Genomic DNA, 57,671 nt, shown 5'->3' with positions numbered 1-57,671 from the left:
CGGACCGCGCCCCCTGGCCATCCCCGGATCGATCATCTGGACGGGCTCCCTGTGGTTCCTGAGCCGAGCCGACGAGAACACCGGAGTCACAGCGCTCCTGGCCGCCTACCTCGTCCTGTCGGCCTCCCAGGCCCTCATGTGGGCACCGATGACGACGGCCGCGCTGTCCTCCCTGCGCGCCGAGCTCTACCCGCACGGCACCGCGGCGTTCAACACCGCCCAGCAGCTGGCCGGCGGCGCAGGCGGCGCCGTCCTGATCTCGGCCTACACCATCGGCTCCCACGCCAAGGACGCGGGAGCACTGAACCTGGCCCAGTCCGTCTCGGCGGCACAAGCCGCCTTCACGACGGCGGCGGTCATCGGCTGCCTCGCGATCGTCGGCACCCTCTGGGTCCGCAGAACCGCAGCCACCCCCCAGCCGCCGGCGTCTCCACCGAGCAACGTTCCCGTCAATGCCACCGCAGTGTCGACAGTGTCGTCGGCCACGGACTGACAACCCCGGCGCAGACGCCGACACACCGGCGAGGAGCGCCACTTGAAGCGGGTGGCTCCTGGCGCTGGCAGCCAACGAACCCCGCGTACTGCACCGAGCCGACCGTCGATGACCTGGGAGCCGCTTGTGCCGCGGCCGACCGCAACGAGACCCGGAGCAAGCGGAACCGCCAGACGCCACGCTTCGCCGCTCTCACCTCCACGCCCACGCTCGAGGAGACCGTGGAACCAACCACTCCCCTCGCCACTGACACGCCCGCCCTCCGGCCACCCCGAGCCGCCCTCTGGAAAGGAACCTCTTGTCCACCACCGCCTCCCTGTTCACCGAACTCGTACGCGTCAGGCACTCCCCGCGGCAGTTCCGGCCGACGCCGCTGTCCCCTGCGGACATCCGCGGCGTCCTGGAGGATGCGCAGACCGCCCCCTCGAACAGCAACACCCAGCCCTGGACGGTGCACGTAGTCTCGGGTGCCGCCCGGGACGCCTTGAGCAAGGAACTGCTCAGGGCGTACGAGGACGGCCGGGACTCGGCGGACTTCACCGGCGACTACGGCGACGGCGTCTACCTCGAGCGGTCCTATCAGCACGGCGCCCGTGTCTACGGGGCGCGGGGCATAGCGCACTCCGACATGGAGGGCAGGCACGAAGTGATCCGCGAGAACCTGCGTTTCTACGATGCGCCCCACGTCGCCCTGCTCTTCATGCCACAACTCGGCGACGGGGTCCGGACGGCCGGTGACATCGGCATGTACGCCCAGAACTTCCTGCTCTCGCTGACCGCGCGGGGCTTCCACGGCATCCCGCAGGCCGTCCTCGGCGTGTACGCCGACACGGTCCGGGCGTCGCTGGGCGTCCGAGACGACCTCAAGCTGCTCTTCGGCATCTCCTTCGGCATCGGCGACAAGACGTCACCGATGTACGACATCGGCATGGGACGCATCCCGCTGCAACAGAGTGTGGTCCTGCACGACGCCCCCGGAGTCCTCGACGAGCAATAGCTGTTTCCCTCACGAGGCGGGCCCGGGGCGGGGAAGTAGTTGGTGTCTGCTGGGGCGGAGGCCGCTGCGACGGGGGTGGACGGCAGGCAGCCCTTCCCGGAGTCACAGTGCTGGCGCCCTACCGGGTGGGCCGCACCATCGCCCCCGGTGAGCGGAAACATCTCGAACCGGGGCCGGGTCACGGTCAGCTGCGTTGCCGGCGAACGGCGCCCACGTTCCGGTCAGCGTCGAATCGCAGTGGCGAGATCGTCCGCCCAGGGTGGATTCGCACCGGGGACCGAAACCGTCAGGGCGGCGACTTCGGCGGCGAACGAGCAGGCATCAGCGACGTCTTCGAGGGTCAGTTCGTCGAGGCGGCCACCCAGGTGTCCGGCACCGGCAAGGCGGTGCAGCAGGCCCGCGGTGAAGGAGTCGCCGGCACCGACGGTGTCGATGACCACCGCAGGAGGGGCTGGGACGGTGACGCGCGCACCGTCGAGGGACGCGAGGGCGCCGCGTCCGCCGAGGGTGATGACGACGAGGCGCGCGCCTGCGGTGTGCCAGGTGTCGCAGGCTTCTTCGAGGCCGGCACCGGGCGCCAGGAAGGTGCAGTCGTCTTCGCTGAGGCGGAGGATGTCGGCGACGGCGCACCAGTGGGCCAGCCGTTCGCGGTAGGCGGAGGGCGGTACGAGCAGGGGGCGGACGTTGGGGTCGATGGATACGGTGGTGAGCTCGCGCACCTGATCGAGGTGTTCCTCGATTCGGCTGCCGCCGGGCCGGCGGATCAGCGCGAGAGAACCGGTGTGCAGGCAGACCGCGTCGTCGTTCCGTGTCGCGGCGAGTTCGCTGTCGGTCCACTGCCAGTCGGCGGCGCCGTCGGCATAGAAGCCATAGGTGGCTTGGCCGGTCGCGTCGAGGTCGGCGACGGCGAGCGTGCTGGGCTCGGTGGTGGTCACGCTGCTGGTCAGGTTGACACCGGAGGCGTTGAGGCGGGCACGGAAGAGGGTGCCGAAGGCGTCGTTGGAGAAGCGTCCGAGGAAGCGGGTGGGGGTGCCGAGCCGGGCGAGGGCGACAGCGGTGTTGGCCGGGCCGCCACCGGCCAGCGCACGCAGGGCCAGACCGCCGCTATCGGACCGGTCGCGGTCCTCGAAGATGTCGGCGACGCACTCGCCGAGGACGTCGACGCTGCCGGGGGACCCGGGTCGGGCCATGATGACTGTCTGCCTCTCAGGTAGGGCGCGGGGCTGTCGCCCCGCGCCACGGAACGCAGCCGCGGGCGCCGTAGAAGCGTGGGATGCTGCGGTGGACATGTCTGCCGCACACGGTGCGAGGTCACGGGGCCTGTCAGTGTGCGGGTGGGTCAGTCTTCGGGCCGCGTGCGGCCCAGGGCATCAAGCACGCTGTGCTGTCCGGGGCGCCGGCTGGACTTCCTGCCGGATGCCCTGCGGGGTCAGGTTCCAGGCCGCGACGGCGAACTCGCTGCTCCCTGACCCTGTCGTACGGGCCTGCAGCCGCCACGGTCCGTCGGTGGACGGGTAGAACCTCAGGGTGAGGACCTGCTCGTCGGCCAGGTAGACCTCGGCTATCGAGCGGTCCACGATCACACGGAGTTCAACGGGGGCGCCGGGGCGTGCCGCGGCCGGGCACGGTGCGGTGTAGGCCCCTCCCCGTGCCCGCGTGTCCGGTGAGGCGTGGGTGCGGTCGACGACGAGGCGGCCTGCCGTGGGGTCGAGGCCGATGTCGAGGTACTCGGAGCCGTCGGTCGACGTGATCAGGCGCAGCCCGCTCGTACCGGTGGTGTCCGGGACGAGGGTGGCGGTGAGGTCGAAGGTGTGGCTGACCTCGCCGAGCTCGGCGGGCTCGGTCCGGATGACGTGTCCGGTTCCGTGCACGACGCGCGGGCCGCGCAGGGCCAGCAGTTCGCGGGCGGGGCGCTGGGCGACCGTGCCGTCGGCGGTGAGGCTGACCTCTCGGGGGAGCGTGAGGACGCCTGCCCAGCCCGCTTCGTGCGCCCAGGCGTCGTCCCGTGCTTCCCAGGCCCAGCCCCACATCAGCCAGCGGTCTTCTCCTGGGGCCTTCAGCAGGGCGGGGGCGTAGAAGTCGGGACCGTGGTCCAGCGGCACGAGGGCCGTGGCCGCCGTGAAGCGTCCGTCTCTCTCCTGGCCGGTGATGACGCTGGTGTGGCTGGGGCCGCCCCGAGGGGTCCAGTCGCTGAGGATCAGAACACCTTGGTCGCCGAAGGTGGCGTACTGGGGGCATTCCCAGCCGATCGGGCCCGTGCCGGTGTCGGTGTCGCTGGTGTGGAAGGGGCCGCGGTAGGTCCAGTGTTCCAGGTCGTCGGACTCGTACAGTTGCGCCGCGGCGCGGCCGTCGTCGAGGGCGGAGCCGACCAGCATCCTCCAGCGCTCGTCCTGCCGCCAGACGTAGGGGTCCCGGTACATGGTGGTGCCGGCGGGCGGTTCGGGGATGAGCAGGTGGGGACGTTTGGTCCAGGTGCGGCCGTTGTCCGACGACTCGGCGGTCGTGATCGGCTGCCACCAGCGGTCGTTGTGGTGGGCGGAGTAGAAGGCCAGGATGCGGCCGCCGGTGGAGACGGCGTTGCCGGAGTAGCAGCCGTCGGCGTCGTGCCCGCCGGGTGTGGGGGTGAGGGCGACGGGGAGGGGTTCCCAGGTGATCAGGTCGGGGCTGCGGTAGTGACCCCAGTGCATGTTCGCGTGCTGAGGGCCGTGCGGGTTGTACTGGAAGAAGACGTGGTAGTGGCCGTCGTGGAAGACCAGGCCGTTGGGGTCGTTGATCCAGTTGCGGGGCGGTCGCAGATGGACGGTGGGCAGGTGGGGGTCGGCAGGCGACGTGGACACACGGGGCCTTTCTCAGGGCGTGCGAAGCGCACGGAAGTCATGAGGACGAAGCGGGATCGCAAGTGCGGTGCGGGGGTCAGCCCTTGACGCCGGTGGAGGCGATGCTGTTGACGAAGGACCGCTGGAACGCCACGAACAGGGCGAGGATCGGCACGGTGATCATGGAGGAGTAGGCCATGATCTGGCCCCAGCCCACGTTCAGCTGGAAGAAGTAGGAGATGCCGACCATCACCGGTCGCAGCTCTTCGCTCTGCACGACCATCAGCGGCCACAGGTAGGAGTTCCAGGCGGGCAGGAAGGTGAGGATGGCGACGGTGGCGACTGCCGGGCCGGACAGCGGCATCACGATGCGCCGGTAGATGGTGAACCAGCCGGCGCCGTCCATGATCGCCGCCTCGTCGAGTTCCTTGGGGATGCTCTGGAAGAACTGGTGGAAGAAGAAGATCGAGAAGGCGTTGGCGACGAACGGCAGGATCTGCACCTGGTAGGTGTCCATCCAGCCGGTGGTCCACTCCAGGTGGAAGCCGTTCACGCGGAGCAGTGGAAGCTGGTTGACCCACCACACCAGCGGCAGCGCGAAGGTCTCGAACGGCACGATGAGGGTGGCGATGACCGTCGTCAGGACGAGTTTGCGGCCCGACCACCGCATCCGCGCGAGCGCGAAGGCGGCCAGGCTGTTGACGACGATACCGAGCACCACGGTGACCGACGAGATCAGCACGGAGTTCAGCAGGAACTGTGCCGCCGGGACCCGTTCGAACATGTCGGTGTAGTTGTCCAGCGACAGGGCGCCGACCGGCAGGAAGGCGCGCAGTGAGCCCAGGTCGCCGAAGATCTGGTCGTCCGACTTGAACGACGAGACCAGCATGAAGAGGAGCGGCAGCGCGAAGACCAGGGCCAGCACGATGCGGCCGGCGTGACCGCCGAACCGCTTGAGGAGGGAGGTCATGTCAGTCCTTCTCCCGGGTCAGGAAGCGCTGGACGAGCGACACGGTCAGGACGAGTACGAAGAAGACCAGCGAGATGGCTGCCGCGTAGGCGGTCTGCTGCTGGTCGTAGCCGGTGCGTACGGCCTGGTAGACGACGGTGGTGGTGGAGTCGAGCGGACCGCCCTGCGTCATGACCCTGATCTGGGTGAAGAGGCTGAACGCCGCGATCGTGATGGTCACGAGCACGAAGGTGCGCGTGGCGCGCAGCCCCGGCCAGGTGACGTGGCGGAAGCGGTGCCAGGGTGTGGCGCCGTCGATCTCGGCGGCCTCGTACAGCTCGGCGGGGATGGTCTGCAGGCCGGCCAACCAGATGATCATGTGGAAGCCGACGCCCTGCCACACCGACATCAGGATGATGGCGGGCATCGCGGTGGACGGGTCGCCCAGCCAGTCCGGGCCCTGGACGTGGCCGAGGGTGAGTGTCGAGATGACGTGATTGACCAGGCCGTCCTTCCGGTAGAGGAAGGTCCACAGGAGGGACACCACGACCATCGAGGTGACGACGGGCAGGAAGTAGACGGTGCGGAAGAAGTTGACGCCCCGTACTTTCGCGTTGACCAGCAGCGCCAGGACCAGGGCGAGGCCGGCCTGGAGCGGGACGACGACGGCGGCGAAGTACGCGGTGTTGCGCAGGGACTTGTAGAAGACCGGGTCTTCGAAGAGCCGGGTGAAGTTGCGCAGGCCCACGAAGCGGGCCGGGGTGGGCGAGATGAGCCTCGCGTCGGTGAAGGCCAGGGCGAAGGCGAGGGCGACCGGTACGACGAGGAAGACGATCAGCAGCACGACGGCCGGGGTGGCCATGCCGAGGGCGGTGAGGCTCTCACGGCGACGGGTGTTGGTCGTTCGGGTTCGCCGGACCGGGCGCAGCCGCTCGGGGGCTGCGGTCTTGGTGGTCACGGTATCTCCAGGGAGCCGGTCCGGTTCGGGCGGCGCGGTCGGGGACCGAACCGGACCGGGACGGGTCAGCCTGAGTAGGTGTTGTTCGTCTTCAGGTTGTTGTCGATGTTCTTCGCGGCCTGACCGAGAGCGTCCTCGGGGTCGGCGCCGGCCAGGATGTCCTGGGCCGCCTTCTGGAACTCGGTGGAGATGTACGGGTAGGCCGGGGTGACCGGTCGCACCGTGGCGTACTCGCGCGCGAACTGGACGAGTACCTCGAACTTGCCGCCCGGCTGGTAGTCCGCGATCTGCCGCGCGGCGGCGTCCGTGGCGGGGATGGTGCTGGTGGCCTTGGCGTAGTCGACGAAGTACTTGGTCTGGCGGGAGAACTTCAGCCACTCCTGCGCGCCGTCCTTGTTGGAGCAGGTGGAGCTCATGGCCCACTGCCAGGAGGCACCGCCGATCTTGGGCCCCCCGCCGAAGTCGACCGGCGGGATGATCGCCAGGTCGTCGCCGAGCTTCTCGGCGTTCTTGGCAGCGTTCCAGCTGCCGTCCCACTGGATGGCGCTCTTGCCGGCCAGGAAGTCCTTGTTGGGGTCGGCTCCGGACTTCTTCGCCATGTAGCCCTTGGTCACCAGCGAGCGGAACCAGTTGCCCCACTCGACGGAGTCCTTGCCGTCGAGGGTGCCGGAGGCGGTCTTGTAGCCGTCGCGGTCGATGAGGTCGCCGCCGAAGCTCTGCAACTGCGGCGAGTAGGCGTACGGCCACCACTCGCCGGTGCCGCCGGTGCCCATCTCCAGCGGGTACTCGAACTTCCCGCTCTTCTTCAGCTTGGCCAGCGCGGTGTCGAACTCGCCCTTGGTCCAGGGCTTGTCCATGGTGGGGATACGGATGCCGTGCTCGTTCAGCACGGACTTGCGGGCGAAGAAGGACAGGGAGACGTCGTAGAAACCGAAGGAGTACAACTGGTCCTTGTACGTTCCGACGGTGCTGGCGAGCTGGTCTTCCACCGGCACCTCGCTGCCGGAGACGTCGATGGGGGCCAGGTAGCCGCCCCAGGCCCAGTTCGCCACGTTGGGGCCGTCCACGTCGAGCAGGCAGGGCAGCTTGCGGGCCGAGGCGGCGGCCACGACGGAGTTGTTGTAGTCGGTCTGCGGGAACGACTGGAGCTCGACCGTGTACTTGTCCTGGGACTCGTTGAAGTCCTTGATGATCTTTTTGACGACATCGAGCTCGGCCGAGTTGCCGGCGTTGTGCGTCCACAGAGTCAGCGTGTCGCCGCTGGCTCCGGACGAGCTCCCGCCGGTGCCGGACGCGCACCCGGCGACGAGCGCGGTCGCCGCCGCGGCGGCTACACTCGCAAGCGCGAGGCGCCTTCTTCTGAACACCACGAGGTTCCTCCATCTCACGGAGGCGGGTCTTGCAGGACCCGCCCTTGGCGACCGGTTGCGACGGTCGCTGTTCTTGGTGGCCGGCCCGCCGCCCGCGCCGGAGTCGTCGGAGCGGGCGGCGGGCCGGCTGTCTTCGGATGCCGGTGTCACTCCCCGGCGGGTGCACCGAGGGAGGCGCGCTCCCGCAGTGGCATGGGCACGCGGTGTACGGCCGCTTCGAGCGGCCCGCCGCGGAGGATCAACTCCACGGCGAGGTGTCCGAGCTGGTAGTGCGGCAGCTTCAGTGTGGTGAGGGCCGGACGCAGCACGGACGCGATGTCCTGGTCGTCGAAGGAGATCACCGACACGTCGCCGGGCACCGACAGCCCCGCCTCACCGAGCGCCTGGTAGGCGCCGAAGGACACCCGGTCGGCCAGGCACACCAGCGCCCGGGGCCGGGTCCCCGCCGCCAGCAGGGCGGACACCTCCCGGTAGCCGTCCAGCGTGTCCCAGTCGCACTCGATGACGCCGTCCAGGTGGGCGCCGCCCTCGCGCAGTACTTCCTCCAGGCCGCGCATGCGCTCGTTGCCGGCGATGATCCCCTCGGGCGTGGCCGGGACGGCCTGGTGGCCGCCGATCGCCCAGATGCCCCTGGTGTGGCCGGCCGCGAGCAGGGCGCGGGCCGCGTCCCGGCCGGCCTCCAGTTCGTCCGGGACGACGGAGGGGGCGTCGAAACCCGGGGCCAGGCAGTTCAGCAGCACCACCGGGCGGCCGAACAGCTCCTTCGGCGGGGTCACGTAGCGGGTGAACATGGATGCGTAGATCACGGCGTCGACCTGGCGGTCCAGCAGGGCGTGGACCAGGGACGACTCGGCGGCGCGGTCGCCGCCGGCCTCTGTGATGAACAGCAGGTGGTCCTGCTCGCGGGCGGCCTCCATGGCGCCGCGGATGACGTCCCCGGCGAACGGCGTGGTGGTGATCCGGTCCGATACGAGCCCGATGGTCTGCGTGGACTTCGTCCGGAGGCTGCGCGCGGTGACGTTCGGACGGTAGCCCAGTCGCCTGGCCGCTTCCAGAACCCGTTCCCGGGAGGCGTCCGAGATGCGCATGTCGGTGCGGCCGGACAGGGCGAACGACGCGGTCGTCGGCGACACGCCCGCCTCGCGGGCGACGTCGGCCATGGTCACGCGGCGTTCGGACATCAGTGGATCAGCTCCGCTCGGCTAAATCGGATTAGCAGGACGCGATGAGAGTGCTCCACCTGTCATGCGCTGTCAACACCCCGGACATCTCGCCTACGCAACAGTGGCGATCTATGGCGATTCATCCGCTGTTGTGCAACGCGAAGTTGAGATCCGCGTGCGTTAGCTCTTGCTTTAGCGGAGACGGCGCGCGAACCATGCCGATCCATCACCTAAATCGAATTGGCATCCCGTCAGTCGCCGTCCGTCACCCATCCCAGGAGCCAGCATGAGGAGAAGAACCGCGCTCGCGGTCGTGTCCGCCGCCGTCGGCGGCGCCGTCGTGCCCCTCTCGTTCTCGCCCGCTTTCGCCGCCGCCGGCGGTCGGTCCGGCCCGCAGAAGCCCACCGCTCGCTGGGACTTCGACGAGCGGTCCGGCACGGTCGCCCGCGAGGCGGTCTCCGGATCGGCCACCCCGGTGGAGTACGTCTTCAACGACGCCCGGTACAAGCCCGACAGCGACCCCGTACGCCGCCGTGGCGTGCGCGGGCGGGCCCTGTACTTCGACGGCTGCTCCACCTACGTCACCGCCGAAGGGCCGGGCAAGCTCGACCTCGCCGACGGCGTGACCGTCGACGTGTGGATCGCCCCGTACGCCTACGAGCACGGCATCGACGGCAAGCCCCAGGCCCTGGTCAACCAGCACGACCCGGGCGCCAGGACCGGCTTCCTGCTCGGCCTGCGCCGCTTCGGGCAGATCGTCTTCCAGCTCGGCTTCGGCACCGACCTGATCGAGGTCAAGGGCGCCCCGGACCGTCCGGCCGCCAAAGGCCGGTGGAGCCACGTCGCGGCCACCTACGACCCGGCCGCCCACCAGCTGCGTCTCTACCTCGACGGCCGCCTGATCGGCACCGCCACCACCCCGGACAAGGCCCCCGAACCGGCATCCGGCGAGCCTCTCCTCATCGGGAAGCACAACCACCCGACCCTGCTCAACGGCGAGTTCCACGCCAACATGTACATGGGCCTGATGGACAGCCTCGTCATCCGCCCGGGCGCCCTGGACGACGCGACGGCACAGCGCGAGCACTCCGAGAAGACCGCCGCCCTGCCCGGTCACCGCGTGCCCCGCCCGGACCTGGCCCCCCACCGGGCCCGCTTCGACGGCGACCGGCACCGCCCCCAGTTCCACATGCTGCCGCCCTGGCACTGGATGAACGAGCCGCACGCGCCCGTGTACTTCAAGGGCAGGTACCACATCTTCTACCAGCACGACCCGCTCGGACCCTTCTGGGGGCAGATCCACTGGGGGCACGCCGTCAGCACCGACATGGTGCACTGGCGCGACCTTCCCATCGCCCTCGCCCCCGCCGCGGACTCGCCCGGCCCGGACGGCATCTGGTCGGGCTCCGCCTGCGTCGACGGCGACCGCGGACCGGTCCTCTTCTTCACCGGCGGCGACGACCGCCTGCCCTACCGCCAGCGCACCGGCCTCGCCCTGTCCACCTACCAGGCCGACGGTGACACCGACCTGCCCACCTGGACGATGCGCTCCGAACCGGTCACCGAAGCCCCGGCCGGTCTGCCGGCCGGCCCGGGAACCGCGTGGGCGGAGAACTTCCGCGACCCGTTCGTCTGGGAGGAGGACGGCGTCTGGTACCAGCTCGTCGGCAGCGGCATCGTCGACTACGACGGCGCTCAGGTCACCCGCAAGCATGGCGGAACCGCTCTCCTCTACACGGCCCGCCGGCCCGAGGGGCCCTGGACCTACCAGGGTCCGCTGTACTGGAACGACCTCGCCAAGGTGCCCGAGCCCGGTGAGGTGTGGGAGCTGCCGGTGCTCCTCCCGCTTCCCGGCCCCCGCGGCCGGCGCACCGGAAAGCACATCCTGCTGATCTGTCCGTGGTGGGAGGGGTTCAACCCGAACGCCGTCAAGCACACGTACTACTGGATCGGCACCTTCGACAAGCGCGAGCACCGCTTCGTGCCCGACCACGACAAGCCCCGCGAGTTCGACTTCGGCGAGCACTTCACCGGCCCCTCCGGCTTCGTCACCCCCGACGGCCGGTCCGTGGTCTTCAGCATCACCCAGGACCGCCGCACCGAGCAGCAGCACGCCCAGTCCGGCTGGGCGCACAACGCCGGCATGCCTGTCTCCGTCTCCCTGCGCCAGGACGGAACCCTCGGGGTCGAACCGATCGCCGAGGCCGCCGGTCTGCGGGGCAAGCGACTCGCCCGCATCCGGCAGACCTCGGTGGCGGAAGCGAACCGGCGGCTCGCCGGAGTCTCCGGCGACCTGCTCGACATCAGCGCCGTCATCGAACCGCGCGGCGCGCGCACGATCACCCTGGCGGTACGGGCCTGCGCCGACGGCACCGAACAGACCCTGCTGACCTACGACACGGCCGAGCACCGCTTCCTGATCGACCGCGGTCGCTCCAGCCTCGACCCGGACGTCCGCAAGGGCGTCCACGGAGGCAACGTCGCACTCGACGGCGGGCGCCTCGCGCTCAGGGTCCTGCTCGACCGCTCGATGCTGGAGGCGTACGTCAACGGCACCCACAGCATCACCAGCCGCGTCTATCCCACCCGCGAGGACGCCACCGGCCTGCGGCTGACCAGCGAGGGCGGATCGGCCCGTGTCGTGTCCCTGGACGTCTGGCGCATGAACGGCGCCTACGACACGCCGGCCGTGCCCGCCGCGTACGACCCGCCGCGCCCGGCGGACGTCGACGCGCTGCCCAACCACGACTTCGCCACCGGCGACCTCACCGGATGGACCGTCGTCTCCGGCACGACCTTCGGCGACGCCCACGTCACCACCCGCACCGACTGGGGCTGGGGCGGCCCCTTTTACCAGGCCGAGACCGAAGACGACCCGGCAGGCCACCACCTGTGGGGCTTCAGCCCGGACGCGGGCGGAGACGACGCCACCGGCGTCCTGCGCTCCACCACCGTGCTCCTCGGCGGAGACGGTGTGATCGACCTGCTCGTGTCCGGCGGCAACGACCCCGACCGGCTCTACGCGGCGGCCGTCCGCGCCGACGACGGCAAGGTCCTGGCCAAGGCCACCGGCCGTAGCACCGAGCAGTACCACCGCGTCGTCTTCGACCTCTCCGCCCACATCGGCGACCGGATCTACATCGAGGTGGTCGACCGGGCCGACGGGGGCTGGGGTCACATCAACGTCGCCGACGTCAACGTCCCCGTCCGGCGCTCCTGACCCCCGATTCCGGCCCGATGCACGCGCCGACGGGCGGACCGTGCCGCGCCGAGGGCCGACGTCCTTTCCGCCCGATCAACCAACCCCACACCGACGGAGGTTCGCATGCGAACCCGTGCACCATCGAGAGCCGCGACCAGACACAGTCTGGTGCGTCTGCTGCTCGCACTCGCGATATGCCTGGGCCTGACATCACCCCTGATGACGCAGACCGCAAACGCGGCCGAGACCAGCCTGTCCAACCCCGACTTCGAGTCCGGCGACCTCAGCGGCTGGACCACCACCGGAACCGCCTTCACCGGAGCGGTCACCGACGACCCGGGCTGGGGCTGGGGCTGCTGCTTCAACCAGCAGGGCTCCTACCACCTGTGGGGGTTCGCCGCGGGCGGTGACGCCGCCACCGGGACGGTGACGTCCGAGCCGTTCACCCTGACCGGTACCGGCATGGTCAGCGTCCTGGTCTCCGGCGGCCGCAACGAGAACGACCTCCACGCGGCCCTGACAACCCTCGACGGAACCATTCTGCACAAGGCCACCGGCACCGACGACGAGGCGTACCGACGCGTCACCTGGGACGCCCGCGCGCACCTCGGCGAGCAGCTGCGCGTCACCGTCGTGGACAAGGCCACCGGCGGCTGGGGCCACATCAACCTCGACGACGTCCGCGTCGGCACCGACCCCGCACCCGATCCCTCTCAGCGGGGACTCGCCGCCCACTGGGACTTCAGCGAGGGGAAGGGCACCACGACCAGGGAGAAGGTCAGCCAGGCCGCCGACCCCATCAGCTACGTCTTCAACGACGCGCAGTACAAGCCCGACAGCGACCCGCTCTGGCGCCCGAAGAACGAAGCCGACGGCGTGCTCTCCGGCGCCATGCTGTTCGACGGCTACTCCACCTGGGTCACCCGCGCCGCAGCCCAGACGCGGCTGCCCACCGACGGCCTGACCGTCGAGGCGTGGGTCGCACCGCGTGCGTTCGAGTGGGGAGACGAAGGCAAGCCGTCCGCCGTCGTCAACCAGCACGACAAGGCGGCCAAGCGGGGCTTCTCCCTCGGTGTCGGCCGGCACGGCAGGTGGCAGTTCGGCATCGGAACCGGCGACGCGTGGCACGAGGTGACGGTCCCGAAGCAGGCGGCCCTGGCCGCGGGCGAGTGGGCGCACCTGTCCGCCGTGTTCGCGCCGGGCGAGGGCGCGATCAGGCTCTTCCTCAACGGCGAACAGGTCGCCCAGACCACCGTCCCCACCGGCGCACGGCTGGCCAAGGCCGACGTCCCCCTGATCATCGGCCGTCACAACCAGCCCGCCATCATCAACGGCACGTTCGCCGTCAACATGTTCAACGGGCTCATCGACGAGGTGAAGGTCCACAACAGCGCCCTCACTCCGGCGTCGGTCACAGCCGGCCACCAGAAGGACGTGCAGACCTTCGCGGGCGGCATCACCCCCAAGGCCCGGATGGAGATGGACCGCTCCCGGTACGACGGTGACCGCTACCGTCCCGGCTACCACTTCACCGCCCCGAACCACTGGATGAACGAGCCCCACGCCCCCATCCAGTACAAGGGCAAGTACCACCTCTTCTACCAGCACAACTCCCACGGCCCCTACTGGCACAACATCGCCTGGGGACACGCGGTGAGCGAGGACCTGGTCCACTGGCGCGACCTGCCCGTCGCCCTCGCGCCCACCGAGGACAGCGTGGCCCCCGACGGGGTCTGGTCCGGCGACGCCGCCTACGACGAGAACGGCGTGCCCGTCCTGCTGTTCACCGCCGGCAACGACTCCCAGCGCCCCAACCAGGCGACCGGGCTCGCCCGCCCCGTCGATCCCGGCGACAGCGACCTGGTCGAGTGGAAGATGCACCCCACCCTCGTCACCAGCCAGACCGCCGACCTGGACGTCGGTGCCGGACGCAAGGTCCGCTTCGGCGACTTCCGCGACCCCTTCGTCTGGAAGGAGGGAGACACCTGGTTCCAGCTGATGGGCTCCGGCGTCCAGACCACCGACGGCAAGGACGTCGGCGGCACCGCCCTCCTCTACACCTCCAAGAACCTCACCGACTGGACCTACTCGGGTCCCCTGATGACCGGTGACGTGGCGGCCCACCCCAAGACCGGCCAGGTCTGGGAGCTGCCCACTTTCCTGCCCATCGGCAAGGACGCCCAGGGCCGCGAGCGCCGGGCCCTGCTCGTCAACCCGGCCTTCCCCTCCGGTCCCGGCGAGTACAGCAGCAAGTACGTCCACTACTGGGTCGGCACCTGGGACGCCCAGACACGCCGCTGGACCCCCGACACCACCGAACCCCGGCTCATGGACTACGGCGACCACTTCACCGGACCCAGCGGAACGGTGGACGACAAGGGACGCTCCCTCGTCTTCAGCATCGCCCAGGACCGCCGCACCGAACGCGCCCACTACGACGCCGGCTGGGCCCACAACGCGGGCCTGCCCATCGAACTGTCCATGCGGCCCGACGGCGACCTCGGATTCCGCCCCGTGGAGGAGGTCTCCCGCCTCCACACCGGGGAACCCCTCCTGGACATCAGCACGCCGACCTCTCTCACCGACGCCAACACCCGACTGGCCGGCATCAAGGGGGACATGCTCCATATCAAGCTCACCTTGGAACGCGGCAGCGCCGACACCTTCGGCCTCGACGTGCTCCGCAGCCCCGGAGACGAAGAACGCACCCGCCTCTTCTACGACGCCCCCGCCGGACAGCTGGGCGTCGACCGGACACGCTCCGGGAACAACTCCAGCGCCGAACCCGGCTTCGGCATCCACAAGGGCCCGCTGGCTCTCTCCAACGGCACCCTGACCCTCGACGTGTTCCTCGACCGCTCGATGGTCGAGGCGTACGCGAACAACCACAAGTCCATCACCACCCGCGCCTACCCCTTCCGCCAGGACTCCCTCGGCCTGCGCCTCTTCGGTGACGGCAGCACCGTCAAGTCCATGACCGTCTGGAAGATGGGCAACATGACCGACTGATCCAGGCGCTCAACCTCACACTGGGACGACAGCCCGGCTTATAACGGCCGGCGCAGCCCCGAGCTCCTGGGCTCGGGGCTGCAGGCGTTCATTCGTCGCGTAGTTCACGGCTTGAACAGCGTCCTGCTCGGCGACGGCGACGGCGAGGGACCCGAGTACGAAGTCCGAGAACAGGATCGAGCACCTCCCGACCGAGAAGGAACCTCCCGCGGCCGAGAAGTACTCGTGGATCAGATCTCCGCTCGGCCCTCCCCCGTGCCTACACCGCCGCTTGGTCCTGGCGGCGGCCGGCCACACCGGGCAAGCGAATGGGCCGACGCCCCCGGCCGCCCCCTCGAAGACCAGCTCGCCGAAATCGCCCAAGAGGTCACACTCCGCGGCGAAGCCGTCGCTGCCTGTTCCACCCTGCGCCCCGACCCTCCTGCACGGGAAGACGGCCTTGTCCCCCAAGCCCCCCATGGTTCGTCACCAACCGCACCCCGGCTAACACGGGCCGCCTCCTCGCCGACTTCGCAGCGGCTCTCCGCTGGGCGGCGCTGCCGAAGAACTTCGCCTCGCGCTGCGCGGCTGATTCCGCACCCCGCTCCGTAACGCCACGTCGGCCGGGGGCACACTCTTCCCAAGACTCACGAGCATCGACAGCGGAGTCACCGTCCTGGTGGGCGCCGAACGGGGCGCCTACCCCTACGCCAACTCCGTCCTCGTCCGCGGCACCGCAAGAACCTGGTCTTCGTGAGCCACGCACACGAGGACCACGTCGCAGGTATCGCCGACTGCGACGTGCCCGTCTGCATCCACGAACAGGACTTGGCCGCGCTGAGGTCGCAGGAGGTCATGGTCAACGGCTACGGACTGCCTCCGGACGCCACTGAGCGTACCCACGCGGTGTTGCGCGACCATTTCACGTGCGGGACCGTCCCGATGCGATCGCCGAGAGTACTCCAGCTGACGGATGTCCATCAGCACCTCAGCCGGTACGGGCGCCTTCACGGTCTTCCAGGGCGCTGATCGCGTTGGCGGTGAGGCTGTGGGTGATGTGGTCGCGCATCAGCTGAGCGGCCTCGGCGGCCCGGCCGTCCTCGATGAGGTCGACGAGCTGGTGGTGCTCCTGGAGGTCGCGGGTGCGGGGTTCGTCGCCGGGCGGGAGTTCGAGACCGAGGCGCCGGTAACGGTCGGACTTGTCCCACAGGTCGTCCAGCAGGCGGATGAGGACGTCGTTGTGCGAGGCGCGGTAGAGCGCCTGGTGGAAGGCGCGGTGGGCCGTGAGTGCCTCCTCGCCCCACAGGCGGGTGACGGGCAGCAGCCGCGTGACGGCGGACCGCATGACGGCGATGTCCTCGTCGGTGCGCCGCCGGGCGGCGAGTTCCGCGGCCGTGGGATCCAAGGACAGGCGAACCTCGAACAGCTGCCGGGCCTCGTCCGAACTCATGGTGGACACGCGGACGTCGCGATGCGTCTCGACGGTGACCAGGCCCTCGCTGCTGAGGCGGCGGATGGCCTCGCGCAGTGGCGTGATGCTCATGTTCAGCGACTCCGCGAGGTCGTACTGCGCGAGCCGCGTCCCGGCGGGAAGCGTCCCCGACAGGATCTGTCCGCGCAGTTCCGCGTAGGCGTAGTCACTCTTGCTGACGAAGAGATTCGTGTCGGCCATCGCCCCCGAAAATCCTTCCCGGGTGCTCGCACCCCCTCTTGACAGTTCCCATCGCGTCACCTCAGCCTAACACCGACGCAACTTATAAGATATGAGAAAGGCGCGGTCGTGAAGATCACCAACGTGTACGAGGGCGTCGTCCCGATCAGCTCCTCGATCCGCAACGCCTGGATCGACTTCAGCTCCATGGACTGCTCGATCGTGGCGATCGAGAGCGACGTCATCCGCGACGGCAAGCCCGTCGTCGGTTACGGCTTCAACTCCAACGGCCGCTACAGCGCCGGCGAGATCCTGCGTCGCCGGATCCTGCCCCGCCTGACCGCCGCCGAGCCCGGCAGCCTCCTGGACGAACAGGGCCGCTTCGACCACGCAAAGGCGTGGGACGTGATGATGAACAACGAGAAGCCCGGCGGCCACGGCGAGCGCTCCGTCGCCGTCGGCGTCGTCGACATGGCCCTGTTCGACCTCGCGTCCAAGATCGAAGGCAAGCCGCTGTACCGGTACCTGTCCGAGCGCTACGGCGACGGACAGCCCGACGACTCCGTCTTCGTCTACGCCGCCGGCGGTTACTACGCGCCCGGCAAGACCCTGACCGACCTCCAGGACGAGATGCGCGGCTTCCTCGACCTAGGCTATGACGTCGTCAAGATGAAGATCGGCGGTGCCGACCTGGTCGAGGACCTGCGCCGCATCGAGGCCGTCATCGACGTCCTCGGCGGTGACGGCTCCCGCCTCGCCGTCGACGTCAACGGCCGCTTCGACCTCAGCACGGCGCTGGAGTACGGCCGGGCGATCGAGCCCTACGGCCTGTTCTGGTACGAGGAGATCGGCGACCCGCTCGACTACCACCTCAACGCCACCGTCGCCGAGCACTACGCCGGCTCCATCGCCACCGGCGAGAACCTCTTCTCCCTCCAGGACGCCCGCAACCTGATCCGCTACGGCGGCATGCGCCCCGACCGCGACACCCTCCAGTTCGACCCCGCGCTCTCCTACGGCCTGGTGGAGTACCTGCGCATCCAGGACATGCTCAAGCAGCACGGCTGGTCCTCCCGGCGCTGCATCCCGCACGGCGGGCACCAGTTCTCCCTGCACATCGCCGCCGCCCTCAAGCTCGGCGGCAACGAGTCCTACCCGGGCGAGTTCCAGCCCACCGGAGGCTTCGCCGACGACGCCGTGGTGGAGAAGAGCCGCGTCGGCCTGACCGACATCCCCGGCATCGGCTTCGAGGGCAAGGCCGCCTTCTACAAGGTGCTGCGCGACCTGCACAGCTGACTGTCACCGCACTCACACACCGCACCGTGACGCGCCCGCCGTCGGCGAGCGCCGTCCACCGGCGCAGTTCCATCGAAGCGCCACGTACGACCACGGGGGACGCGAGCCGCTTCGCGTCCCCCGCGCACACCCCCCACGGGACAGGGCCAGACACGATCGTCGTGCAAGGGAGCACCCTCGATGACATCCGCTACTACTGCCGCCGGCCGCCCGCAGCGGTCACGGCTGAACCGTCTGATACGTGAGCTGTGGTTCCAGGTCGTGCTGGGCGCGGTCCTCGGTATCGCCGTCGGCATCCTCGCCCCCGGGCTCGGCAAGGAACTCAAGCCGCTCAACGACTGGTTCATCGACCTGGTCAAGATGATCGTCGTCCCGGTCGTCTTCTGCGTGGTCACCACCGGCATCGCCTCCATGGACAACCTGCGCAAGGCAGGCCGGATCGGCGTGAAAGCGATCGGCTACTTCCTGGTGCTGTCGCTGCTGTCCATGCTGATCGGACTGGTGGTCGCCAACATCTTCCAGCCCGGCTCCGGTCTCCACGTCGATCCCTCCTCACTCAACGCGGACGACGTACCCGAGACCGCCGCCGAGCACGCCACCTTCACCGGCTTCATCTCCTCACTGATCCCCACCTCACTGCTGGGCGCGATCACCGGTGACGCCATCCTCGCCGCGCTCATGGTCTCCATCGTCTTCGGCGTCGCCCTGAACATGGCCGGCGAGGACGGCGCACCCCTGACCCGCGGGATCAAGGCCCTCTCCGACGTCGTGTTCCGCATCGTGGGCTGGGTGATGTGGCTGGCACCGCTGGGCACCTTCGGCGCCCTGGCCACCGTGGTCTCCACATACGGCGCCGAGAGCCTCAAGCAGCTCGGCTACCTCATCGTCCTCTTCACCGCGACCTGCATCGTCTACGTCGTGGTCGTCCTCGGCGCCATCATGCGCGCCTGCCGCCTGAGCCTGTTCGGCCTCATGCGCTTCCTCAAGGCCGAACTCCTCGTCGCCCTGAGCACCTGCTCCAGCGAAGCCGTCCTGCCCCAACTGGTGCGCAAGCTGGAGACCCTCGGCATCGGTCGCCCGGTGGTGGGCATCGTCATCCCCTCCGGGTTCTCCTTCAACCTGGACGGCTCCGCCGTCTACCTCACCATGGCCTCCCTCTTCCTGGCCCAGGCCATGGGCATCGACCTCTCCTGGCAGCAACAGCTGATCATGGTCGGCGTCATGATGCTCACCAGCAAGGGCACCGCGGGCATCGCGGGCGGCGCGTTCATCGTCCTCGCCAGCACCGTCACCGCCGTCGGCCACGTTCCCCTGGCCGCCCTCTCGCTGATCGTCGGCATCGACCGCATCCTCAACGAGGGCCGCGTCTTCATCAACGTCCTCGGCAACGCCGTCGCCACCATCGTGATCGGCAAATGGGAGAAGGACCTCGACATCGACAAAGCCCGCACGATCTTGAAGTCCCGCACCCCAGCGGCAACCGCACCCGCCGACACCGAAGCCGGCAGCAAAACCGGCACCGACACCACCACCAAGGTCGGCGCCGACACCTGACCTCCCCCACCGCCGCATCCGCCGGCGGTGCACCACCATCCCCGCCGCTCCACAGAAGATGAGGACAGTCCGCATGAGCGCGCCCAGCGTCTCCTACTCGATCACCGTCCGGCTCGAAGTGCCCGCGGGCGGCAGTGCCGTCTCACAGCTGACGGCCACCATGGAGGCGCTGGGCGGCTCGGTCACCGCCCTCGACGTGATCCACTCCGATGCCGACCGCCTGGGCATCGACGTCACCCTCTCGGCCTCCTCCACCTCGCACGCCGACGAGATCGTCGAGCGGCTGCGCGGCATCGAGGGCGTGACCCTGGGCAAGGTCTCCGACCGTACCTTCCTGATGCACCTCGGCGGCAAGATCGAGATGGCGTCGAAGCACCCCATCCGCAACCGCGACGACCTCTCCATGGTCTACACGCCCGGTGTCGCCCGCGTCTGCATGGCGATCGCCGAGAACCCCGAGGACGCCCGCCGCCTCACCATCAAGCGCAACTCCGTCGCGGTCGTGACCGACGGCTCCGCCGTGCTGGGACTCGGCAACATCGGCCCCAAGGCCGCGCTGCCGGTCATGGAGGGCAAGGCGGCCCTGTTCAAGCGCTTCGCCGGCATCGACGCCTGGCCGCTGTGCCTGGACACCCAGGACACCGACGCGATCGTCGAGATCGTCAAGGCCATCGCCCCGGGCTTCGCCGGCATCAACCTCGAGGACATCTCCGCGCCCCGCTGCTTCGAGATCGAGGCCCGGCTGCGCGAGGCCCTGGACATCCCGGTCTTCCACGACGACCAGCACGGCACCGCGATCGTCGTCCTCGCCGCGCTGACCAACGCCCTGCGCGTGGTCGACAAGCCCATCGACAACGTACGGGTCGTCATGTCCGGCGCCGGCGCGGCCGGTACGGCCATCCTGAAGCTGCTGCTCGCCGCGGGCGTGAAGAACGCCGTCGTCGCCGACATCCACGGCGTCGTGCACGCCGGCCGCACCGACCTGGTCGACGCCGCCCCGGAGTCGGCGCTGCGCTGGATCGCCGACAACACCAACCCCGAGGGCCTCACCGGCACCCTCAAGGAGGCCGTGCACGGCGCGGACGTCTTCATCGGCGTCTCGGCCCCCAACGTCCTGGACGGCGACGACGTGGCCGCCATGGCGGACGGCGCGATCGTGTTCGCGCTCGCGAACCCGGACCCCGAGGTCGACCCGGCGGTCGCCCGGCAGACCGCGGCGGTCGTCGCCACCGGCCGCTCCGACTTCCCGAACCAGATCAACAACGTGCTGGTCTTCCCGGGCGTCTTCCGCGGTCTGCTGGACGCCCAGTCCCGCACGGTCAACACCGAGATGATGCTCGCCGCCGCGCACGCCCTGGCGGACGTGGTGACCGAGGACGAGATCAACCCGAACTACATCATCCCCAGCGTCTTCAACGACAAGGTCGCCGGTGCCGTCGCGGGCGCCGTGCGGGAGGCGGCCACGGCCGCCGGCGCGACGGCACCCAACTCCCCCTCCGCCCGCTGACCTACCTTCCGCGCCGCAGGCCGGGCACCGTGGTGCCCGGCCTGCGGCGGCCGTCGAAAGACCTCCCCATGCAGCTGATGCGTATCGGCCCGTCCGGCCATGAGCGGCCCGTCGTCAGGGTCGACGAACACACCTACGTCGATGTCTCCGACCTGGTCGAGGACTACAACCAGGCGTTCTTCGCAGCCGGCGGCCCCCGTCTCCTGGAGGAAGCCGTCGCCGCCCGCCGCGCATCCGGAGCGACCCACCGCTTCGTCACCGAACGGATCGGCGCCCCCATCGCCCGCCCCCACCAGATCCTCGGCGTCGGAGCCAACTACCGCAGCCCCGGCGCACACGCCCCGCCTCCCCGGGAACCGCTCGTCTTCTCCAAGGCACCCAACTCACTGTGCGGGCCGCACGACCCCATCTGTATCCCGCGGGGCTCCACGCAGACTGATTGGGAAGTCGAACTGGGTATCGTCATCGGCACCCGCAGTCTCTACCTGGCCGACGACGACGCGGCCACCGCGGCCATCGCCGGATACGTCCTCGTCAACGACATCACCGAGCGCTCCTTCCAGAAGGAACGCGGAGGCCAGTGGCTCAAAGGCAAGTCCGCCCCCACGTTCACCCCCTGCGGCCCCTGGCTGGCCACGCCCGACGATCTCGGCGACACCTCAGACCTGCGCCTGTGGCTGGACCACAACGGCACACGCCGCCAGGACGGCACCACTGCGGACATCATCTTCAGCCCGGCTCACATCATCCGCCATCTGAGCCAGTTCATGGTCCTGGAGCCCGGGGACCTGATCAACACCGGCACCCCGTTCGGCGCGGGCAAAGACCTCACCCCACCGCAGTACCTCTCCCCCGGTGACACCCTCACCTGCGGCGGGGACGGACTGGGCAGCCAGCACCAGACCGTCACAGCAGCTCCCTGACCGAACCGGTCAGTCCACGGCCACGCGCAGTCCGAGCGCGATGAGCACCGTCCCGGTGGTCCTCACCTGGTGCGACAGGTCGGCATGAAGGCCACCATGACCGTCGGCCTGCTCCTGCTGAGCGCCGGCCTGTTCATCATCTCCCGGCTCGACGTCGGCTCCGGTTACCTGCCGTTCCTTGGTGGACTCATCCTGGTGGGCTTCGACATCGGCCTGTCCGGAGCCGTGGGCACCTCTGCCATCACCGGCTCACTCGGCCGCGGCCAGCAGGGAGTCGCCTCCGCGATGAACGACACCACACGGGAGGTCGGCGGCCGTCGGCATCCCCCTCATGGGCTCGATCTACGGCAGCCGCTACCGCTCCAACCTGCACGACGCCCTCGACCAGCTCCCCGCCGAAGCCGCACGCGACTCCGCCGCGGCGGGCCTTCACGTCGCCGATCAGCTCGGCACCCGGGGCGCGGCCCTGACAGACGGCATCAGGTCCGCCTTCATGGACGGCCTGTCCACCTCGCTCATCGCCGTCAGCGCCGGCACGCCACTGGGCCTGCCCGGTTACCCCACGGGCCGCATCGTCCCTCTATGGCTGCGATCGCAAATCCAGCGTCCCCGAGAACAGCGCTGGAAGACAAACCGCATGACGATCCGAACGCATTACGCGTGCACGCACAGTCAACTGCACGGCAATGCCTCACCGGAGCGCTCCGGTGAGGCTTCGTCTCATGGCTCCGGGCAGAGGCCCACCAAGGATGCTCCCCAGCGAAGCCTCGATCCATCACCGGCGCTGTCACGCGTCTGTCACCAACTACGCCGACGCCCCGGACCGTGACGCCCTGACCTGCTGCAACGCACCCATTATGGACTGACGTGGACGCCCATAGACGGTCTCTCCAACCTGTGCCATGTGGTACCCAGTGAGGGACCGAGGATCAGGACAGGTGCGTCTTCTGGCCCGTCAAAGCGGTATTGCAGGGTGTTCGGCGGTGCCTCACTCACGCCCCAGACCCTCTCACGTCTCGCCTCCAGTCCTACCGCCAGGGCCAGAAGGTCTGGGGAGACGCGGGCATGGACGCCATGTGGTCCGCCTCGACCGTCAAGGTCATCGGCTCCGGCATCGACGACGCCGACTTCGCGGACAAGCTCAGCCGCTTGATCGGCGACCACGACGTGGAGACCACGTCCACCTCGCACTCGGAGTCCGGGAAGTCGACCTCGGTCAGCACGCGCCAGGAACGCGGGCCCCACGCGGGTCGGGCTGCCGGCCTGCCGCCCAGGCGGCTGCCCGCCGCTTTTCGAACTCGTCCTTGAGGTGACCCCAGGTCCTGTGAAGGGACGCGCGGGAGATGCCCGCCTCGCGGGCGAGCGTCTTGACGTCGCAGGCGCCGCCGGGCGGGATCTGACCGGCCAGCAGCCGGTCGAGGGCCGCACGGATGCGCCGCTCGATCTCTCCGAGAACCCGCATGGACCGCTCGTGCTCGGCCCGCAGCCGGTCCTTCTCCGCCGGCGGGACCCGAGGGCTGGCCAGCAGGACGACGCCGTTGTCGGCCGTGGTCTGCCAGACGGAACGGTGAACGATGTGGTGGGCGGCCTGCGGGCAGCGGGAGCTGTCACGCAGCCCGGTCAGCGGAGCTGCGGCGGACCTGTCTGAATGCCTGCGGATCTGACCCTCGGGGCCTGCTCGCTAGTCTGTGCGAGTGATCGATCCGAAGCCTCTTGCCAGTACCGCCGGCTATGGCGAAGCCGCCGACGCCCTCGTCGAGCAGTACGAGAGCGTCTCCTTCGCCGACGTCCACCGCGACGTACTGCACCTGTTCCCCTCTCAGCCCAGCGCGATCCTTGACATCGGCGCAGGCAGTGGCCGCGATGCCGCCGCGCTGGCTGGCCAGGGGCATGTGGTCGTCGCCGCTGAGCCCACTGCGGAACTTCGTGCCCTGGGTCAACAGGTCCATGCCGACCGGGACATCGAATGGGTCGACGATTCGCTGCCCGAAATGAGGATGCTTCGCAGTCGCGGCCGACGTTTCAGCCTGATTCTTCTGACGGCCGTGTGGATGCATCTGGACGGACTGCAGCGGTCGTTGGCGATGGAGGGCATCACCGACATGCTTGCCTCCGAGGGGCGCGTAGTCCTCTCCCTGCGGCACGGACCCGTCCCTGCCGGGCGGCGGATGTTCAACGTTTCGGCGCACGAGACGATCGAGCTCGCCCGTGGCCATGGTCTGAGCGTTGTGCACCTCAGCGAGCGCGAAGATCCGCATGGTCGGCAAGGTGTGCACTGGAGCTACTTGGGATTGCAACAGGGGGCTGCCACCGGCTGACGAGGCCCGCGACACGGGGCGTCATCTCATGGTCAGCGTGCTCCGTTTGGCTGGGTGCGGCGGGCGACGTCAGCGGCGTAGGCGGCCCAGTCGCCGGCGGACGCCTTCTGCCACTGGACGGCGACTTGGATGTGGATGCCGAGCATGCGGGCCAGGATCGCGGCCGGGACCTCTTCGGCGAGGGCGAACAGGGGCCGTTGACCGGGCCCGGCCTGGTTGGACCCCGAGGGCGATTAGCTGTAGGCCGAGTCGGTCGGCGCTGACGTGTTGGCCGGGGCGTTGGCCTGGAAACAGCCAGGGCGTCTGGTCGGCGTGTCCGATCACTGTGTAGGGGCGGCGTGTTGTCATCAGGTCGAGAACCAGTGCGGCGAGCGGTTCGGGCAGGACGGTCGGGGAGGTGCCCAGCTGGATCGAAATCCGGCCGTTCGCCTCTGTGACTTGATCGACGGTGAGGGTGCTGATCGTGCTGAGCCGTTGGGCGTAGAAGAGCAGGAGTAGTCCGGCGACCCGGTCGGCCGTGGTCAGCGTGGCGTCGTGGAGGAGCCTGCGGGCGTCGTCCCACCGGCCCTCGAAGCCGTGGGGGCCGACGGGGCCCTGTCAGCGCTCGGCGCCGAAGGTCAGCCCTTTGGCCAGCCGGTTCTTGGTCGCCCAGCGTCCCGGTAGCTGAGGTCCTCGCCTGCTTTCCACTGGTCCAGGTCCGGCTGGGTGGCCCTGCCCGCACGACGAAAGGCTCCCCCACGACCGCAGACACCCCACGTGCCGCAACCCGTCACGAGGCCGGCAGCGGCAGGCGATCACACCGCCGCGTAGCTTGCCCGGAACAGAACCTGCGCCCGCTCCACGTCCCTGAGCGGACGCAGCCGCACCTCCAGATCACCCGTCCCATGGTGACCGAGACCGGACACGTCCCGAGTGAAGCCCGGAACAAGGTCGACGTCCCCCGGGTCGACCTTCAGGTAGACCAGCAGCTTGCTGCGCTGCGGCGGGCACACGCAGGCGAGGTTCCGCAGCCGCTGATACGCCCGGCAGGTCTTGCGCTCCACCCGGTTCACGCCGTCCCGGAGCCCAAGCAGGACCTCGTCGACCGCACCCGCCAACTCGCGCATCGCCACCCCCTGGACATCAACCGCCGCCCGGTCGACCGCCCCGCGCCGCGCCCGGCGGGACACCTGCGTGCCCCCGCTCACGGAGGCCACGGTCTCAAGCCCGAGCAGGTCCCTGCCGAAGAGTCGGTAGCGAACCAGGTCGATCGACCTCCGGTGCTCGCGCACGGCATGCACGTCGTAGCGGGTGAAGTCGCCGGCGACGCAGATCAGGCGCGGTCCGCTCCACAGGACCTGGGACGCGGCCGTCACCCCGAGCCGGTCGCGGACCAGGTGCTCGAACTCCGCCCGGTGGTCCATCAGCCACGAGAGGTGGAACAGCCCCTGGTTGACGACGCCGGCGTCGACACCGCGCTTGTATTCCACTTTACCGACCGCAGGAGCTCGTGAACCGGCTCTGAAGTGCGACGACTCATGGACTACATGTCCGCGACGGGGAGTTGGGGTCGTTGCTGTAACTCGCCTGGGTGGTCTCATGGGACGGCCCGTCCACCGGGACGGTGGACGGGCCGCGAGGTCGTCAGCCGGACAGGATCAGGTTGTTGATCCCCTACTTGATGCGGTCTAGGAAGCCGAGCACCCGATGGTTGACCTGCTTTGCGGCCTGTTCGTCGTAGGACGAGAGGCTGCTGTCGGTGACCAGGTGCCTGTCGCCGGGGTAGATGAACAGCTCGGCATCCGTCGCCGTCTCGACGAGCGCGCGGGCGGCGTCCACGTCGCCCTCCCCGGCGAAGAACGGATCTGCGTCCACGCCGTGGATCTGGACCGGGACGTCCTGGGGCCAGGCGCCGCCGAACTCCGAGATCGGGACGCATGCCTCGAGCAGCAGTGCGCCCTTTGCGCCGGGGCGGGTCTGGGCCAGCTTCTGCGCTGGCAGGACGCCGAGCGAGAACCCGATGTAGACGAGCTCTGCGGGCAGCCCCTCGGCGGCGGCGGTTCCCCGCGCGGTGATCGTGTCGAACCCGGTGTTCTCGGCGTAGCCGGCGCCCTCCTCGAGGCTTTCGAACACCTGCCCCTCGTATAGGTCCGGGGCGTGGACGGTGTGTCCGGCCCGTCGCAGCCGCTCGGCGAACTCGCGAACGCCGGCGGTCAGCCCGTGTCCATGGTGGAAGACCAGCACCTCAGCCATGTCGCTCCCCTGGTGCTGCGGTGCCCGGGCGGCGCCGCGGCACGAGTATGGCCCGCGGCGCTGACATCCGCGGGCTTCGGCCGGGCAGGATCAGGTCGGTGATCCCGGTTCGGTGAGGCGGGCTTCGAGGTCGGCGACTCGCCGGTCTTGGAAGCGCAGGTTCGAGCGGGCGGCCTTCAGTCGCTCGTCGAGGGTGCGGTTGCCGGTGGTGAGTTGCCGGGCGCGTTGCTTGAGTGTGGTGTTCTCGGTGGTGATCCGGTGAATGGCCTCTTGGGTCCATTCTGCTTCCACGTCGCGGATCTGGCCGAGGAGTGCACCAATGCGGGCGCGTTGGGTGAAGATCTCGGTGTGGGCGGCCTTGAGGGCGTCCTCGGCGTTCAGGGCACGTTCGCGCCAGGTCGCCTCGCGTTCGTCGTCCTGTTCAGCGAGTGTGCGGGGTTGGTGTTCGCCCGCCTGCGTCTTCGCTGCGGCGACCGCGGCTCGGGCCTCGACGTTGTCGTAGAGGAAGCGGCGGGAGACGTCCGCTCGGCGGGCGACGGCGGCGACGCTGGCCTGGGCCTTCTCGCGTCGGAGTCGGATGATGGCCCCGTGGACCCGCTTCAGGGCGGTCTCGGCGCCGCGGCGGCGATGTCAGCGGCGCGAACAGGCTGTCCGTCAAGGCGCTCCAGACTGTGCCTTGCGCTGCGCCCGCGGACGAGGAACGCCGGCGCCCGGTTTACACCTTCGACGGTCAGGAACCGTCCCCACTGGCGACACGTCCGGTGAGCCACGATGCGTACTGGGGTCCTCCTCACGCCGTGGCCGCTGCACGCCCGTAGCGGCATGACCGCCGGTGCCGTTCCCGGGGGCCAGGAACTCTGCCCCGCGACCTGAGGCTGACCCGCTCTCGTCCCCGGGTGGGACCCGCGGAGGGCGTAGTACTGCGGATTCAGTACCGTGCGGTGTCGGCAGCCGGACGACGACAGGACACCCCCCTCTTCAGGAGTCTGGAGGCACCTTCGAGACTCGGATGTGGAGACCCCCCCCGTGGCTGCTTTTCTGTATCGAATGGGCCGCTTGGCGTTCAGGCGACGCTGGGCCATTGCCCTTGCCTGGGCCGCCGTGCTGGCCGCCGTAGGACTCGCCGGCATGACCGCGCCGGAGGCGGAGGAGGAACCCTTCTCCATGCCGGGGATCGAATCGCAGGAAGCCTTTGACCTGATGGAGCAGCGGTTCCCCGGCGCCGCAGCCGACGGCGCCACCGCCCGCGTCGTCTTCGTCTCGCCGAACGGCGAGAAAGTCACCGCCACTGAGAACAAGAAGGCCGTCGAGGCCGCGATAGCCGAACTCGGGGACGGCACGCAGGTCGCGAGCACCGTCGACCCGTACGAGTCCGGCGCGGTCAGCGAGGACGGCTCCACCGCGTACACGACCGTGACCTACAAGGTCGACGCCGCCGGACTCACCGACGCCAGCCGCAGTCACCTGGACGAGTCGCTCGAGCACGCCCGTGACTCCGGGCTCACCGTCGAGGCAGGCGGCGACGCCATGCAGGAGATGGGCGGACCCAGCGGCACCGCCGAGGCGATCGGCATCTCCGTCGCCGCAGTCGTCCTGCTGATCACCTTCGGCTCGCTGGCCGCAGCCGGACTCCCGCTGCTCACCGCGCTCATCGGCGTCGGAATCAGCCTGTTCGCCCTCACGGCCCTGGCCGGTCCGCTGGGCCTGACCGACACCACCAGCACCGTGGCGATCATGCTGGGCCTGGCCGTCGGCATCGACTACGCCCTGTTCATCGTCTTCCGCTACCGCGAGGAGCGCGCCAAGGGGCGGACGCCCCAGGAGGCCGTCGCCTTCGCCACCGGCACCGCGGGCTCCGCCGTGGTCTTCGCCGGGCTCACCGTCGTCATCGCGCTCGCCGGTCTCTCCGTCGTCGGCATCCCGATGCTGACCGAGATGGGCCTGGGCGCGGCGGGCGCGGTCGTCGTCGGCGTCCTCATCGCGCTGACCCTGGTCCCGGCCTTCCTCGGCTTCTGGCCCAACGCCGTACTGACCCGCAAGGACCGCAAGGCCCGCCGAGCGGGCGGTACGCCGCAGGGGACGCGCAAGGTCAACGGCGGCACCCGCTGGGCGAGCTTCGTGCTGCGCCGCCCGCTGCCCGTGCTGCTCGCCGCCGTCGCGGGCCTCGGCGCCCTGGCGCTGCCGATGACCGACCTCCAGCTCGGTATGCCCGGCGACGAGGCCATGTCCACGGAGACCACCCAGCGGCGGGCCTACGACGCGCTCGCCGAGGGCTTCGGCCCCGGCTTCAACGGCCCGTTGACCGTGGTCGTGGACGCCAAGGACGCCGGCGACCCGAAGGCCGCGGCCGGGACCGTCTCCGAGCGCATCGGTGGCACCGAGGGCGTGGTGTCGGTGTCCCCGGCCCAGTTCAACGAATCCGGTGACACGGCCGTCTTCTCCGTCGTCCCCACCACCGCGCCGACCGACCAGGAGACCAAGGACCTGGTCAACACCATCCGCGGCGACCGGTCCGTCATCGAGTCCGAGGCCGGGGCGACCTTCGAGGTCACCGGCACTACCGCGATGAACATCGACCTCTCCGAGAAGGTGCAGTCCGCGCTGGTTCCGTACCTGCTCGTGGTGGTCGGGCTCGCCGTGATCCTGCTGCTGGTGGTCTTCCGCTCGATCCTCGTCCCGCTGAAGGCGGCCGTCGGCTTCCTGCTCTCGGTGCTCGCCTCGCTCGGCGCGGTGGTCGTGGTCTTCCAACAGGGCCACGGCGCCGACCTTCTGGGCGTGGAGACCACCGGCCCCATCATGAGCCTGATGCCGATCTTCCTGGTGGGCATCGTCTTCGGCCTCGCCATGGACTACGAGGTTTTCCTGGTCTCGCGGATGCGCGAGGCGTACGTCCACGGCGAGCGGCCCGCCCAGGCCGTGACCTCCGGATTCCAGCACAGCGCCCGGGTCGTCGTGGCCGCCGCGCTGATCATGATCGCGGTGTTCTCCGGGTTCATCGGGGACAGCGACGCCATGATCAAGATGATCGGCTTCGGCCTCGCGTCGGCCGTCCTGCTCGACGCCTTCGTGGTCCGGATGGCGATCGTCCCCGCCGTCCTCGCCCTGCTCGGCGAGCGGGCCTGGTGGCTGCCGAAGTGGCTGGACCGTATCCTGCCCCGGGTCGACGTGGAGGGCCAGGCCCTGACCCGCCCGACCGAGCCCGAGGCGGAACCGGCCGAGAAGGACCTCGCCCGCGCCTGACCGGGTGCGCAGGAGCCGCCCGGGGGCGACCCGGGCGGCTTCGCATCGTCCACCATGGACGCCAGCCCCCCCACCGAGAGAGCCGACCATGAGCAGCAGCCTGGAGCGCTACACCGAGCGCTTGGAGCAGTACGCGTCGCGCTTCTCGCGCTTTCCCCGCTTCCTGGACGTGACGATGGTGCTGGCCCTCATCGGCTGCGCCTTCTTCGGCACCCACCTCAGCCTCCCCGGCGTCAACCGCCCGGACACGGGGAAGTCGCTGGAGATCATGCTCGGCCTGTCCTGCTTCGTCCTGCTGAAGTACCGCACCCACACCCGCACCGTCGTGGTCGTGGTCGCCGGGGTCACCATCGCCGCGATCGCGCGCGGCTACCTGCTCACCCCGATGCTGCTGGCCCCGCTGCTCTCCGCGATGTACTGGCTGGCCGTCCTGTGCGACCGCCGGACCGTTCGCCTGTACGCGCTCGCCGTCACGGTGGCCCTGCTGACCGTGAACCTGTTCTCCGACGGCATGCGCGACCTCTCCCCGGTCCTGACCGTGATCGGCCCGGTGTTCTGGATGGCCCTGCCGCTCGTCGGCGGCAGCCTGGCCCGGCTGCGCGGCGACTACCTGGAAGCGGTCAAGGCCCGCGCCGAGCACGCCGAACACACCCGGGAGGAGGAGGCCCGGCTGCGGGTCACCGAGGAGCGCATGCGCATCGCCCGCGAGCTGCACGACGTCGTAGCCCACCACCTGGCCCTCGCCAACGCCCAGGCCGGCACCGCCGCCCACCTCTCGCGCAGCAACCCCGAGCAGAGCCGGAAGATCCTCGAGGACCTCACCGGCACCACTTCCTCGGCGCTGCGCGAGCTGAAGGCCACCCTGGGCCTGCTGCGCCAGGACGACCGGCCCAAGGGCGAGGGCCTGGAACCGGCGCCGGGGCTCGCCCGCCTTCCCGAGCTGATCGACTCCTACCGCTCGGCGGGCCTGGAAGTCGTCGTCCACCAGGAGGGCGTGCGCCGCCCGCTGACGCCGGGCGTGGACCTGACCGCGTACCGGATCGTGCAGGAAGCCCTCACCAACGTCGCCAAGCACGCCCCCGAACGCGCCGCCCACGTCGGCTTCACCTACGCCGACTCCCGGCTGCTCATCACCGTCAGCAACGACGGTCCGGCCACCGCCACCGCCGTCAACGGGACGTCCGGCGGTTTCGGGTTGCGGGGCATGCGGGAGCGCGCCCAGACCATCGGCGGCGACCTGTGCGCGGGCCCTCGCCCCGAGGGCGGCTTCGAGGTCACCACCGCGCTGCCGCTGCAACCGTCCGCCGCCGTCGAAGGAGAGTCTCCATGACCGTGAAGTTGCTGCTCGCGGACGACCAGGCCCTGCTGCGGGCCACGTTCCGCATCCTGATCGACTCCTGCCCGGACATGGAGGTCGTCGGGGAGGCGTCCGACGGGGCGGAGGCGCTGGAGCTGGCCCGTACCCACCACCCGGACGTGGTGCTCATGGACATCCGCATGCCCGGGACGGACGGCCTGTCCGGCACCGCGGCGATCTGCGCCGATCCGGAGCTGGCGACCACCCGGGTGCTGATCCTGACCACCTTCGAGACCGAGGACTACGTCGCCCAGGCGCTGCGGGCCGGGGCCAGCGGCTTCCTCGGCAAGGACGTCACCGCGGACGCCCTGCTGGCCGGCATCCGCACGGTGGCCTCCGGGGAGGCACTGCTCTCCCCCGGCGCCACCCGCACCCTGATCACCCGCTTCCTCACCTCCCCGGCCCCCGGCACCCACCTGGCGCCCCCGGAACGGCTCGCCGACCTCACCGGGCGGGAACGGGAAGTGATGGCGCTGGCGGCCGAGGGCAAGTCCAACGCGGAGATCGCCGAGCTGCTGGTGGTCAGCCCGCTGACGGTACGGACGCACATCCACCGCGCGATGACGAAACTCAACGCCCGCGACCGGGCACAGCTCGTCGTCATCGCGTACCAGACGGGCCTGGTGCAGGCGTGAGGAGACAACGGGCCCGCCGAGGCATAGGAGCTCCAATTCACCTGATGGGGGCCCAGGCTGACGGCTCGTCGGCGGCCGGACCTGTCTGACGTCTCCCCGCAGACAATCCCCGATCCTCTGTGGGACGGCCGATCACGCGGACGACGCGATCGGCAGCGCCCTCGAAGAGCTGGGGGGCGAGGCGGCGGTCAACACCTGGAACGCACGCCGGGCGCCGGGGAAGGCCAAGGGCGCCCGGGCGCGTACCCGGCGCCGCGGTGCGGTGCGCGAGCCAGAACTTGCGGGACAGCCATTTGCTGATGATGTTGGCGGTGCCGTCGGCGTCGCGCTGATCATGGCTTTGCCCCCTCGTCGACGCACTCCCCCGCGGTCACGATCCAGACCCCAGCCGTCAGCATCCGCGGACGGGGCCGGGCCAGAGAAGCCGCCTACCACCTGCACGAAGGGCACGGTGTCTGAGTACAAGCGTCGGCCAGACCACGGATGCCCGATGCCGCGCGGTGGTCCTTGTGCACCCGGGCGCCCGGCTCATGGCGCAGGCGCAGCCCGTGCTGGAATCCGGCCGGAGGATGAGAATCCTCTGGAGCCCGAAAACGGATGACCTGCCGCTGGCAGTCGACGTCCTGGAAGAAGTCGACGGCCTGGGAGCGGTAACGGAGCTGTTCGTGACCCGATCGGTCGACGGAAAACAAAAAGCTGAAATCGACAGGATCCGCCGGCTCGGCACAGTAGTACGTACCCGACGGATCCAGAAGAACGACGTTCTGACCAAGGTCACAGCGGCTCGGCGGCGATTCTATGTGTGCACAGGTCCCGGCCTGAGGAGGTCGGTCCTGGAATGGACGGCAGGGGAGTATGTGCAGTTCGAGAAGTTCGACTACTGACGTAGACCCGGCCAACCTTCCCCGGAACCCGTCCGCGGGGTGGGTGAGGCCAGTTGGCGCCTCGCCTTGACCCATCCCGGGGACACCGCAGGTCCCATGCTCGAAACAGAAAGGCAGAGCTGAAATGACTGCGTCGTCGCCGCGGCCGGGAGCCCGAATCGTGGGCGTAGGCCACTACCAGCCCCCGCGGGTGGTGAGCAACGACGAGAGCGCGCGCATGGTCGATACCAACGACGAATGGATCAGACAGCGCGTCGGGATCGTCAGTCGGCGCTTCGCGGACACCCTCCCCCGCGCTGCGGGGGGCAGGACGTCGGTGACGGGGAGGCGGGTCACACCTGCCGCTGGCTGGGATCAACGTGGACCTGATTGAACCCCTGGTCCAGCAGGGCTGGACGGTCCGCGTTCCCGTCCGATCGGGCCCACTGGCTGGATACAGCGTCGAGCACAGCCGTGGCGGCGTTGGTGAGCAGATCCGCGGTGTACGGGTCGAGGTCGGTCCCTGGCCGTTCTTGGAGCGCGTCGCTGACTCGCCTGCGCCATTCGGTTCTGCGTTGGTGGAGTCGCCCGGCCAGTGCGGGCGTTGCCTCGACCAGGCGGATGGTTGCGAGCGCCTGCTCACTGGCGTGAATCTCTTCCTGCCAAGCCCGCAGGACCTGGTGCAGGCACTCCCACGGCCCTTCGCCCGCTGGTCGCATTGCGATGTCGGCGACGACACTCTCTCCAGTGAAGTCGATGCCGTCGAAGACAACGTCTTCCTTGGTCGGGAAGTAACGGAAGAAGCTGCGCTTGGTCATGCCGGCCGCTCGGGCGATGTCCTCGACGGTCGTCTCGCCGAAGCCCTGGCGGGCGAACAGGTCGATGGCCACCTTGGCGAGCTCCGCCCGCACTGCTCGGCGGGTGCGTTCGCGCAGTCCCTCTTGCATGCACCCAGTCTACTTTGCATCATTCGATGACTATCATGTCACCAAGTGACAGGTGCGAACGGGGTGGTGTCAGTGGAAGGCAAGACCGTCCTGGTGACCGGCAGCACGGGTGGCATCGGCAAGGAGACCGCACGGCAGTTGACCGCGCTCGGCGCGAGCGTGATCCTCGTCGGACGGGATAAGCGCCGCGCCGACGCGGCCGTGGCGGAACTTCGTCACACCAGCGGGAACGACGACGTCACGGCGATCACGGCCGACATGTCCCGGCTGCGCGACGTCCGTCGCCTCGCCCAGGAGGCCAGCGGCCGGGCCGGCGGCGTGGTGGACGTGCTGATCAACAACGCCGGAGCGACCCGATCCCACCGCGAGGTGACCGAGGACGGCGTCGAGACCGCGTTCGCGGTCAACGTGGTCGCGCCGTTCTGCCTCACCCACTGGCTGTTGCCGGCCCTGACCGCGTCCGGGCAGGCCCGGGTCATCAACATCACCGGCGGCATCCCCCGGGGGCAGATCGACCTCAACAACCTGCAGGGCGAGAAGTCCTATGTCGGGCTGTCGTTCTACAACCAGACCAAGCTGGCGCAGATGGCGATGAGCTACCGCTTCGCCCAGGAACTTGCGGCCACACCGGTGACGCTGAACGTCGCCTACCCCGGACACGCCTACACCTCGATGAACAAGAACCTCACCGTCGGCACCTATCCGCCATTGGCTCGCCCGATCGTCCCGTTGCTGCGGCTGGCGATGCCCGTCGTCTACGGCCGCCGGGCGCTGCTGAGGGCCACGCGCTCCAGCGTGTACCTCGCCTCCAGCCCCGAGGAGCGCACAACGAACGGCGCCTACTTCAACAGCAAGGCCAAGCGGACCCCGTGGCCCGATGCCGTCCTGGACGACACCACCCGCAACACCATCTGGGAGCTGTGCGAGATGCAGCGCGACCGTCCGACCACGGCGTAACGCTGGCACCGACGAGAATGGATGTGCTCATGGTGCATCGCAACGCCCCGCTGAGCCCCGAGAGGCGGCGCCGCCTGATCGCTCGGTGTCGGACCCGACCGATCGCTCACGTAGCAGCCGAGACGGGAAACTCGCGTGCGTGCGCGTCCAAGTGGGTCAACCGATGGCGGCGATATGGCGAGGCCGGGCTTCAGGACCGCTCCTCGACGCCGCACAGCAGCCCGACCGCGACGCCGCCCGAGGTGGCCCAACAGGTCGAGGCATGGCGGCGTGAGCACCAGTGGTCCGCCCGACGGATCACGTACGAACTCGCCGACCTGGGCATCGTCATCGACCGACACACGGTCGGCCGGCACCTGAGCCGACTCGGGCTGGGCCGGCGACGGTTCGTCGACCCCAGCGGCGGCACCAACCGCAGACGCGGCAAGATCATTGCCCGCTGGCCCGTCGCACATGGTCCACCGGTGAAGAAGGTGGGCCGGATCCCCGACGGCGGAGGGTGGCGGATCCACGGCCGAAACAGCGACCAGGCCAAGGTGACGACGCGGGCGAACCCCGCAACTCAGCCCCCCGGGCTGCCCGCGTCGCGGACGAGGAGGGCGATCTGCACCCGGTTGGACAGGCCGAGTTTGGTGAGCGACCGGCTCACGTGGACCTTGACGGTGGTCTCCGCCATCCCTAGCTCACGGGCGACCTCCGCGTTGGCCAGCCCGCGGGCAACCGCGCCGACGACCCTTCGCTCGCGGTCGGTCAGGACCGACAGACGCTGCCTGGCTGCGACGAAGTCGGCGGAGTGCTGTCCGGCGTAGGCATCGATCAGACGCCTCGTGACTGTCGGTGCGAGCATCGCGCTGCCCTCGGCGACCGCGCGGACGGCGGCGATGAGGTCGCGCGGTGCGGTGTCCTTCAACAGGAACCCAGCGGCCCTGGCGCGGAGGGCACCGTGGACGTACTCGTCGCGGTCGAAGGTCGTCAGCATGATCACGGCCGGCGGGTCGGGCAGCCGGTTGATCTCCGTGAGCGCGCCCACGCCGTCGATGCCGGGCATACGTACATCCATCAGGACGACGTGCGGTCGGTGGCGCGCGACCGCGTCGACGGCAGCGGTTCCGGAATCGGCCTCGGCGACCACCTCGATGTTCCCGGCGGCTTCGAGGATCATGCGCAGGCCGGTCCGGACGAGGGCTTCGTCGTCGACTACCAGAGTGCGGATGGGGCGGGAGGTCCGGGTCATGTCGGCAGTCTCGCAGTGACAGCGAATCCTCCAGCGGGTTCGGGGGCAGCCGCGAACTGCCCGCCGAGGAGTTCGACGCGCTCCCGCAGCCCCACGAGCCCCAGGCCGCTGCCGGGCAGCGGAGGAGCGGGAACGTGCACTGTGGTATTCGTGACGGTGACCTCCAACGCCGACGGCAGGTGCCGTACCGCCACCCGGACCGTGGGCCGGACGGCGTGCTTGTGGACATTGGTGAGCGCTTCCTGAACGACCCGGTAGGCGGTGTGCTCGACCATTGCGGGGACGTCGCGCACAGTGCCCTCGTCCTGCCGCTCGACGGGGATACCCGCCGACCTGGACTGCTCCAGCAGCCGTTCGAGGTCGGCGAGCGTCGGCTGCGGCAGGAACGGCTCGGCTGCCTCCACTTCCGTCAAGACACCCAGGACGGAGCGGAGTTGAGCGAGCGCCTCCCTTCCCGTGGTGCGAATGAGCTCCGCCTCCTGCGCGGCCCTCTCGTCGGTGGTGCTGATCTCCAGGGCTCCGGCGCGCAGCACCATCAGGGAGACGCGGTGGGCCACGACGTCGTGCATGTCGCGGGCGATGCGGGCACGTTCCTGCGCTCGGGCCCGCTCGGTCCGTACGGCCTGCTCCCGCTCCAGCCGTTCAGCCCGCTCGCGCAGCCCGGCCACCACCTGCGCCCGGGCACCCTGCCACAACCCGCCCACGACGGGCAGCCAGACGAACAGCGCCACACCGCCAAGCGCCGACACCGCCTCGACTCCCGGCCGGGGCACCGCCACCAGCAGGCTCGCGGCCACCGTGAGGAGCACCAGGTGACGAGGCCGCCGGTACGAGGTCGCGGCCACATAGGAGGCCACCGATACCAGTAGTCCCGGCGGCCTGACCACAGAGTCGACGCCTGCGAGCAGAAACAGCAGCCCCGGCCGCTCCGGCGCGGTCCGGGCCGCCACCGCCGCCAGCAGCCCCGCCACCGCGGCCACGACCGGGCCGGGCACCGAGGCGAGCACCGGCCATGCGGGTCCGTACGGACCGGGCAGCGCGGCCGGAAAGAACGCGCTGCCGAACGCGACGACGGGAAGCAGCCAGGCTCGCAGCCGACGACGGACCGGACTACTCGGTCTCGCCAACGCCCCTGTCGTGCATGATGGTTGTGTCACCAGCTCAGGATCCTCAACGGCCTGGCACCGGCCGCGAGCACCCCCTGGCTGCGCAGCTCAGGCACGGTGTCCCGGAGCACTCGGATGCCGAGGGGGACGAACACCGCGCACAGACCAACGGACAGGACGACGTCGAGAAGCCCGCTCTCCTTGAGCGCGCCGGTCCACAGCGATCCCGCGAGGAGGAACAGCACCAGCCGCCCCGTACCGAAGGTTCCCGACCAAAAAGCCCCGATGGCGAGCACCGCCGTGCCGGCGTACAGGGCGAAAGCGGCCGTGATGGGCACCCGCAGGGGCCCGTAGGACATGTCCGTGTAGTCGGCCATCACCAACTGGGTGGCCCGCTCCAGCCCCAGCTGTTCGATCAGCTGGAAGGCGGTGTGGTCCACCCCGGCCCAGTACAGGCGGCAGAACAGGCCGATCACGACGAGCGTGCCGCCGGTGCAGGCGAGTCTCGGGGCGCGCACGGCGACGATCCCGGCGAGGGTGACGAAGGCGATACACAGCAGGACGGCGCCTGCGGCGAAGCATCCGTAGCCCGCGACGGTCAGGCCGGGGCGGGCCTGGAAGGCAGCGAGCTGGCCGTAGGCCGGGAACGGCCGGCTGTCGTACCACGCCAACTGCTCCGGCGTGAAACCCGCCGTGCGCACGGCTAGGTAGCGCAGGAGCAGCCCGACGCACCAGACGACGGGAGCAAGGACGCAAGCCGTCCCACCGATGAAGCGCCCGGGGAACCAGATTCTGCGGGGGAGCCGGACAGTTTCCTCTTGCGCGCCGCCCTCGGGGGCGGGCGTGTGGTGTAGGGACATGCCAGCAGCCTCGCCGCCCGCCAGCACCCTCACATCCGCCAATGGTTACGCCCCTCCGTCTCTTTAGGACTCCTCACAAAGGCGTTGGACGTGGCGATGGGTGATGAGGCAGGTGGCGAGGCCGAGGAAGGCTTCGTGGATGTCGTCGCGTCGTTCCCAGCGGATCTCCACGACCAGCGGTGAACGCCGAGTCCCGTTCGTGGGGCATGCCGCGGCGCGCGATGAGCGGCTTACTGATGGTTTCAGAATGAGGTGCGGAGTCGTCTCGAGCAGATGATGCTGCAGGCGAGTTGGAGGAGGTCCGGGTGGAGGTCTGCGCGTGTCTCGTAGCGGATCCGCAGGCGTTTGAACTGGTGGAGCCAGGCGAATGTGCGCTCCACGACCCAGCGGGTCTTTCCCAGGCCGGATCCGTGCGGGGTGCCCTTGCGAGCGCGCTTGGGTGTGATGCCGCGAGCCCGGAGAAGACGGCGGTACTTGTCGTAGTCGTAGCCACGGTCGGCGAACAGACGCCCCGGCCTGTGACGCGGCCGCCCACGGACACCGCGGATGCGGGGAATCGCCTCCGGCAGGGGCATCAGCTGCGTGACGTCGTGGCGGTTCCCGCCGGTCAGTCAGTGACACGGGCAACGGGGTGCCGTGCCGGTCGACGATCAGGTGGTGCTTGCTGCCCGGCCGGCCCCGGTCGACCGGCGAAGGTCCGGTGTGAGCCCCCCTTGCAGTTCATCTCCTGGCTCGAAGCGGAACCTGGCATCGGGTCAGGGTCTGGATCTTGGCGTGAGACTGATTGACGCCAAGCCCGGCTGCGAGCCGGGCGTGCCGGTTGCCGTTGCGGAGGTGGGCGAGTGTGAGCAAGGTCTGTCGGCCCTGGCTCAGGCACCTGATGGCGGCGCAGGGCAGAGCTGGACACTTCGACGCCGGCAAGCGCCATCTCGCTCACGCATTACTCGAACGGGATTCCGATGTCGATCAGTGGAAAGTCGTCGTTCCACCACAGTGTCGGCGTCACGCCGAGTGATACCTTGTCGCGGCCCCAGGTTCGGGACAGTGCTGGTCACTACACTTCCTCCTTCTGGTAATTCTCCAATGCGGGCGGATTGGCCCACGATCCGTAGCCCGGCGCCTTCGCGCCGGATGGGTGGGCACCGATCGCCCGCCACAGCAGACCCTCGGTGTAAGCGTCGGAGGAGACGACGAACGGGGGTGTCCGTCCGTTTCCGCCGTGCGCGCGCTCTTCTCCGGCCTGGCTACCCTCAGGCTGGCTGTCATCCGGGACGGCGGGCTTCGCTCCGCTCCGTCCGGGCGCCGTCCAGGCCGCCACGTCCATGCGTCCCGCCAGTTCCGGGCCGTACCAGACGCCGACGTACCAGAGCTTGATGATGCTTTTCACGACTGGATCGGCGGGGACGGCAGAGGGATCGGCAGAGATCACCTTCTGGATCGCATCCGGCCCTTGCTGATTCACGACCGTTTCGTAGTAAACCTTCGCCTGACCGGTTCCCCACAGGTCGAACTCGCTGAACCCGGTCACATTGGCAGAGAACTTCACGAATTCGCGTAGCTTCTCTTCTGTGGTCGTTCCTTGCGTCATGATGCCGCCTCCTTCGACGGTCTAGAGCTCGAATGTCGGGCCGGCATTCGCCCCTGGATGCCCTGTGAGCGGGTTGCGGATGAGCCGGTTCATGGTGTCGCGAATGCGGAACATCTCCCAAACCGCCTTGAGGAGCAGGTCGGGCTGACCGTTGTAGGCGAGATTGACACTGGTCAGGAAGGTGGCGTAGGACTGGTTGAATTCCTTGGCCGCCGCCAGGATTTCCGGGTCTCCCGCGAGGTCCGCCAGCTTGATGTCCGGCTTCACCGGATAGACGGCACTCCAGTCGACGTTCAGATCCGGGCCGGAAGGCTCACCTGGATCGTCGCCCTTCTGGTAGTACCGCCCCTTCTCCAGTTGCTGGAACCTGTAGTAGTGGGCGATTTCGTCCTGGCTGTCGAAAATGCCGCCGTACAGTCCTTCGCCCTGCTCCGCGACGAGGGTGAGCGCCGCGACTGCGGTGTCGCGCCCCGTCACCTTGATCACGTCGCCGCCACCCGAGTAGAAGTACTCGGGGGTCACCTGGCGAGCGGGGTCGCCGGTGAAAATTGTCGTCCCTGCCTTACGGGCCTGGTCCTCCAGGTGGTTGATTCCCCGGATGATCTCCTCGTAGAACTCACCGATGCTCAGGAAACGCAGAGTGGGGTCTCCGGGAACGAGGCCGAGGACGGTACCGGACTCCTCGAGTTCCGCCAGTTTTTCCGGTGGCGGCGCCGTGCCGTTGGACGTCAGGCCAAGGGCCGCCCAGTCCATCGGTACGAACCTGTCTTCCTCGGTAGCTGCCTGCGCGGGCTTCTCGATCTTCAGGAACGTGTTGAGAGCCTCGTGCGAGAACGGTCGGAGGTGCACTTCGAAGTCATCGGGACCACACGGCAGGCGCGTTGGATAGTTCGGCACGAAGCCGGGCTTGGTGAGGTCCGGCGTCCCGCCCACGGCGTTCATGACGTTCGCGACCAGGGTGAGGTGCAGCATCTCCTCGACGGCCACGACCCTGATGACGTGCCAGGCATCCGAGTTCTTCCCCGGCTGGAGCGAGTACAGGGCCGTCAGGTAGGGCGGGAGCGTTGCATGCTCCAGCTGGAGCCCCTTGTAGAGGTACTCGTGTAGCTCCTCGACGGTCTGGATCTTGGAGCCCCGGGACGGCTCCGATTCTGAAACGGACATGTTCCCCCAATCGTGGGCGGTGACGGTGGCGATGGCCGGCGTGGCGTTCGACCCGCCGAGCTGTTGGCCGTCTAGCTGCGGACGGTGGCCGGCGCCTTCGCCGCACGCAGGCGCTTGACAATGTGGGTCGAACTGCGGAAGGCGAGTGCCGCCATGGTCAGGCTGATGTTGGAAGTCCCGATCGAGGGCAGGCTGCCGGGCCCGACAAGGTAGAGGTTGTCGTGGTCCCACGACTGCTGGGTGTGGTCGACCACGGAGTTCGCCGGGTCGGTCCCCATGATGTGGGTGCCCGCAAGGTGGTTGCCGCCCACGATGTTGTACCACTGGCCGTCGTGCTCGACGGCGCTGTAGCGGTCCTTGTCGTAGGTCGTTCGATCCTCAGCGCCGAGCTTCTCGAAGATGTCGGTGGCGAGCTTGCGGGCGAATGCGGCCCCCCGCATGGTGTAGGGCGGGATCTTGAGCGACACGACCGGTTTCAAGTTGCCGAGGGCATCCTTGTATCGGTCGTCCACAGTGACCGTGTTGTTCTTGTCGGGCAGCAGGTCGATCATGAAGGCCAGCAGAAGCTGTCGGGAGATCTGGTTCCCGAGGGTGCTGCGCAATTCCGGCCCGTGCATGCCGCGTTTGTCGACGAGTTCGACCAGGTCCGTGTAGGGCGAGCCGGTGGCCCACCCCCAGCCGTCGTTGTGGATGTCCACCCCGAATCCGGCCTGGATTCCGCGGAATCGCCCGCCGCGCAGGTCGGTGATTCCGCTCGTGCAGGATGTGCCTCGCATCGTGCCGGCCGGCTTGGGCAGCAGGCCCCAGGCCAGCAGGTACGCGTGGTCCATCAGGTTGCGGCCGATCAGCTTGCTCCGGCTCATACGCTGCATGTCGGAGGCCAGCATGAGCCGGGCGTTCTCGATGGCGTGAGCGCAGAGAACGTAGACGGTGCCCTTCACCGTGTACGTCTCGTAACTGTTGGAGTCGAGCGACTGGTAGTTCTTGATGGTGATCCCGGTCACCCGTTGGTCCTGCTCGTTGATCTCGATCTTGGACGCGACGGCCTGCGTCACGATCTTGACGTTGCCCTTGCGGAGCGCCTTGGCCAGCGTCTTTCCCGCGTGGTATTTGGCCTGCACGGGGCAGATCGGCACGCAGTTGGTGTTGCCCTGACAGCGTTCGCCCTCTTCCACCTGGTTCGTGCTCACCGCACCGACCGGGACGAAGCCCTTGCCGCCGTCGTACGCGGCGTTCGGCACGCCGTTACGGGCCTGCGGGAAGCTCCGCACCTGGAGGGTGTAGTCGTCGTCCGCCAGGTTGACCCGCATGCCGTCGACGCCTTGGGCGACGGTCTGGTCGAGATAGGACGGCGGCATGCGGTGCATCGGGAACACGTATCCCTTGGGGAAATGCATTCCCAGGTATGCCTGGTCCTCGACTTCGGCGGCTACGCCCAGTTCGGCCTCGGCCTGCCGATAGTAGGGTTCCAGGTCGTCATAGCTGAGCGGCCAGTTCAGGCCCTGCCCGTACTTGGTTTGCAGGTTGAAGTCCTCGGGAAGCATGCGCAGCGCTTTCCCCTCCCAGTGCATGGAGGTACCCCCGAGGACTCGGGTGAAGGTGGTGTCCGTGCAGTACTTGTCCTCTTGTACGAGGTAGAAGTCGTCCCGGGGCGTGTCCGGATGCACCGGCATGGTGTCGGTACTTCTGGGCATCCGGGCATTCGGGTTGAACGGATACGGTGACTGGTTGTCCTTGACGACTGCGCCGTAGAACCGCGACAGGTACGACTCGTACTCGGCGAGGTCCAGGTCCTTGCCGGGGCCGGCTTCGACAATCAGCACCCTCTGGCCTGCCTGGCTCAGTTGCTCGGCGACGATGGAACCTGCCATGCCGCCGCCGACGATCACGGCATCCCACTCGCCTGTCGCGGCCTCTGCGGCGCTGGTCTGCGTCGCGGCGCCGGCTGGGAAGATCACCGGGTCTGCATCGTCGTAAGACGTCATGATTCCCCTTGTCGCGTCTGGGGGGTGACCTCACCCCGATTACGGGCAGAACAGCCCGGTGACGGATCCCACCAGCCGTCAGAACGGATGGTGATTGAATGACTATCGGAGGCCGGCCACTGCCACTGGCAAATGAGAACCAGCTCAGAAACCGAGTTCAAGCTGGAGAACCGAGGCAAGCAAGCATCGCGGCTCCCCTCGATGAATCGGTAAGCGCTTCCCGCAGTCCCCAGCGGCTCCGCCGCCGACTGCGGCCACCCGCTGCGTTGTCGGCCCGTCCGCGTACGTCGCGCACGAGGACGGCCCTCCGATCCGATTGACCACATCTGACGCCGCTCGTTATTTCCATTGGGGATTTCGGGAAAGACCTCGGCACGAGAATTGCATATGTCGCTGTCATCCCTCTCGCCGCAGCGGGGATCTTGTCGGCAAACCCACCGTTCGGACGTAATCAGTGAGCCCAGGGTTTACGTTCTTCCCTCCGGCCGGTGCTGGCGGGGAACGCTTCGAGCGGTGACCGCTGGAACGCCGAGGTCGACGACAACGCGGGATGGCCGTGTCGAGTTGGGTGAGCTTCTCCTCTGTTCCGGCAAGGCTCACCTGCAGCCCTTCCGTCTCGCCGAGCATCCTTCGCGTTCGGCCTCGGCGATGCGGGCGAGGAGGTTGTCGTGGATCTCGACGAGCCGGTCACGTTGTGCGGGATCGGGCCAGAGCATCGGGCAGCGAACACAGGCTTGTCCGAACTTGTCCAGCGGAGTCTTGTGGGTGGAGTCGCCAGCCTCGAAGTTTCGTGAGGTTTGCCGACGGAGTCGGTGGACCGTTTCGTGCCGTGGGCTGAGAGTGGGCAGGTCGAGGGCCCGAGTGTCGTCTCGGGGAGGCGCCGGGCTCCACTGCTCCGGTGTCGGATTGCTGTCGTAGGGGCGGGAAAGTTGCTGGTCAGCCGGGGTTCGGCAGGAGTGCGAGCCGGTCGAGTGCGGCGGTGATGTGGCCGGTCCAGGGCCAGTGCTGGGCCAGGCGGAGGATCCGCCGGCGGCCGGTGGTGACGAGCTGTCCGGCTGCGGTGAACAGGCGGAGCCGTAGTCGGCGGGGTTCCCAGAGGCGGGCCTTGCCGGTCAGGGCGAGCATCGGCATCCAGGCCAGCAGGTCGAGGGCGATCTGCACGATCCCCAACCAGATCCGGTTCTGGGCGGTGCGGTGCAGGGGAAGGTTGCGCAGGCCGGTGGCGCGGGCGTTTCGGATGCGGTCCTCGGCCCGGGCTCGCAGCCGGTGACGGAGCTCGAGTTCGGCGATCGGCCGGCCCGAGGTGTTGGTGGCGAAGCACGTCAGCCGCATGCCGTCCGCATCGGTAAGCCGCAACTGGGCTCCGGGGTGCGGTCGTTCTTTTCTGACGATCAGCCGCATGCCCTTGGGCCAGCCGGTCAGGACGTCGCCGGTGAGTTCGGCGACCCAGGCGCCGTCGCGGACCTCGCCGTCCGTCTCCGGAGTCCAGGCCGATACCGGAACCTTCAGCACGTGCTGGTGGATCGCCTCGGTGATCACCATGCCGACCGAGTAGGACAGCCACCGTCCTCGCTGGGCGAGCCAGGCGACGAAGTCGTGGGTGCCGCCCGCGGAGTCGGTGCGGATCAGGGTCCGGCGCCCGCGCCGGTACTTCTTCGGCAGCTGGGAGAGGGCCAGTTGGGTGGCGGTGATGTGGTCGGCCGCCGTGTTCGATCCCGCGTTGCCCGGTCTGAGCAGGGCCGCGACCGGTTCACCGGTGCCGCCCGGTCCGTGGTCGACGAACCCCATCAGCGGGTGGTGACCGTAGGTCCGCTTCCACGTGGGTGCGGCGTCCTCCTTGTCCGAGTGCGCGATCACCAGCACCCCGTCAAGGTCCACGGTCACCGTCCCGCCCGCATCAGGCGCTGCCCGTCCGGCCAACCGCCAGACATGTTGACGGGCTTCAGCCCGCGCGGCCCGGATCGCGGTGAGGGTCTTCGGCCCTGCTGCGGCGAGGGTGTCGATGAGGCGGGAGACGGTCGGGGCGGAGGCCACCGGCCCGAACACGGCCGGCTCCGCCCGCAGCATGGCGACATCCGCAAGGCAGTCCCCGCCCAGCTCGACCGCCAGGGCCACGTCCAGCAGGATCTTGCCCGGATCGTGCACCGCCCGAGCCTTCCGCCACGGTGCCACCGCCGCTGATATCGCGGTGTCCACGCCGGCCTTACGGACCGTCTCGACCAGCAGCACGCCCCCGGCCTGCGAGACCACCGCCCGGCCACCGCCCTCGATGCGGACACGCGGGTACGACCCGATACGCTTCTTCACCTGGAGAGTGCTTCTTTCCGTGCAGCCAACAGGACCCTAGACAAGTCCCATCGTTGCAGGTCAGGAGCACTCTCCGCCTATTTGATCAAGACCCGGACAACCCCGCTCGCAAGGGCGCGAGGTCAGCCGTTTTCCCGGCCCGGCAGAGGTGCGCCCTCTAGGAAGGCGCGATAGGTATCGGCGGCTTCCTGCTCGATTGCAGGGTTGGAGGGGCCGTAGCGGGTGTCCGTGCGGTCCCGCTTCGGCCCGGAGACCCAGAACTCCTCGTCGGTCTGCACGTCATAGAAGTTCGCATCGAACAGTCCCCCTGCCCGGCGCAGTGTCCTCCCGCGAAAGTACGCAGTACTCCAGGTCTTCGAGAAGTCCACCCACCCGATCCACGAGGATCCGCGGTCAGTGTTGTATCCAGTCTTCAACTGCACGAACATAAGACGTTGAGGCATACCCACAGGGTCCTGCAGAGACCGCTCCCGTGACCAGCCATTTTGCGGGTGCCTACACGCGACCCCGCGGCACCGCCGACATAGGCTCGGGCAGGCGGCTACGGAACGATGCGCTCGTTCACCTGTAGAGGGCTTGCTTCCACTCAGCCGACAGAACCCCTGGCAAGCCCCACCGCCGCAGCTCAGCAGCACTCTCCGCTTGTCTGATCAAGATCCGCACAAGCCAGCTCGTGAAAGCCCGAGGCTAACCTGGCGGTCCCTGGCAGGGGGCCTTGACCCTGAATCCTCGACGCGGTTTATGTGGCTTGTGTCAGCCTGGTTGCGCGCACCCTGTCAACACCGACGAGGACTCCGATCCGTCGGAGCCGGTGCCCAGGTCGGGGGCCTACCGAAGACGCCTTGGGCAGGAGCGGCTCCGGCCAGGAACCGGGGACGCGGAAGAGGCGCAGGACCGAGTCTGGTCGAACTGCTGCGTTTCTTCTCGAAATTCGGACGCGTCAGAAGAAGACGATCCAGGCCAAAAGCCAGACTCCTGCCACCGCCGCGAGCGACGCGATGGTCAGGAGCGCGAACCCCGTACCCACACTGATCGGTGGCACGTCGGCGTTGTCAGGTTTTCGCGGGTCGTAGACGATCTCGACGTCCGCACCGATTCGGGCCCCGGCGACCGGCGACGAGGGACCCAGGCACGTGTGTGTGCCACCGGACGGAGTGCTGAACCTCACCACGATTCTGATGCCTCGCTCGCGGTAGGTGTGTTTCACACACTTGCCGGTGACGCGCACGCCTCTGATCCGCAGGATCAGGGATCGCCACCCGAGGTAACCGAGAGCCCCCGCACTCCCCAGCAGGAGCAGCGCATGCGGGAGCACGGCAACGGTCCCGGACACGGCAAGGGATGATGGCGGCACGCAGGAAATCTAACAACTGCGGTTGCCTGAGGGCAGGGCACCGGGGTGAATCCCGTCATTCCCGGTTGACCGGTTGATCATCGATGCCCGGATGTGAGACCGAGCACGGCTCTTGAAGATCATGGAGTTCTCTACACTCCCAGATCAGCAAGGCTGCCGTGCTCGTCGCTGATCCGCACGACCCTCGACCGGGCCGGGTGAACCAACATCGCCAGCGCCCGACGCGCTCACACCCGCCCCGACGCAACCTTCAACCTGCACGGAATTCCATGATCAAAACGGACGAAGGGGATTCTCCCGGGGCCTGCCACGGCTGCCCCTCGGATATGCATGTGCGATCCGACGTAGCGATTCACCTGAGAAGTGCTCCCCGACTCTGCTGTCGTAGCGTCATCAGAGATCCTGTCGTTGCAGGTCAGCCCTACCTCTGCCTCTCACCTCCCAGCAGTTCGCCGTCCTCAACGCCCTCAGCCGCGACCCCGGCATCGACCAACGCACCCTGGCGCGCTTCACCTCACTGGACCGCTCGACGGTCAACCACATCGTCCGCCGGCTGACCGACCAGCGCCACGTCAGTCAGGTCCGCGACGAGGAGGACCGCCGACGGACCCTGCTGAGCCTCACGGACCAGGGAGCCGAACTGCTCGAATCCCTGATCGGTCCGGCCGAGGACATCAACAGGCGACTCCTCGACGCGCTCTCCGACGACGAGCGGCAACTGGCCGTGGAGATCCTCCGCAAAATCGCGTCGGTGGACAACGAGGCACTCAGCGACGGCCCGTGAGCGCGGTGAAGCGCCGGTCGTGCCGAAGCGAGGAACAACCCACGCCTTGACTCACCACGCCCTGCGCACCGCACCTTCCCCGACGCCGCGGGAAGCCGGTTCCTCACCCGCCGCCGGAACAGGGCCCGTCATCGGCCGCGCTCTGCGCATCCTCGGTGCGTTCAGCGCACGACGTCCTGACCTGTCCCTGAGCGAGCTGGCCCGGCGATCAGGTCTGCCCGTGTCCACCGTGCACCGCATGCTGGGTGGCCTGCTCATGTGAAGCTTCCCCATGATCTTGGGCGGCTCGATGGTTGTGCCGCCAGGTCGTGCTGATACCGCTGTCGGACCTCGGCTGGAGTGAGGGAGCCGAAGATCTTGTGCTTGCGCAGGCGGCGGCAGTACGTCTCGATGGAGTCGAAGGGCTGCGGGGCATCCAGTGCGTCGACGGCGCCGGGCGCATCATGCCGGAGCTCACGGTGAGGGCAGCGCGTAGTGGTCGGCGATGAGCTCGACCGTGCGTGCCTGGCCCCGGCGTGAGTGACCCCCGACCACGAGCATCACCTCGTCGGCTCCGGTGCGGGCGTGCAGGCGGTCGAGGGCCGCGGCCACCTGCGGGCCGGTTCCGTTGAGGAAGCGGTGGGTGTAGGCATCGATGATCCGCCGCTCCTGGGGACTGGCCGGGTACGTCTCGACCTCCTCGGGGGAAAGCAGGCTGTAGGGCTTGCGCTGGAACATCCGCAGCATGGCCATGGCCGACGAGGCCGCCTGGCGCCGGGCCTCGGCGGGATCGTCGTGCGCGACCGCGCCGACGCTGACGAGCGTGTACGGCTCGGCCAGGGCCCGTGAGGGACGGAAGTTCTCCCGGTACAGCCGCAGGGCCGAGACCACGTCGGCGTCGCCGAACTGCAACGCGAATGCGTAGGGGCGGCCGAGCTCGGCCGCGAGGCGTGCCGAGTAGGGGGAAGAGCCCAGGATCCAGGTCTCCGCGGCGGTCCCGGGCCGGGGCACACGGTTCTCGTCCGCCTGCCACGGGCCCGGGACCGCGTGGACGTTCCGGTAGGGATGGCCGGCGGGGAAGTCGTCCCCGAGGAACCCGAGCAGTTCCCGCACCTGCTGCGGGAAGCCGTCGTTGGCGTCATGGTGCCGGCGCAGCGCCGCGGCGGTCGGCAGGTCGGTGCCGGGCGCCCGCCCCAGTCCCAGATCGATACGTCCCGGGGCGAGGGCCTCCAGCATGCCGAACTGCTCGGCGATCACCAGCGGCGCGTGGTTGGGCAGCATGATCCCGCCCGCGCCGAGCCGGATGCGGTTCGTCTCACCGGTCAGCCGCGCCAGCATCAGCTGCGGCGAGGAGGTCGCCGCACCCGGCATCGCGTGGTGCTCGGACATCCAGAACCGGTGGTACCCCCGCCGCTCGGCCAGCCGCGCCAGCGCGATGACCTCTCCGAAGGCTTCTTCGACGGTCTGCCCGACAGCGGTGTGCGCGTTGTCGAGCACCGACAGGGCGAACGGGGCGGTGCCCGAAGGCGGTGCGGGGGTCATACGGCTCCTCGATTCTCATTCTCACGGTAAATGATGACCTCTACCGTGAATCCACGGTACAGGAACCTCACGGAATACCTGGACTGTTACCATGAGACCGATGTCGAAGATCCCGCTCCCGCCTGCCCCCGGAGCTGACGAGCACGTCAGTCTGGCGCTGCTCAACAGCACGGTGCTCCTCCCCGGGGAACACCGCGCGGACGAACTGGGCACCCCCGAGGAGGCCACCGACTGGCTCATCGGTCACGGCCTCGTACCCGCTCGGACGGCACTGCTGGCGTACTGCCAGAACCAGCTCGCGGGGCTTCGGGGCGACCTGCGCCTCCTCTTCGCGGCACAGGTGGGAGGCGAAGCTCCCCCACAGCGGGCCCTGGACGGCGTCAACCGGGCCCTGGCACAGGTCCCCAGCGCGCCGTTGCTGCGCCACGCACCGGCTGGAGGATTCCGCCGGACGCCGGCGCACCCCGTGACGCGACTCGTCGAGCACGCGATGGCCCAGATCGCCGAAGACGCCGCCACCCTGCTCACCGGCGACGACGCGTCCCGGATCGCACGCTGCGAAGCATCCCCCTGCGACCGGTTCCTCCTGCGCACCCATGCACGCCGTCAGTGGTGTTCCACCCGTTGCGGGGACCGGGTCCGGGCGGCCCGCGCCTACGCCCGCAGGCAGGACCGAGATCCCGCCTGACGGCCCGGGTGCGGATGCCCGACCGGGTCGCCAGTGGGCCTTGTCCCAGAACCCGGGCACGGACTGTGCCCTGACGTGACGATGCCCGCCCTGCCCGTATCGCCCCCTCGGGAGCCGGTACGGCAACAAGGGCGGTCCGGTCAGACGCGTGGTGCGACGCCGCCCGAACCGCAGTGTCCTATGCCGATACCCCCTCCGCCCGGGGACCGAAGAGTTCCGGTGCGGGGCCGGCCGCCCCCGTGTGGTGGCTGAAGCGGTGGCGGTAGGACGTCGGTGTGGTTGCGTAGTGCGTCGTGAAGTTCTGCCGGAAGGTCACGGCGCTGGCGAATCCGCATGCCGCCGAGATGCGGGTGACGCTCCAGGTGGTCGTCTCCAGCAGTCTGCGGGCCTCGTCGAGTCTGCGGGTGAGGATCCACTTGGCCGGGCTCATGCCGGTCGTCTCGTAGAAGCGGCGGGAGAAGTTGCGGGTGCTCATGTGCGCGTGGGCGGCGAGTTCGGTGACGGACAGGCGCTGGTCGAGGTTGGCCAGGGCCCAGGTGATCGTGTCGCCGATGGGTCCCGCGGCGTCGTCGGGCACGGGCCGGTCGATGTACTGGGCCTGGTCGCCCTCCCGGTGGGGCGCGATGACGAGATGGCGCGCGACGGTGGCGGCCGCCGCGGATCCCAGTCGGTCGCGGACGATGTGGAGGCAGGCGTCGAGTCCGGAGGCCGTGCCGGCCGAGGTGAGCACGTCACCGTGGTCCAGGTAGAGGGCGTCCGCGTGCACGTCCACGGCGGGGTAGCGTTCGGCCAGTCGTTCCGCCAGGGCCCAGTGGGTGGCCGCGGTGCGTCCGTCGAGCACGCCGCTGCCCGCCACGGGGAACGCGCCGAGGCAGAGCCCGGTGATCCCCGCTCCGCGAGCGTGCGCGTCCCGGATCAGGGCGACGCACTCGCCGTCCGGTTCTGGGAGGTCGGCCGGCCAGGAAGGGAAGACGAGCAGGTCGGCCGCTTCCGCCGCGGCGGGCCCGGCGAGGTCGCTGATCAGGATCCCCTCCGAGGTGCGGACCGGGCGCGCGTCCGCGCTCCACACCGTGGTGGTCCAGCCCTGCGCCAGACCCTGCCGGGCCACCTCGCCGAACACGAGCAGGGGCGTGGCGAGGTGGAACGCGGTGATCCCGTCGAAGGCGTGAATGGCGATACGCATGCCTGTCCTGATCTCATCGATTATCTGCTTCTCTGCCACTCACTGTAGTGTCCGCGGCTCCGTGAGGATGGAGTCCGTGGCGCCCTCCGCGCCGCATCCGCCCAGGAACAGGAGAGAACGTTGACCGCCCCACGCCGCGCCCTTGTCCTCATCGACGTGCAGCAGGAGTACTTCGACGGACCGCTGGGCATCGAGTACCCGCCCCGCGACGCGTCGCTGGCGAACATCCTGCGTGCCCTCGACACCGCCGTGCGGGCGGACATGCCCGTGGTCGCCCTCCGGCACCAGTCCCCCGAAGGGTTCCCGGTCTTCGCGCCCGGCTCGCCCGGCTGGGAACTCCACCCCGAGGTGGAGCGCCGCCTCGGCTCCGCGGCCAAGCGAGTGACCAAGAGCTTCTCCGACATCTTCACCTCCACCGGTCTCGCCGACTGGTTCCGGGAGAACGGGATCGACACGCTGACCCTGGTCGGCTACATGACGAACAACTGCGTCCTGTCCACCTCCGCCGCCGCCGAGCCCCTCGGCCTCACGGTCGAGGTCCTCTCCGACGCGACCGGTGCCGTCCACCTCGCCAACGAGGCCGGGACCGCCTCCGCACAGCAGGTCCACGAAACCCTGATGACGCTGCTGCACTCGAACTGGGCCGCGGTCACCACCACCGACACCTGGGCATCTGCCGTCACCGACGGAGACCGACTCGCCAAGAGCGACCTCGTCACCTCGGCCACGCGGGGCCGCGCCGCTCACTGACGGGCACACCGCCCTCCACGAGAGGAGAGCGCCTCGCGGGACGACGCCCCCGTGACGCTCTCACCCCGGCGGGCCTGCGCCGGCAGCGAGGCTGCGACCGTCCTGACGCGGTCCTACTGGCCGACAGGCCGTGAAGGACGCCCGCTCCGAGAACGCCCGCAGGATCCCGGCGGAGAACGGCCTCACCCTCGCCGCCCTGCCCGAGGCACCACCCGGCCCCGTCAGTTTCCCGCCCCGGTGTTCGTCTCCACAGGCTTGGACCCGTCCTGTTCCGCGGCCGGGCGGGCGCTGAGGGTGGTGAGGGCGAGGAGACCGGCGGCGAGGAGGGTCCCTGCGGCGACAGTCAGGGCCGTGCCGTACCCGGCGACCAGTGCCTCGCCGGTACCCATCGCGGCCTTCTCCGGCTGCGCGGTGACGGTGGCGGCGACCCCGGCGAGTACGGCGAGGCCGAGGGCGACACCGATCTGCTGGGCGGAGTTGAGCAGGGCCGAGGCGATCCCGGCCTTGTCCGCGTCGACGCGGTAGACCGCTGCCTGGGTCAGGGCGAGGACACCGAGACCGAAACCGAGCGCGAGGACGAACATCGCCGGCGCCAGGTGCGGCCAGTAGCCCGTGTCGACGGTGACCGCGGAGAACCAGAACGCGGCCAGCGCGCTCAGCAGCGCGCCGAGAGCGGCGACGGAGCGGGGGGCGATCCTCAGCAGGAGCTTCGGGGCGACTCCGGCGCCGAGGACGAGTCCGGCGGCGAACGGCAGCCATGCCGCTCCCGTGCGAAGGGGGCTGAACTGCTGCACCTGCTGGAGGTAGAGGGTGATGACGTAGAAGGTGCCCATCGGGCCGATGGCCAGCAGCAGCATGGTCAGGTAGGCGCCGGAGCGGTTGCGGTCCCTGAACAGGTTCAGCGGCACCAGAGGACTGGCACTGCGGGCCTGGGTGAGGACGAACGCGACGAGCAGCAGGACCGCCGCCGCCAGGAGGATCAGCGCGACCGGGTCGGTGAAGCCGTCCTCGCCGAACCTCGTGATCGCGTAGACGAGGGCGACCATTGCGACGGTGCCCAGTACCGCGCCCCCCGTGCCGACCCGGCCGGGGTGGCGGGCGGCGGCGTGCAGGGTGCGGCTGCCGAGGAGAACGAGCAGGCCGACCGGGATGTTGATGAAGAACACCCACCGCCAGTCGAGGAGGTCGGTCAGGACACCGCCGAGGAGCAGTCCGACGACGATCCCGAGCGCGGACATCGCCCCGTAGAGGGACAGCGCGAGGTCGCGCAGCTTGCGGTCGGGGAAGGTGGTCGTGATCAGGGCGAGCGCGTTCGGGGCGGTGAGCGCCGCTCCGAGGCCCTGCACGGCACGGGCGACGATGAGCATGGTGACGTTCTGCCCCAGCCCGCCCGCCAGGGACGCGATCACGAAGACCGCGATACCGAGCCGCAGGGTGCGGCGGCGCCCCCACAGGTCGCCGATCCGGCCACCGAGCAGGAGCAGCGCTCCGAACGCGAGGATGTAGGCGTTGACCACCCAGGGCAGGTGCTCCGCCGTCACACCGAAGTCCCGCTGGATGCTCGGCAGCGCGATGTTCACGATCGAATCGTCGAGCACCAGCATCAGCTGGGCGGTCGCGATGACCAGCAGCGGGATCATCCCGGCCCGCTGTCTCGTCATGGTGGTCACGTCGTCTCCTTCGCTCGCCGCTGACGGATACCCCCCTCCCGTATGTAACCATATACGGGAGGGGGGTATTTCCTCGGGGTGGGGCGTCAGAGAGACCATGAGGGCGGGAACGGCTGCCGAGCGGCCGAGAACGGCACCGCCGTACACGTCTCGCACTCCGGACGCACGCCGCCGGCCGGAACGGCACCGGCGGGGCGGTCGGTTCCCGCCCCGTCCGCTCATTCCGCGGGCGCGACCCGCTCCGGTGCCTCGATCTCCTCGGCGGTGAGGAGTCTTCTACGTCGCCGCGGCCTTCGCCGTGCTCGGCGCGCTCACGCTCCTGCGCGTGCGGGGAGTGCGCTGAGCGGTGGGGAGCAGTGGGGTTGCGCGGCCACGGGGACCGCGTGCGGTGGACGGCGTGCGGACCCCGGGGGATTCAGGCGGGACGGGCCGCCGCGAGCACCGCGTCCGTGATCGACTCGGCGTACTCGTCGGTCAGCCGGTCGAAGTCGAAGAGCAGCGCGTACCACATGGGCCCGTAGATCAGGTCGATGAGGACGTCGTCGTCGGGACAGGTGACCTCGCCGCGCTCCCGGGCACGCGTGATGACCTCGCGGAAGAGATCCCGGCGGGGGTTGATGACGGACTCGACAGCCAGCCGCGCGAAGTCCGGCCCCTGTGCCGCCTCCGCGGCGACGGCCTGGCTGAAGGCCTTGTCGCTGTAGCGATGCAGTTCGAACGCCGCCCGCACCATCGGCAGCAGATCACTCCTGAGGCTGCCGGTGTCCGGCACCGGGAACACCTCACGTCCGACCGAGTCCAGGGCGTCGAGCAGCAGCTCGCCCTTCGAGGCGTAGCGGCGGTAGACGGCCTGCTTGGACACGCCGCTGCGGGCCGCGACGCCTTCCATGCTCATGCCCCGGTAGCCACGTTCCGTGACGATCTCCAGGGCCGCTTTGCGGATCGCCTCGTCCCGAGCCGGATCCCGTGGTCTTCCTTGCACGTCATCAGCCTACGGCAGTTCCGTAACGGTGCGTAAGGGAATTCGGTGCGGTGCCGGACACGCCCGGGGCGCTCCACACAGGGCGGTGTGGAGCGCCCCCGGGGTGGCCCGGCCGGGCCGGGTTCATGTCACTGCGCGCAACAGGAGCACGCGGTCGTGTCGGAATCCTGGGCGTCATCGGCGTTCTGGGCGTCGTCGGTGTCCTGTTCACCCCGCGTGCCGCAACACCCGGACGCCGCCCCGTCCTCGAAGGCGCTCAGCCTGCAGAAGCAGGAGGCCGCGACGGGGACGTCGGCCGAGGCGACGGCGATGTCGCGGGCCAGGGCGACCTGTCCGGCCTCCGCTTGCCGCCCCAGGAGGGTGAGGCACTCGTGGAGTCCGTGCAGGCTCCAGACGTTGTTGGGGTGGGTGCGGCGACGGGCGAGAGTGCGGTCCAGGTAGAGGTCCGCGCGGTAGATCGCGGCGGCCTCTTCGATCCGGCCCTGTTCCATGGAGAGCGCGCCGTAGGCATGGCGCACCGGCTGGAGCCAGGCCGGCGGATCGGTGTAGGGCAGCGCGTCCTCCGCCTCGACGGCACGCTCCAGGGCTGCGAAGGCTGCCTCGAAGTTGCCCTTGCGGTACTCGAGTTCGCCCTCCAGCATCCCGGCGGCGACCTCGAGGACATCGACCTCCTTGGCCGGCACGGCGTTCCACCGGGTCTCGGGCACCGCGGTACGAGCTGCTGCGAACTGTTCTCGGGCCGCCTCGGCCTCGGCGATACGGCCGAGCGCGGAGAAGGCGATGCCGCGCGCGTAGTGGATCATCGCGGTGGTCGAGCAGAACAGCTCCTGGTCCTGCGGGAGTCCGAGCTCGAGGATCTCCTGCCAGCGGCCGAAGCGGATCAGGACGTGCGGCAGGGTGGTGCGGTAGCTCTCCATCAGGTCGGCCATGGGCGGGCTGTCGATCCGCAGGAGTTCCGGCGTGACGAGAGCGTCGATGCGGCGGGCGGCGTCCAGCGCCTCGCGGGACCTTCCGGACATCATCGCGCCGTAGGCCAGGACGCACAGGTTGTGCGCGCGGTAGAGCGCGTACCAGTGCCGGCCGTTCTCGCGCGCGAAGAAGCGGTCGTCGGCCGCGACCGCGACGGCGTTGGACTCCACCACGCGGCGCCAGTCGCCGCAGGCGGCGTCGATGTGCGTGGACATGTGGGCCATGTGCCCACCGTCGGGGCCAGGTTCCGCAGCCGGTCGGCCGCGGGGAGAGCGGTCTCCGGGAACGGGGACATCTCCATCAGGTGGATGTAGAGATGGTTGAGAGCCGGATGCCGGTCTCCGCCCGACCGGGCGAAGGCGAGCTCGATGACCTCGCGGGCCTCCAGAGTGCCGTAGCCGACCGGCTCCCCCGTGTCCAGGTCCCACAGGGCGCGCGGGCTCACGCACAGCAGCGCGTCGGCGAACAGCGCCGCGGAATCCAGGTCCTCCGGGTGAGCCCGGTAGACCTCGCGCATGGCGTCGGCGTACGCGCGGTCGAGGGCGGCGAACCCGTCCGGCCCCTCGGGGAGGCCGTGACGCGGGAAGCGTGCCGCCATCGCCTCGATCAGGGACCGCTCGAAGGGAGTGCACGAGACGGAGGCGGCGCGCGCCCGCTCCAGGGCGCCGTTGGCCCGGTCGACGGAAGCCTTCAGGTCGGCGGCGTCGAAGAAGCGCCAGGCCTTGTTGTAGTCGGGTCCCTTGGCGAAGGCGATCCCCCAGTGGGCCATCGCACACTCGGGGTCCTCGACGACAGCCTTCTCGAAGCAGCGCACGGCCTCCTCGAAGTTGAAGCAGTACGCCCACAGCAGGCCACGGTCGAACCACACCTGCGCCTGCGGCGAGGACGTGGTGACGGTGCGGCGATGGTCGCCGAGGTCGTAGTACGTGTCGGTCACGGTGCTGACTCCGATCGCGGATGAGTGGGCACGGCGACGTACGGGGCGCTCCGGGGAGCAGAGGCCGGGTCGTTCTCGCGTGGTGCCGTGCGTATCCTTATTCAATACGCACCGTACCGTATTGAAAATAGGTCTCCATGCCTCCTCCCCGTTCACCGATGCCTGCCCTTCTCGCCCTGACCGTCGCCTACTTCGCCATGGTGGCCGCGGCGGTCGCCATCGTCGGGCTCGGTCCGCTCATCACCGACGGTCTCGGCGTCGGTTCCGGTGCGGCCGGGACGCTGAGCACCGTGTACACGGTGGTGTTCGCCCTGGGCGCCCCCGTCGCGGCGGTGGTCCTGCGGCGCGTGGACCGCAGGAAGGTGCTGCTCGTCGGCCTCGTCCTCATGGCGCTCGGCGGCCTCGGCAGCGCCGTGGCACCGCACCTTCCGCCGATGATCGCCGCCCGCACGGTGCAGGGCGTCGGCGCGGCCGTCTTCGCCCCCACGGCGTCGGTCGTCGCGGCGATGATCGTCCCGCCTGAGCGCCGTGCCCGCATGCTGTCGCTCGTCGGGAGCGGCGCCATCACGGCGATGGTGCTCGGCGCACCGCTGGCCTCCGCGGCGGGGACCCTGATCGGCTGGCGCTGGGCCCTCGCCGCCCTCGCCGTACTGATCCTCGTCGGCATGGCCGTGCTGACGGCGCTGCTGCCGCCCCTGCCGCCGAAGACGGTTCCGCGCATGCGCGACTTCGGATCGGTGGTGCGCGTTCCGGGCGCCCGGCCCATCCTGTGGACGACCTTCCTGGCCCTCATCGGCCAGTACGTCGTGTACGGCAGCGCGGCCGTCTACCTGCCCCGGCGCTTCGGCGCCTCGGACACGATGTCGCTGGTCATCCTGCTGGCCTTCGGCGCCGTGGCGCTGTGCGGCAATACGCTCGGCGCCGGCGCGTACAACCGGTTCGGTGGCGATCGAACCCTCGCGGGAGGCATCGCAGGCGTGGCGCTCGCCTTCACGTGCGCCACGCTCCTGCCCGCACACCCCGCGTCCGGCATCGCGGTCTTCGCCTTGTGGGGGCTGTTCAACCCGGTCTTCATCTCACCCCAGCAGGTACGCGTCATCGACCTGTTCGGCGAGCAGAGCAGTCTGCTCATCCCGCTCAACACCACCTGCGTCTACCTCGGCATGAGCCTGGGAGGCCTGCTCGGCGCGCGCCTGCTCCCGGCGGTGGGCCCATCGGCCCTGTCCGCCGTGGCGCTGGTGCCGCTCGCCGCGGCCGCCGTGGCGCACGGCGCCTCGATGCGGCGCCGCGCCCTTTCCCGGCCACGGCCGTCCGGCGTGGCCGCCGACGCCTCGACCCGCGGCTGACCAGATCGCCTATACGGGCGGGGGGTATAGCCTGGACGTGCTGCCGGCACCGCCACAGGCCGTTCCGGCGGAGAGCACAAGAACGACGAGAAAGGGTGACCCAATGCATTCGCACCACGAGGAAGCGCGGTTCATGGCCGACATCAAGGAGGCCGCGCCGGAGATGGTGTCGGCGTTCTTCGGCTTCGACAAGGCCGTGTTCAGCAAGGACACCGGCAATCTGGACCTGGTCACACGTGAGCTGATCGCGGTCGGCGTCGCGGTGACGACGCAGTGCCCCTTCTGCGTCGAGGACCACGCCAAGCGCGCCGTGAAGGCCGGTGCGTCCAAGGCCGATGTGGCCGAAGCGGTCATGGTCGCCGCCGCCCTGCGCGCCGGCGGCGGCGTCACGCACGGCTGGAAGGCGATGAAGAGCATCGCCGAGGACGAGTGAACCCACCAGCGGGGCGTCCTTCGACTCCACCGCCGGGGGGCGTCCTCAGCGGGCGTCGGCCGTGCGCAGGGTGAGGACGCGGACGGTGCTCTCCCCGGTGTGCGCGTCGCGGCCGTGCCGGCACCGGTAGTCGTCGAGTACGAGGACGTCGTCCTCGGCCGGCCGGAAGCGTGGAAGTTCCGGTTCGAGGGCGTGCGCGGCCTCGTCGAATCGGGTCAGCATGGCGCGTACCTGGTCGGCGTCCGGATCGCGGTGCAGTGCGACGGCGCCATCGGTACGGCGGACGATGCGCCGGCCAACATCCCATTCCAGGGGGGTGTCCCGCCCGCCCGGATCAAGCCGTCATCCCGTCTCCTGTTCGTGCGGGGCCGTCGCGGGCGGATGAGTCGGACGG

At 69.3% G+C, this 57,671-nt stretch carries 50 protein-coding genes and 4 pseudogenes (1 of these 54 running past the window's edge); 23 read left to right on the top strand and 31 right to left on the bottom strand.

Annotation, left to right across the window (positions count from 1 at the left end; translation table 11 throughout):
• On the top strand, window positions 1–493 hold the end of the coding sequence (locus ACH4NX_RS36860) for a DHA2 family efflux MFS transporter permease subunit (protein ID WP_398130222.1). The gene continues 1,049 nt to the left of window position 1, outside the view; the window shows 493 of its 1,542 coding nt (coding positions 1,050–1,542); its start codon lies beyond the left edge, outside the window; its stop codon occupies window positions 491–493.
• A 298-nt stretch (window positions 494–791) separates the two neighbouring features.
• Window positions 792–1,490 (top strand): nitroreductase, encoded by a 699-nt coding sequence (locus tag ACH4NX_RS36855; RefSeq protein ID WP_398130221.1) that lies wholly within the window; start codon window positions 792–794, stop codon window positions 1,488–1,490.
• Between the two features lie 221 nt (window positions 1,491–1,711).
• Here the strand turns inward: ACH4NX_RS36855 and ACH4NX_RS36850 are convergent, their stop codons facing one another.
• From ACH4NX_RS36850 to ACH4NX_RS36825, 6 genes are all read right to left on the bottom strand, one after another.
• A complete protein-coding gene (locus ACH4NX_RS36850; RefSeq protein WP_398130220.1) occupies window positions 1,712–2,680 on the bottom strand; it encodes a carbohydrate kinase in 969 nt (322 codons plus the stop codon).
• Window positions 2,681–2,860: 180 nt separating this feature from the next.
• Entirely contained in the window at window positions 2,861–4,327 is a 1,467-nt protein-coding gene (locus ACH4NX_RS36845; RefSeq protein WP_398130219.1) for a glycoside hydrolase family 32 protein, read from the bottom strand.
• Window positions 4,328–4,403: 76 nt separating this feature from the next.
• Window positions 4,404–5,276 carry a carbohydrate ABC transporter permease gene (locus ACH4NX_RS36840; RefSeq protein ID WP_398130218.1) on the bottom strand — a complete coding sequence of 291 codons (873 nt, stop codon included), beginning with the start codon at window positions 5,274–5,276 and terminating at the stop codon, window positions 4,404–4,406.
• Window position 5,277: 1 nt separating this feature from the next.
• Window positions 5,278–6,213: a carbohydrate ABC transporter permease gene (locus ACH4NX_RS36835; protein WP_398130217.1), complete on the bottom strand. Its 936-nt coding sequence runs from the start codon at window positions 6,211–6,213 to the stop codon at window positions 5,278–5,280.
• 65 nt (window positions 6,214–6,278) lie between these two features.
• Window positions 6,279–7,583 carry an ABC transporter substrate-binding protein gene (locus ACH4NX_RS36830; RefSeq protein ID WP_398130216.1) on the bottom strand — a complete coding sequence of 435 codons (1,305 nt, stop codon included), beginning with the start codon at window positions 7,581–7,583 and terminating at the stop codon, window positions 6,279–6,281.
• A gap of 146 nt (window positions 7,584–7,729) precedes the next feature.
• A complete protein-coding gene (locus ACH4NX_RS36825) occupies window positions 7,730–8,764 on the bottom strand; it encodes a LacI family DNA-binding transcriptional regulator (protein WP_398130215.1) in 1,035 nt (344 codons plus the stop codon).
• A gap of 268 nt (window positions 8,765–9,032) precedes the next feature.
• On the opposite strand from ACH4NX_RS36825, the gene ACH4NX_RS36820 reads away from it, so the two are divergent.
• A complete protein-coding gene (locus ACH4NX_RS36820) occupies window positions 9,033–11,966 on the top strand; it encodes a GH32 C-terminal domain-containing protein (RefSeq protein WP_398130214.1) in 2,934 nt (977 codons plus the stop codon).
• 201 nt (window positions 11,967–12,167) lie between these two features.
• On the top strand, window positions 12,168–14,957 hold the full coding sequence (locus ACH4NX_RS36815) for a GH32 C-terminal domain-containing protein (protein WP_398130213.1): 2,790 nt from the start codon (window positions 12,168–12,170) through the stop codon (window positions 14,955–14,957).
• Between the two features lie 15 nt (window positions 14,958–14,972).
• On the opposite strand, the gene ACH4NX_RS36810 is transcribed toward ACH4NX_RS36815, so the two are convergent.
• Window positions 14,973–15,407, bottom strand: a complete 435-nt coding sequence (locus ACH4NX_RS36810) for a hypothetical protein (protein WP_398130212.1) — start codon at window positions 15,405–15,407, stop codon at window positions 14,973–14,975.
• A gap of 517 nt (window positions 15,408–15,924) precedes the next feature.
• Complete coding sequence (locus ACH4NX_RS36805; RefSeq protein WP_279561206.1) at window positions 15,925–16,608, bottom strand: GntR family transcriptional regulator; 684 nt, start codon at window positions 16,606–16,608, stop codon at window positions 15,925–15,927.
• Between the two features lie 108 nt (window positions 16,609–16,716).
• On the opposite strand from ACH4NX_RS36805, the gene ACH4NX_RS36800 reads away from it, so the two are divergent.
• The 5 genes from ACH4NX_RS36800 to ACH4NX_RS36780 all read left to right on the top strand — a co-directional run bounded on the left by ACH4NX_RS36800 (window position 16,717) and on the right by ACH4NX_RS36780 (window position 22,696).
• A complete protein-coding gene (locus tag ACH4NX_RS36800) occupies window positions 16,717–17,883 on the top strand; it encodes a mandelate racemase/muconate lactonizing enzyme family protein (RefSeq protein ID WP_351401888.1) in 1,167 nt (388 codons plus the stop codon).
• A gap of 180 nt (window positions 17,884–18,063) precedes the next feature.
• Complete coding sequence (locus ACH4NX_RS36795) at window positions 18,064–19,437, top strand: cation:dicarboxylate symporter family transporter (RefSeq protein ID WP_279561204.1); 1,374 nt, start codon at window positions 18,064–18,066, stop codon at window positions 19,435–19,437.
• A 73-nt stretch (window positions 19,438–19,510) separates the two neighbouring features.
• The gene (locus tag ACH4NX_RS36790) at window positions 19,511–20,944 is read left to right on the top strand and encodes an NAD-dependent malic enzyme (protein ID WP_398130211.1); all 1,434 of its coding nucleotides are present in this window, start codon (window positions 19,511–19,513) and stop codon (window positions 20,942–20,944) included.
• Between the two features lie 68 nt (window positions 20,945–21,012).
• On the top strand, window positions 21,013–21,867 hold the full coding sequence (locus ACH4NX_RS36785) for a fumarylacetoacetate hydrolase family protein (protein ID WP_398130210.1): 855 nt from the start codon (window positions 21,013–21,015) through the stop codon (window positions 21,865–21,867).
• A 331-nt stretch (window positions 21,868–22,198) separates the two neighbouring features.
• On the top strand, window positions 22,199–22,696 hold the full coding sequence (locus ACH4NX_RS36780; RefSeq protein ID WP_398130209.1) for a hypothetical protein: 498 nt from the start codon (window positions 22,199–22,201) through the stop codon (window positions 22,694–22,696).
• Window positions 22,697–22,752: 56 nt separating this feature from the next.
• Here ACH4NX_RS36780 and ACH4NX_RS36775 read toward each other — a convergent pair.
• A pseudogene (locus ACH4NX_RS36775) lies at window positions 22,753–22,863 on the bottom strand (3-oxoadipate enol-lactone hydrolase); the annotation flags it as partial.
• A gap of 24 nt (window positions 22,864–22,887) precedes the next feature.
• Here ACH4NX_RS36775 and ACH4NX_RS36770 point away from each other — a divergent pair.
• A pseudogene (locus ACH4NX_RS36770) lies at window positions 22,888–23,136 on the top strand (TraM recognition domain-containing protein); the annotation flags it as partial.
• Here the strand turns inward: ACH4NX_RS36770 and ACH4NX_RS36765 are convergent.
• Complete coding sequence (locus tag ACH4NX_RS36765) at window positions 23,084–23,329, bottom strand: hypothetical protein (RefSeq protein WP_398130229.1); 246 nt, start codon at window positions 23,327–23,329, stop codon at window positions 23,084–23,086. The pseudogene ACH4NX_RS36770 and the gene ACH4NX_RS36765 overlap by 53 nt on opposite strands.
• A 232-nt stretch (window positions 23,330–23,561) precedes the next feature.
• On the opposite strand from ACH4NX_RS36765, the gene ACH4NX_RS36760 reads away from it, so the two are divergent.
• Entirely contained in the window at window positions 23,562–24,185 is a 624-nt protein-coding gene (locus ACH4NX_RS36760) for a class I SAM-dependent methyltransferase (protein WP_398130208.1), read from the top strand.
• Between the two features lie 794 nt (window positions 24,186–24,979).
• Here the strand turns inward: ACH4NX_RS36760 and ACH4NX_RS36755 are convergent.
• The 3 genes from ACH4NX_RS36755 to ACH4NX_RS36745 all read right to left on the bottom strand — a co-directional run bounded on the left by ACH4NX_RS36755 (window position 24,980) and on the right by ACH4NX_RS36745 (window position 26,708).
• Window positions 24,980–25,654 carry a hypothetical protein gene (locus ACH4NX_RS36755; protein ID WP_398130207.1) on the bottom strand — a complete coding sequence of 225 codons (675 nt, stop codon included), beginning with the start codon at window positions 25,652–25,654 and terminating at the stop codon, window positions 24,980–24,982.
• A gap of 184 nt (window positions 25,655–25,838) precedes the next feature.
• Window positions 25,839–26,417: a dienelactone hydrolase family protein gene (locus ACH4NX_RS36750; protein ID WP_351400815.1), complete on the bottom strand. Its 579-nt coding sequence runs from the start codon at window positions 26,415–26,417 to the stop codon at window positions 25,839–25,841.
• 90 nt (window positions 26,418–26,507) lie between these two features.
• Window positions 26,508–26,708, bottom strand: a complete 201-nt coding sequence (locus ACH4NX_RS36745) for a hypothetical protein (protein WP_351400816.1) — start codon at window positions 26,706–26,708, stop codon at window positions 26,508–26,510.
• 735 nt (window positions 26,709–27,443) lie between these two features.
• On the opposite strand from ACH4NX_RS36745, the gene ACH4NX_RS36740 reads away from it, so the two are divergent.
• From ACH4NX_RS36740 to ACH4NX_RS36725, 4 genes are all read left to right on the top strand, one after another.
• Window positions 27,444–29,657 carry an MMPL family transporter gene (locus ACH4NX_RS36740; RefSeq protein ID WP_398130206.1) on the top strand — a complete coding sequence of 738 codons (2,214 nt, stop codon included), beginning with the start codon at window positions 27,444–27,446 and terminating at the stop codon, window positions 29,655–29,657.
• Between the two features lie 88 nt (window positions 29,658–29,745).
• Complete coding sequence (locus ACH4NX_RS36735; protein ID WP_398130205.1) at window positions 29,746–30,987, top strand: sensor histidine kinase; 1,242 nt, start codon at window positions 29,746–29,748, stop codon at window positions 30,985–30,987.
• Window positions 30,984–31,649 carry a response regulator transcription factor gene (locus ACH4NX_RS36730; RefSeq protein WP_351400819.1) on the top strand — a complete coding sequence of 222 codons (666 nt, stop codon included), beginning with the start codon at window positions 30,984–30,986 and terminating at the stop codon, window positions 31,647–31,649. The genes ACH4NX_RS36735 and ACH4NX_RS36730 overlap by 4 nt, the downstream gene beginning before the upstream one ends.
• Before the next feature lie 530 nt (window positions 31,650–32,179).
• Entirely contained in the window at window positions 32,180–32,533 is a 354-nt protein-coding gene (locus ACH4NX_RS36725) for a hypothetical protein (RefSeq protein WP_398130204.1), read from the top strand.
• A 332-nt stretch (window positions 32,534–32,865) separates the two neighbouring features.
• On the opposite strand, the gene ACH4NX_RS36720 is transcribed toward ACH4NX_RS36725, so the two are convergent.
• A complete protein-coding gene (locus tag ACH4NX_RS36720) occupies window positions 32,866–33,459 on the bottom strand; it encodes a TetR family transcriptional regulator (protein WP_398130203.1) in 594 nt (197 codons plus the stop codon).
• Between the two features lie 63 nt (window positions 33,460–33,522).
• Between ACH4NX_RS36720 and ACH4NX_RS36715 the strand changes: the two genes are divergently transcribed.
• Together ACH4NX_RS36715 and ACH4NX_RS36710 are read left to right on the top strand one after the other, a co-directional pair.
• Window positions 33,523–34,416, top strand: a complete 894-nt coding sequence (locus ACH4NX_RS36715) for an SDR family NAD(P)-dependent oxidoreductase (RefSeq protein WP_398130202.1) — start codon at window positions 33,523–33,525, stop codon at window positions 34,414–34,416.
• A gap of 29 nt (window positions 34,417–34,445) precedes the next feature.
• A pseudogene (locus ACH4NX_RS36710) lies at window positions 34,446–34,967 on the top strand (helix-turn-helix domain-containing protein); the annotation flags it as partial.
• An 11-nt stretch (window positions 34,968–34,978) separates the two neighbouring features.
• Here the strand turns inward: ACH4NX_RS36710 and ACH4NX_RS36705 are convergent.
• From ACH4NX_RS36705 to ACH4NX_RS36655, 11 genes and pseudogenes are all read right to left on the bottom strand, one after another.
• Window positions 34,979–35,650: a response regulator transcription factor gene (locus tag ACH4NX_RS36705; RefSeq protein WP_351400824.1), complete on the bottom strand. Its 672-nt coding sequence runs from the start codon at window positions 35,648–35,650 to the stop codon at window positions 34,979–34,981.
• Entirely contained in the window at window positions 35,647–36,777 is a 1,131-nt protein-coding gene (locus ACH4NX_RS36700; protein WP_398130201.1) for a sensor histidine kinase, read from the bottom strand. The genes ACH4NX_RS36705 and ACH4NX_RS36700 overlap by 4 nt, the downstream gene beginning before the upstream one ends.
• Before the next feature lie 26 nt (window positions 36,778–36,803).
• Entirely contained in the window at window positions 36,804–37,457 is a 654-nt protein-coding gene (locus tag ACH4NX_RS36695; protein WP_351400827.1) for a hypothetical protein, read from the bottom strand.
• Window positions 37,458–37,858: 401 nt separating this feature from the next.
• Window positions 37,859–38,327, bottom strand: a pseudogene (locus ACH4NX_RS36690) (IS5 family transposase); the annotation flags it as partial.
• A 9-nt stretch (window positions 38,328–38,336) separates the two neighbouring features.
• Window positions 38,337–38,537, bottom strand: coding sequence for a transposase family protein (locus ACH4NX_RS36685; RefSeq protein ID WP_398130200.1), 201 nt, complete (start codon window positions 38,535–38,537; stop codon window positions 38,337–38,339).
• 133 nt (window positions 38,538–38,670) lie between these two features.
• Window positions 38,671–39,204: a hypothetical protein gene (locus ACH4NX_RS36680; RefSeq protein ID WP_398130199.1), complete on the bottom strand. Its 534-nt coding sequence runs from the start codon at window positions 39,202–39,204 to the stop codon at window positions 38,671–38,673.
• A 21-nt stretch (window positions 39,205–39,225) separates the two neighbouring features.
• On the bottom strand, window positions 39,226–40,368 hold the full coding sequence (locus ACH4NX_RS36675; protein ID WP_398130198.1) for a ferritin-like protein: 1,143 nt from the start codon (window positions 40,366–40,368) through the stop codon (window positions 39,226–39,228).
• Between the two features lie 71 nt (window positions 40,369–40,439).
• A complete protein-coding gene (locus ACH4NX_RS36670; protein WP_351400830.1) occupies window positions 40,440–42,353 on the bottom strand; it encodes a GMC family oxidoreductase in 1,914 nt (637 codons plus the stop codon).
• Between the two features lie 936 nt (window positions 42,354–43,289).
• Window positions 43,290–44,660 (bottom strand): IS1380 family transposase, encoded by a 1,371-nt coding sequence (locus tag ACH4NX_RS36665; protein WP_398130197.1) that lies wholly within the window; start codon window positions 44,658–44,660, stop codon window positions 43,290–43,292.
• Between the two features lie 122 nt (window positions 44,661–44,782).
• On the bottom strand, window positions 44,783–45,028 hold the full coding sequence (locus ACH4NX_RS36660) for a hypothetical protein (protein ID WP_351400832.1): 246 nt from the start codon (window positions 45,026–45,028) through the stop codon (window positions 44,783–44,785).
• Between the two features lie 572 nt (window positions 45,029–45,600).
• The gene (locus ACH4NX_RS36655) at window positions 45,601–45,993 is read right to left on the bottom strand and encodes a DUF3592 domain-containing protein (RefSeq protein WP_351400833.1); all 393 of its coding nucleotides are present in this window, start codon (window positions 45,991–45,993) and stop codon (window positions 45,601–45,603) included.
• A gap of 448 nt (window positions 45,994–46,441) precedes the next feature.
• On the opposite strand from ACH4NX_RS36655, the gene ACH4NX_RS36650 reads away from it, so the two are divergent.
• The gene (locus ACH4NX_RS36650) at window positions 46,442–46,798 is read left to right on the top strand and encodes a MarR family winged helix-turn-helix transcriptional regulator (RefSeq protein ID WP_398130228.1); all 357 of its coding nucleotides are present in this window, start codon (window positions 46,442–46,444) and stop codon (window positions 46,796–46,798) included.
• Between the two features lie 46 nt (window positions 46,799–46,844).
• On the top strand, window positions 46,845–47,060 hold the full coding sequence (locus ACH4NX_RS36645) for a helix-turn-helix domain-containing protein (protein WP_398130196.1): 216 nt from the start codon (window positions 46,845–46,847) through the stop codon (window positions 47,058–47,060).
• A 191-nt stretch (window positions 47,061–47,251) separates the two neighbouring features.
• Here ACH4NX_RS36645 and ACH4NX_RS36640 read toward each other — a convergent pair whose 3' ends face one another.
• A complete protein-coding gene (locus tag ACH4NX_RS36640) occupies window positions 47,252–48,319 on the bottom strand; it encodes an LLM class flavin-dependent oxidoreductase (protein WP_398130195.1) in 1,068 nt (355 codons plus the stop codon).
• Window positions 48,320–48,419: 100 nt separating this feature from the next.
• Here ACH4NX_RS36640 and ACH4NX_RS36635 point away from each other — a divergent pair, with 100 nt between their 5' ends.
• Window positions 48,420–49,007, top strand: a complete 588-nt coding sequence (locus ACH4NX_RS36635) for a CGNR zinc finger domain-containing protein (protein WP_398130194.1) — start codon at window positions 48,420–48,422, stop codon at window positions 49,005–49,007.
• A 178-nt stretch (window positions 49,008–49,185) separates the two neighbouring features.
• Here the strand turns inward: ACH4NX_RS36635 and ACH4NX_RS36630 are convergent, their stop codons facing one another.
• Window positions 49,186–50,190 carry a helix-turn-helix domain-containing protein gene (locus tag ACH4NX_RS36630; protein ID WP_351400837.1) on the bottom strand — a complete coding sequence of 335 codons (1,005 nt, stop codon included), beginning with the start codon at window positions 50,188–50,190 and terminating at the stop codon, window positions 49,186–49,188.
• 120 nt (window positions 50,191–50,310) lie between these two features.
• Here ACH4NX_RS36630 and ACH4NX_RS36625 point away from each other — a divergent pair, with 120 nt between their 5' ends.
• The gene (locus ACH4NX_RS36625) at window positions 50,311–50,940 is read left to right on the top strand and encodes a cysteine hydrolase family protein (RefSeq protein ID WP_398130193.1); all 630 of its coding nucleotides are present in this window, start codon (window positions 50,311–50,313) and stop codon (window positions 50,938–50,940) included.
• 221 nt (window positions 50,941–51,161) lie between these two features.
• On the opposite strand, the gene ACH4NX_RS36620 is transcribed toward ACH4NX_RS36625, so the two are convergent.
• The 3 genes from ACH4NX_RS36620 to ACH4NX_RS36610 form a co-directional block, all read right to left on the bottom strand.
• Window positions 51,162–52,601 (bottom strand): MFS transporter, encoded by a 1,440-nt coding sequence (locus tag ACH4NX_RS36620; RefSeq protein WP_398130227.1) that lies wholly within the window; start codon window positions 52,599–52,601, stop codon window positions 51,162–51,164.
• A 424-nt stretch (window positions 52,602–53,025) separates the two neighbouring features.
• Window positions 53,026–53,592: a TetR/AcrR family transcriptional regulator gene (locus ACH4NX_RS36615; RefSeq protein ID WP_351400839.1), complete on the bottom strand. Its 567-nt coding sequence runs from the start codon at window positions 53,590–53,592 to the stop codon at window positions 53,026–53,028.
• A gap of 128 nt (window positions 53,593–53,720) precedes the next feature.
• Window positions 53,721–54,785, bottom strand: coding sequence for a hypothetical protein (locus ACH4NX_RS36610; RefSeq protein ID WP_398130192.1), 1,065 nt, complete (start codon window positions 54,783–54,785; stop codon window positions 53,721–53,723).
• 871 nt (window positions 54,786–55,656) lie between these two features.
• Here ACH4NX_RS36610 and ACH4NX_RS36605 point away from each other — a divergent pair.
• A complete protein-coding gene (locus ACH4NX_RS36605) occupies window positions 55,657–56,844 on the top strand; it encodes an MFS transporter (protein ID WP_351400841.1) in 1,188 nt (395 codons plus the stop codon).
• Between the two features lie 133 nt (window positions 56,845–56,977).
• Window positions 56,978–57,277: a carboxymuconolactone decarboxylase family protein gene (locus tag ACH4NX_RS36600; RefSeq protein ID WP_398130191.1), complete on the top strand. Its 300-nt coding sequence runs from the start codon at window positions 56,978–56,980 to the stop codon at window positions 57,275–57,277.
• Window positions 57,278–57,322: 45 nt separating this feature from the next.
• Here the strand turns inward: ACH4NX_RS36600 and ACH4NX_RS36595 are convergent, their stop codons facing one another.
• Window positions 57,323–57,499, bottom strand: a complete 177-nt coding sequence (locus tag ACH4NX_RS36595) for a hypothetical protein (RefSeq protein WP_351400843.1) — start codon at window positions 57,497–57,499, stop codon at window positions 57,323–57,325.
• Between the last annotated feature and the right edge of the window lie 172 nt (window positions 57,500–57,671).

Source organism: Streptomyces sp. NPDC017225, from assembly GCF_044331465.1.
GTDB lineage: Bacteria > Actinomycetota > Actinomycetes > Streptomycetales > Streptomycetaceae > Streptomyces.
This window is presented reverse-complemented; position numbering and strand designations above follow the sequence as displayed.

Coding starts and splice junctions, on each gene's coding strand:
- ACH4NX_RS36850 (WP_398130220.1), bottom strand. CDS start 2,680: ATGGCCCGACCCGGGTCCCCCGGCAGCGTCGACGTCCTCGGCGAGTGC.
- ACH4NX_RS36840 (WP_398130218.1), bottom strand. CDS start 5,276: ATGACCTCCCTCCTCAAGCGGTTCGGCGGTCACGCCGGCCGCATCGTG.
- ACH4NX_RS36825 (WP_398130215.1), bottom strand. CDS start 8,764: ATGTCCGAACGCCGCGTGACCATGGCCGACGTCGCCCGCGAGGCGGGC.
- ACH4NX_RS36820 (WP_398130214.1), top strand. CDS start 9,033: ATGAGGAGAAGAACCGCGCTCGCGGTCGTGTCCGCCGCCGTCGGCGGC.
- ACH4NX_RS36815 (WP_398130213.1), top strand. CDS start 12,168: ATGACGCAGACCGCAAACGCGGCCGAGACCAGCCTGTCCAACCCCGAC.
- ACH4NX_RS36805 (WP_279561206.1), bottom strand. CDS start 16,608: ATGGCCGACACGAATCTCTTCGTCAGCAAGAGTGACTACGCCTACGCG.
- ACH4NX_RS36795 (WP_279561204.1), top strand. CDS start 18,064: ATGACATCCGCTACTACTGCCGCCGGCCGCCCGCAGCGGTCACGGCTG.
- ACH4NX_RS36790 (WP_398130211.1), top strand. CDS start 19,511: ATGAGCGCGCCCAGCGTCTCCTACTCGATCACCGTCCGGCTCGAAGTG.
- ACH4NX_RS36785 (WP_398130210.1), top strand. CDS start 21,013: ATGCAGCTGATGCGTATCGGCCCGTCCGGCCATGAGCGGCCCGTCGTC.
- ACH4NX_RS36780 (WP_398130209.1), top strand. CDS start 22,199: ATGGGCTCGATCTACGGCAGCCGCTACCGCTCCAACCTGCACGACGCC.
- ACH4NX_RS36765 (WP_398130229.1), bottom strand. CDS start 23,329: ATGCGGGTTCTCGGAGAGATCGAGCGGCGCATCCGTGCGGCCCTCGAC.
- ACH4NX_RS36750 (WP_351400815.1), bottom strand. CDS start 26,417: ATGGCTGAGGTGCTGGTCTTCCACCATGGACACGGGCTGACCGCCGGC.
- ACH4NX_RS36735 (WP_398130205.1), top strand. CDS start 29,746: ATGAGCAGCAGCCTGGAGCGCTACACCGAGCGCTTGGAGCAGTACGCG.
- ACH4NX_RS36730 (WP_351400819.1), top strand. CDS start 30,984: ATGACCGTGAAGTTGCTGCTCGCGGACGACCAGGCCCTGCTGCGGGCC.
- ACH4NX_RS36725 (WP_398130204.1), top strand. CDS start 32,180: ATGGCGCAGGCGCAGCCCGTGCTGGAATCCGGCCGGAGGATGAGAATC.
- ACH4NX_RS36720 (WP_398130203.1), bottom strand. CDS start 33,459: ATGCAAGAGGGACTGCGCGAACGCACCCGCCGAGCAGTGCGGGCGGAG.
- ACH4NX_RS36705 (WP_351400824.1), bottom strand. CDS start 35,650: ATGACCCGGACCTCCCGCCCCATCCGCACTCTGGTAGTCGACGACGAA.
- ACH4NX_RS36680 (WP_398130199.1), bottom strand. CDS start 39,204: ATGACGCAAGGAACGACCACAGAAGAGAAGCTACGCGAATTCGTGAAG.
- ACH4NX_RS36675 (WP_398130198.1), bottom strand. CDS start 40,368: ATGTCCGTTTCAGAATCGGAGCCGTCCCGGGGCTCCAAGATCCAGACC.
- ACH4NX_RS36670 (WP_351400830.1), bottom strand. CDS start 42,353: ATGACGTCTTACGACGATGCAGACCCGGTGATCTTCCCAGCCGGCGCC.
- ACH4NX_RS36640 (WP_398130195.1), bottom strand. CDS start 48,319: ATGACCCCCGCACCGCCTTCGGGCACCGCCCCGTTCGCCCTGTCGGTG.
- ACH4NX_RS36635 (WP_398130194.1), top strand. CDS start 48,420: ATGTCGAAGATCCCGCTCCCGCCTGCCCCCGGAGCTGACGAGCACGTC.
- ACH4NX_RS36630 (WP_351400837.1), bottom strand. CDS start 50,190: ATGCGTATCGCCATTCACGCCTTCGACGGGATCACCGCGTTCCACCTC.
- ACH4NX_RS36620 (WP_398130227.1), bottom strand. CDS start 52,601: ATGACGAGACAGCGGGCCGGGATGATCCCGCTGCTGGTCATCGCGACC.
- ACH4NX_RS36610 (WP_398130192.1), bottom strand. CDS start 54,785: ATGGCCCACATGTCCACGCACATCGACGCCGCCTGCGGCGACTGGCGC.
- ACH4NX_RS36605 (WP_351400841.1), top strand. CDS start 55,657: ATGCCTGCCCTTCTCGCCCTGACCGTCGCCTACTTCGCCATGGTGGCC.
- ACH4NX_RS36600 (WP_398130191.1), top strand. CDS start 56,978: ATGGCCGACATCAAGGAGGCCGCGCCGGAGATGGTGTCGGCGTTCTTC.
- ACH4NX_RS36595 (WP_351400843.1), bottom strand. CDS start 57,499: ATGCTGACCCGATTCGACGAGGCCGCGCACGCCCTCGAACCGGAACTT.